The organism is Arthrobacter russicus, from assembly GCF_031454135.1.
Lineage (GTDB): Bacteria > Actinomycetota > Actinomycetes > Actinomycetales > Micrococcaceae > Renibacterium > Renibacterium russicum.
The window spans coordinates 1,477,211-1,534,881 of record NZ_JAVDQF010000001.1; the positions used below are offsets into that span (position 1 = coordinate 1,477,211).

Here is a 57,671-nt window from a genome sequence, read left to right on the forward strand (position 1 = left end):
CCCGGAGATGGTCTTCATGGTCGTGGTTTTCCCGGCGCCATTGGCCCCGATCAAGGACACGATTTCGCCCTGTTCCACGCTGAAGGACATATTGTGGATCGCCTGGATCCGGCCGTAGAAGACTGAAACGTCGTTCAACTCAAGCAAGGTCATCTTCGGGCTCCCCCAGATATGCGGCAATGACTTTCGGATCTTCCCGAATTTCATGCGGTGGACCGTCCGCGATCTTCTTGCCGAACTCCAGCACCACGATCCGGTCAGTGACCCCCATGACCAAACGCATGTCGTGCTCGATCAGCAAGACCGTGTAGCCGTCGTCGCGGATCGCCCGGATCAGCGTCATCAGCTCTTCTTTTTCCGCCGGGTTGAAGCCGGCGGCGGGTTCGTCCAGACAGAGCACTTTGGGATCCGTGGCCAGCGCCCGTGCGATCTCCAATCGGCGCTGATGGCCATACGGCAGGTTCTTCGCCAGGGTGCCGGCGAATTCGGCGATCCCGACGAACTCGAGCAAAGCCATGCCCCGGTCGATCGAACTCTTCTCCTCCCGGACATGCCGGGGCAATCGGAGCAAAGCGCCGAGCACGCTGGTCCGGTGCCTGGCGTCCAAGCCCACCACGACGTTCTCCAAAGCGGTCATTTCGCTGAAGAGCCTGATGTTCTGGAAGGTCCGGGCCAGCCCGAGCTGGGTGATCTTGTGCTTGCGGCGCCCTCCGATGGAATGCCCCTCGAGCAGCACCTTCCCCGAACTCGGTTTGTAGACTCCGGTCATGGCATTGAAGCAGGTGGTCTTGCCGGCCCCGTTGGGACCGATCAAGCCCAGGATCTCGCCGCGTTTGATCGTGAACGAAACATCGTCGAGCGCCACCAGACCGCCGAATTTGACCGTCAGATTCTGCACCTGGACCAAATCATCGCCGATTGCGACGCCGATCTCGCGGTCCGGCGCCACCTTCTCCGCGATTTCCTCGGCGAGCGCATCGCTTCCGCCGACGTGGCTCATGCTTGTGCCCCCTTGATCTGGACTCCGTCATTGGGCGATCCACCGGATTCGGAGCTGCCGACGTCGTCGGGCTTTTTCCGGAGCCGGTGGTAAGCCCGCCGGCTGTACGCCAGCAACTGCTGCCGCGCGGCCAGCAACCCGTGCGTGCGGAAGATCATCAGCAGCACCAGGGCGAGCCCGAAGATCAAATACTTGTAATCCGCGATCGCGGTGAAGCGCAGCGGCACATAGGCCACGATCGCACCGCCGATGATCGCACCCACCTTGTTTCCGGCCCCGCCGAGCACCACTGCGGCAAGGAACAGCACCGAGGTCTGCACGTCGAACTTCTGGTTGTTCACGAATCCGGTGGCCCCGGCGAAGAGCGCACCGGACATGCCGCCCACGGCCGCGCCCATGGCGAAAGCCCAGACTTTGTACTTGAAGGTCGGCACCCCCATGATCTCCGCCGCGTCTTCATCCTCGCGGATCGAGACCCAGGCCCGGCCCACCCGGCTGCGCTCCAAGTTGCCGACCAGCAGCAGCACCACGATGATCACGGTGAGGGTGAGCCAATACCAAGGCACTCCATTGGAGTTGTTGAAGATCGGCACGCCGTCCGGCCCGTCGCCGGGCGGGCGTCCGATGTTCTGGAAGCCGACCTGGCCTTTCATCGCGGGGATGATGGTGGCCAGGATCCGAATGATTTCGCCGAAGCCGAGGGTCACGATGGCGAGATAGTCGCCGCGCAACCGCAAGGTCGGCACACCCAGGACCACGCCGAAGAACATGGTCACCGCCATCGCTACCGGAATGGTCCACAAGTAGGGGATCTTCACGAACGGCGAATCCGGGCTGGTGAGCATCGCGGTGGTGTAGGCGCCCACCGCGAAGAAGGCGACATAGCCCAGGTCGAGCAGGCCCGCATAGCCGACCACGATGTTCAAACCGACCGCTGCCAAGGCGAAAACCGCCATCGCGAAACAGGCCAGGGCGAAGTTGTTGCCGGGCTCCGTGGTGATGATCGGCGGGTTGAGCACTGGAAGGGCGTAGGCCAATCCGACCACGATCAGCAACCAGAGCCATTGCACCGGCCGGGGCAACCCGCGCCAGCGTTCGCCCAGTCCGCCGAACAGACCCCGTTTTTGCTTCTTGTTCTGCTGCGCAGATCCACTGATAGTCGAGGTCATGCTTTGCTCCTTCCCAGGGACTGGCCCAGAATTCCTTGCGGCCGGATCAGCAGCACGAGCACCAGCACCACGAAGGCGACGACGTCGGTCCATTGCGAATTCCCGAGCAGGATTTGTCCGTAGTTGCCGATCAAGCCCAGCAGCAAACCGCCGAGCAATGCGCCGCGGACGTTTCCGATGCCGCCGAGCACTGCGGCCGCGAAGGCTTTGATGCCCAGCACGAAGCCGCCGCTGTAGACCACACCGGAGGGCACCTTCATGACGTAGAAGAGTGCTGCTGCACCGGCCAGGACTCCGCCGATGACGAAGGTCGTGACGATGATCCGGTCTTTGTTGACCCCCATCAGGGTCGCGGTGTCCGGATCTTGGGCCACCGCCCGGATGCCCCGGCCGGTGCGCGAACGGCGGATGAATTGGTCCACGATGACCATCATGATGAACGCGGCCACCACGATCACGATCTGCTGCGAGTCGATGATCGAGCCGAAGATTTCGAAAACCGGGGTCGGCTTGAACATGATTACCGCCGGCTCCGGGTTGGCCCCGCGCCAGAGGAAGATCAGGTACTGGATGGTGTACGAAGCGCCGATCGCGGTGATCAGGAAGACCAGGCGCGGCGCATTCTTCCGACGCAACGGCCGGTAGGCGAGGCGTTCGATCACGAACGCCGTCACCGCGGAGAGGATCATCGCCACCACCATGGCCAAGACCAGATTGAGCATGATCGACCAGATGTCCAGCCGCGGTGCGGAGGGGCCGAAGCCCAGCGCAGTGAGCGTGAAGACGACGCCGTAACAACCGACGATGAAGACTTCCGAATGGGCGAAGTTGATCAGGTTGAGTACACCGTAAACCAGGGTGTAGCCCAGGGCGACGAGTGCGTAAATGGCCCCGAAGGTGAGGCCGTCGAAGGTGACGCTCCAGAAATTCTGCGCCAATGAATTGACGTCGAAGGTAATCCATTCGCCGTCAGTAGGGACAAGTTGCGGAACAGCGTGGATGAAGGTTGCGAGCATTGAGTGTGGTCCTGACGATGCCGAGTGAAAGATTCAGTCCGAACGGATCCAGGCCAGTGTTGCGGGGCCGCCGCATGGCAGCCCCGCAACACCGGTGCCTGCCATACTCAGCTGATCGGGCCTACTGGCACGATCTTGCCGTTTTCGACCTTGTATCCGTACACGGTAGGCGTCGCCAACTCCCCCTTGGCGTCCCATTTGTACGGTTTGCTCAACCCGCTCTTGTCGTAGGACTTCACCCAGGCGAGCAAGTCGGCCCGGGTCTGTTTGCCGGCATCGATGCCGGCCAGCAGCACCGTGGCGGCGTCATAACCCTCGATCGAGTAGGTTCCGGGTTCCACCCCGTTGGAGATCTTCTTGTATTCGGTCGCGAAATCCGGAATCAGTTCGCCGGGGATGCAAGCGCAGGTGAAGTAGGCATTCGAGGACGCTTCACCGGCCTGCTTGATGAACTGATCGTCCTTGGAACCGTCCGGCCCCAGGAAGACGCCTTCCCAGCCTTTGTTCACCAGCTGCTGGTCGAAGGGCGCGCCCTCCGCGTAGTAACCGGCGTAGAACACTGCATCTGCCTTGGCATTCTGGATCTTGGAAATCACCGCGGAGAAGTCCTTCTGCGCGGTGGTCACCTTCTCGGTGCCGACCAGATTGTCTTTGCTCAGGGCACTGGACATCGCGGTGCCCAGGCCGATCCCGTACTCGGAATCGTCCTGCACGACGAAGATCTTCTTGGCCTCGAGCTTTCCGGTGAGGAATTTCGCTGCGGCCGGGCCCTGCACCGAGTCATTGCCCAAACCGCGGAAGAAGGTGGTCCAGCCGTTGGTGGTCAGCACCGGCGCCGTTGCCGAGGGCGTGATGTGCACCAAACCGGCCTGCTCGAAAATGTTTCCGGTGGCCTTCGACTCGCCGGAGAACGGCAGGCCGACGACGCCGAGCACATCGGGCTGATTGGTCACCTGGGTGACCGGGCCGTTGGCTTTGTCCGGCGAACCTTCGGTGTCGTACTTGCTGAACTTCACCTGGCAGCCGGGGTTGTTCGCGTTGTGCTGGTCGATCGCCAGCTGGATGCCGTTGTAGATGTTGATGCCGAGTTGGGCATTCGCTCCGGTTTCGGCTCCGATGTAGGCCAAGGTGGTGTTGGCCGGGCAGACGGCCTTCCCGTCGCCCTTCGGCAGCACCGCATTGGCCGGAACATCCACCTTGGAAATGGACGGAATGTTGACTTTCCCTCCGCTTGCCGAGCCGCTATCCCCCGATGTTGCGGCCTGGTTTGCGCAGGAACTCATAAAAAGCCCAGCCGTTGCCACAATGGCCAACGTTGCGAGGACCTTGGATCGCTTCATTGTTTCCCTTCCCAACTGCGGTATGTGCGGGCATGCGGATTGTCCCGGCGCTATACCGAATATGATCCAGAACACTACAGCCAATTGGCTATTTTTGGACATACTCTTGCTGGAAATTTCAGATAACGAATTCAGGTCGGAATCGTTACCAAATGTGATCTACCTCACGTGATTGTGCAGCCAATCCGGGCAAAAAGCAACCGCCTGTTTCCAGGAGCGAAACAGGCGGTTGCGTTCTTGTCCGGAATGCGGTGCGGATCACACCGTCACGGTCGGCTGTGGATCCGGGATCCGTTCCGCCGGAGCCGTTTTTTTGCGGCCGAAAAGCCGCTCCACGGCAAGGCTGCCGCCGCCGCTGAAGAGCAGCGCCAGGGCGGCGGCGAAGTAGAACCAGAGCAAGCCGGCGGTGATACCCGGCGCCTCGGTGAACAACGGTTGGCCGGCCGCGGTGGCCAACCAGATCAGAAACATCATCAGTGCCACCAGGCCCGCCGCGACCCTGGTGAATACGCCCAAGATCAAGGCGATGCCCAGACCGAATTCACCGAGCATCACCAACCATCCGGCGAGTTCCGGAACCGGGGCGCCCAGACTCTGGACGTAACCGATGAAGCCCTGCGGGCCGGCGAGCAGCTTCTGGCTGCCCTGGATGACGAGCATTGCGCCCAGGAACACCCGCAGAATGGTCAGGCCGATCTGAGTCGACACGGGATTTTTAGCAGGCAAGTGGTCGTTGATGGCCACGATTAACCCTTTCGTCGGTTGTCAAAAACAAGCACCCGCCCGTGCTGAACCACGATCATGGCAATCCAACCTTGGAGTTCGCTCAGAACTGTCATCCGGCGTCATCCAGTTCCGCATCCCGGACACGAAAATGGCGCCCCACCAGGGGGCGCCATTTCAAAACCCGGGGTCAGCCAGCCAACCGGGCCGAAAGGTTCTCGTCCAAAGCCGCCAAGAAGTCCTCGGTAGTCAGGAACGGCTGATTCGGGCTGACCAGGAGCGCGAGGTCCTTGGTCATCTTTCCGGATTCGACGGTCTTGATGACGACGTCCTCGAGGGTCTCGGCGAAGCTGACCACCTCGGGGGTGTTGTCGATCTTGCCGCGGTGCATCAGGCCACGGGTCCACGCGAAGATCGAGGCGATCGGGTTGGTGGAGGTGGGCTTGCCCTGCTGGTGCTGGCGGTAGTGCCGGGTCACCGTGCCGTGCGCGGCCTCGGCTTCGACGGTCTTGCCGTCCGGGGTCATCAGCACCGAAGTCATCAGGCCGAGCGAACCGAAGCCCTGCGCCACGGTGTCCGACTGGACGTCGCCGTCGTAGTTCTTGCAGGCCCAGACGTAGCCGCCTTCCCACTTCATCGCGGAAGCAACCATGTCGTCGATCAAACGGTGCTCGTAGGTGATGCCTGCGGCTTCGAACTGGTCCTTGAACTCGTTGTCGAAGATCTCCTGGAAGATGTCCTTGAACTGGCCGTCGTAGGCCTTCAGGATGGTGTTCTTGGTGGAAAGGTACACCGGGTAGTTGCGCTGCAGGCCATAAGCGAAGCTGGCCCGGGCGAAGTCCTTGATCGAGTCGTTGAAGTTGTACATGCCCATCGCGACGCCGCCCGCTTCCGGGTAGGTGACGACTTCCTGCTTGATCTCTTCGCCTCCGTCGGACGGGGTGAAGGTCAGCGTCAGGGTGCCCGGGCCGGGGACCTTGAAGTTGCTGGCGCGGTACTGGTCGCCGAAGGCATGGCGGCCGATGATGATCGGCTTGTTCCAACCCGGCACCAGGCGCGGGATGTTGGAGATGATGATCGGCTCGCGGAAGACCACGCCGCCGAGGATGTTGCGGATGGTCCCGTTGGGCGAGACCCACATCTTCTTCAGGCCGAATTCCTCCACCCGGGCTTCGTCCGGGGTGATCGTGGCGCACTTGACGCCGACGTGGTGCTCCTTGATCGCGTTGGCCGCATCGATGGTCACTTGGTCGTCCGTGGCGTCACGGTTCTGGATCGACAGATCGTAGTAACGCAGATCGATGTCGAGGTAGGGGTGGATCAGGCGGTCTTTGATGAACTGCCAGATGATGCGGGTCATCTCATCGCCATCGAGTTCGACGACGGGGCCCACTACCTTGATCTTGGACGCTTCAGACACTATGGTCTCCTCAGTGCTAAGGGGCCAGACGTCACGCGCGACCGAGGATTTCAGGAATATGGTCCTGGCCGGTGGGTGGGGCCCCAGATATTTTCAGGGAATTCTCCACCCCCACTATGCCACGCGGGCTTGTGCCGCGCTAAATCCGCAGCAGCGGTATCCCACCGAGTGAGCAAACTCACTGGGGCCAACCGGGCGTGTCCCAGCGGGCGGTGCCGCCCGCTGGGACGTCCCGGCCGGCACGCCTGGGTCCGCCAAACGAACCTCAGTGGAAGAAGTGCCGGGCTCCGGTGAGGTACATCGTGACGCCCGCGGCAGCTGCAGCGGCAACCACCTCGTCGTCGCGCTTCGACCCGCCCGGCTGCACCACGGCGCGCACTCCGGCGTCGAGCAGGATCTGCAACCCGTCCGCGAACGGGAAGAATGCATCCGATGCGGCCACCGCGCCGCGGGCGCGCTCGATCGGATTGCCGGCCGCGTCCAGGGCCAGGGTATTGGCCCGCTCCACCGCCAATTTGCAGGAGTCCACCCGGTTGACTTGGCCCATCCCGACGCCGACCGCGGCACCGTCGTGGGCGAGCAGGATCGCATTCGACTTCGCGGCCCGGATGGCCCGCCAGGCGAAGGCCAAATCAGCCAGCGTGGCTTCGTCCGCCGGCTCGCCGGCCACGAGCGCCCAGTTCGCCGGGTCATCGCCCTCGGCGTCGATGGTGTCCACCATCTGCACCAGCATGCCGCCGGAGACCTGCCGGTATTCGGTGGGGTCCCGGTGGTAGCCATCGGGCAACGTGAGCAACCGGATGTCCTGGCGCAGCTGCAACCGCTCCAGCGCCGCGGGTTCGAACGACGGCGCAATGATGACCTCGGTCAGCACGCCCTTGAGATTCGCCGCGAGCCCCGCGGTCACCGGTCGGTTGACCGCGATCACGCCACCGTAGGCGCTCATCGGGTCGCAGGCGTGGGCCCGGGCATGCGCATCCGCCACCGGGTCCTCGGCACCGGCCGAGGCGACCGCGATGCCGCAGGGGTTCGCGTGCTTGATGATCGCCACCGCGGGTTCGTCGAAATCGAAGGCCGCACGCAATGCGGCGTCGGCATCGACGAAATTGTTGTAGCTCATGGCCTTGCCGTGCAACTGATCGGCCTGGGCGATTCCGGGGGCCGCCGCCTTGTCCACATAGAGCGCCGCGGCTTGATGCGGGTTCTCACCGTAACGCAGCACCTCGGAACGTTCCAACGCCAAGCCGGCATAGGGCGGCCAGGGGTTCTCCGGACCGCTGCCGTCGCCGAACTGGGCCGCAGTCCAGGAAGCGACCGCATTGTCGTAGGCGGCGGTGTGCGCGAACGCCGCAGCAGCCAATTGCTGGCGCAGCGCCAAGCTGAAGCCGCCGTGCTGGGCCGCCGCGACCGCCTCCGGATAACGCGCCGGGTCCACCACCACGGCCACTGAAGCGTGGTTCTTCGCTGCCGCACGCACCATCGACGGACCGCCGATATCGATTTGCTCCACCACGTCGTCGCGCTCCGCACCGGAACGAACCGTCTCCACGAACGGGTAGAGGTTCACCACGACCAGATCGAAGGCTTCGATCTGCAGGTCGGTGAGTTGCTGGACATGGTCCGGCAAGCGCCGGTCCGCAAGGATCCCGGCATGGATCCGCGGGTGCAGGGTCTTGACCCGGCCATCGAGCATCTCCGGGGAACCGGTGACCTCTTCCACCCCGGTCACCGGGATTCCGGCGGCTTGGATCCGGGCCGCCGTGGACCCGGTCGAAACGATCACCACCCCCGCCTGGTGCAGACCCGCCGCCAACTCTTCGACTCCGGTTTTGTCGTAGACCGAGATCAACGCTCTGCGGACGGGGACCAGATCGAACTGCACAGAAGTCACAAAATCTCCAGAAAGTCAGCCGCAACCCCAGATCGCTGGAGCCGGCAGGTTCGGTGGGATACCGACAGTTTATGCCACCCGAGGGGCTAGCGGTTCCGGCCGATCCAGTCCGCGGCCACGGCGGCGAAGGCTTCCGGATCCTGGGCCGGCCACCAATGGCCGCCGGGCACCGTGAGCTGTTCCAGCGCCGGCGCCCAGGCGCTGACGCCTTCGGCAAGGTCCGGCGAGACGTATTTGTCCCGTTGCGCGTTGGCCAACAGCACCGGCACCTCGGTCCGCTTGCGCAGCACCGCACCGGCCGGTGCCAGGCCGGCCGGCCGCCGCACGTTCCGGATTCCGACGTTGGCCCGGTACAGCGCGATGCCGCGCACCGCATTGTTGCCCCGGTCGTAGTCCGCAGGCAGCCTGCTGATGATTTTCGGCACCGCCAATTCCGGCAGCTTCGGCAGCTGGAACATCCAGATGTACCAGGATTTGAGCAATTGGTTCAGTCCTTGCGGGACCGTGGCGAACCGGGACAGCCGGTCCCGGTACCAGCGCTTCAAATGCGCGGTGTCCGGCCCGGAAGCGGAAAGCATCGAGGCCACGGCAGCCTCGGCACGCTCGTCCCGGACCACCGCCCAGGCCTGGACCGAGCCCCAATCGTGGGCCACGATATGGGCTTTCGGCACGTCCAGCGCCTCGAGCACGGTGTAGAAATCATCAACCAGGTAGCGGATCCGGAATGGCGCCAACCCGGCCGTGTCCACCCAGGATTCACCGGCGTTGCGGGTGTCGTAGGCGACGATGTGGAAATCGCCAGCCAGCTGTTCGATCACTGGCCGCCACATTCGGTGGTCGTCCGGGTAACCGTGCAGCATGACCACGGTGTCCACACCCGGCCCGGCCGCCAAACCGTATTCGAATACCGCCAGTTTGGCACCGTTCGCCGACACGATCCGCCGCCTGCCGCTGACTGGGCTTTCCTTGGGTTCGCCATTCATGCACGAATTCTACCGAAACAAATTGCGGCATGTTGTATCTCTAACTGGACGGGCCCGGCCCGGCAATCGAACGCACCGCAATTGACAGTGCCACGGGCCGGAACATAGGTTCGGCGGATGACCTCTGAGAACCTGCTGCGCGAAGTCAACGGCGTGATCTGGCCCGGCTTCCTGGGCGCAACTTTGCCGGACTGGTTGCGCACCGCGTTGCGTGAAGGCTTGGCCGGCGTCGTCTACTTCCGGCAGAACATCGAATCCGCAGCACAACTGACCGGGCTGTCGCAGCAGATCCGGGAGCTCAACCCGGCCGCGATCATCGGTGTGGACGAAGAAGGCGGCAACGTCACCCGGCTGCAGAGCAAGACCGGATCGGAGCTGCCCGGCGCCGCAGTCCTGGGCCGGATCGACGACCCGGAGCTCACCGCGGCCGCCGGCGCGTGGATCGGCAGGCTCTGCCGGGAGTACGGGATCAACCTCACCATCGCCCCGGTCGCGGACGTGAACACCAATCCGATGAACCCGGTGATCGGAGTCCGCTCCTTCGGCTCCGAAACCGACCTGGTGGCCAGGCACACCGCGGCGATGGTCCGCGGCATCCAGAGCGCCGGCGTCGCCGCCTGCGCCAAGCACTTCCCGGGGCACGGCGACACGCACACCGATTCGCACCTGGGCCTGCCGGTCCTGGACTTGGATCTGGCCCGGTTGGTCTCCGAACACCTGCCGCCCTTCCAGGCCGCTGCCGAGGCCGGCGCCATGGCCGTGATGACCGCGCACATCGTGCTCAGCGACCTCGGCGACGCCCCCGCGACGATCAACCCCGAGGCGCTCGCGATGCTCCGCGATACCGGGTTCGACGGCGTCCTGGCCACCGATGCTTTGGACATGGCGGCGATCCGCGCGACCATCGGCTCGGGCCGCGGCGCGGTGCGGGCGATTCTGGCCGGCGCCGATTTGCTGTGCGTGGGGAATCCGGACAACCCGCGCGACGGCGTTGCCCAGCCGACCGGCCGGACGGTCGACGAGGCCGACTACCTGGAGATCCGGGATGCCTTGCTCGCCGCCGTCGAAAGCGGCGAAATCCCCAGGGAACGGCTCGCCGAAGCGTACCGGCGCAACCAAGGGCTCACCGCCCGGCTGCAGGCTCGGCAGCCGACCGCCTCAGACGCCGCCGGTCCGGACTGGGTCGCAGTAGCAGCCCGGGCCTGTCAGGGGTCGGCCAGGCTGCCCGACTCGGTGCTCGACGCCGGCCGGCTCTCGATCAAAGACCTGCGCCGTAATCCCAATATGGCCGTCGGACGCAGCCTCGACTATTTCAGCATCGCCTTCGCGGAGAAATTCGACGTACAGCAGAACGCCACGCCGGATCTGGTGATCATCGATGCGCAGATTTCGCAGGCGGACCCGGAGCAGCGTCGGGAGCTCGCCCGGCTGGCCGCCGCCAACCCGGAACTGATCTGCCTCAACACCGGGCTGGCCGGTACCGATTTGACCGTGCCGACGTTGACCACGTTCGGGTCCTCCCGGGTCAGCGCCCAGGCCGCGGTGCGCCGATTGACCGCACGCTGAGCTTCACCCTGCCGGGCTTCACAGCGAGAAATCGCGCCGCTGCGCCGGAGCCACCACTTCGCGGGTGAGTTCGAGCGCACGCGCCGTGGCATCGTAACGGCGTTGGGCCACCGCGATGAAAATGCAATCGATCAACGCCAGCTGCGCCAGCCTCGACGACATCGCCCCGGACCGGAAGGGCGATTCGCGCACTTCGGTGCGCATCGAGAAATCCGCTTCCAGCTCCAGCGGGGATCCCGGGGCATTGGTCAGCACCACCGCACGGGCCCCGTGCTTCCGCGCTGTAGTGACGAAATCGAGCGTGAAAGCGGTGGTTCCACTATGCGAAAACGCCATCACCACGTCCCGCTTGCCCAGCAGCGCACCGGCCATCAACGCATCGTGCGGATTGCTGTACACCGCGGCATTGCGGCCGATCCGGAACAATTTGTAATACATGTCCCGCGCCACGAGATCACCGGCGCCCACACCGTAGAGGTGGATTTTGGCGGCGTCGTCGAGCACCCGGGCGATCTTGTCCAGATTCGCCAGGTCCACGCCGGCCAGCGTCTGGTCGATGCCCCGGGTTTCGTTGAACCGGACTTTGGCCACGACGTCGGCCAAAGAATCTTCGGCCCGCAGCGCGGTCTCCGACAAGCCGAGCCCTTCTTCGGCCCCGGCATTACGGCCGACTTCGGCCGCCAAAGCAAGCCGCAGTTGGGGATACCCGCGGAATCCGAGCACCCGGCAAAACCGCAACACGGTGGGCTCGGAGGTGCCGGCTTTGACCGCCAGCTCGGAAATCGTGAGATTGACCGCCGCACGCAAGTCGTCGACGATCACGGAAGCCACCCGATGCGCGGCCGGCGTGAGTTCGTTCAAATGGGAGCTGATCAGCGCCTGGAAATCTGACATATTCGACCTTTCTCCCCCCAGTTCAGGGTAGCGTGTCCGCAGCGTGGCGGATTGCCGGATGCCCGGAACCGCCGGAACCGACGGCTGGTTGCAGCATCCGGCAATTCCGTAAATTCTAATATTTACAACCTGCCGTATGATTGTGTAAGAAAATTTCACGCTTCGTTCTCCGGGCAGCCGCATGCCCTCGAAAGGTCATCCGATGGCAGAGTCCCGTGCCGACGCGACCACCGGCCTGGAACCGCTCCTCGAGGCCGCAGCCCGCCGTCCCTGGGTGGACCTCTCCGATCCACGCCCGGAGGAAATCGTCGCCCTGCTGAACCGCCGGCCCGATCAGGATTGCTTTGGCTCCTGGGGTTCCGCCGAGCGGATCGAACGGGCCGCCAGCCGGCTCGGCAGCCGGCTGGCCGACCAGGGCCGGGTCTTCCTCGTAGCCGCCGAGCAACCCGGCCGGATCGGCATGCTGACCGCCGACGCCACCCAATCGCCGGTCGAAGCATTCGCCGGCGGAGCCGGACCCTCGGCGGCCGCGCGCCGGACCGGAGGCCTCCGGGATAGCCTGGCCGGAGCCGCCGACATGTTGGCCCTCGACCTGAACCAACGGGACGCGGTGCTGGTCCTCGGCTCCGGCCAGGATTGCGATTATGCCCGGGCCGTCCGGCAATCCGCGGACCGCTCCGGCGCGCTCGCGATCGAGATTCCAGCCGACGCCGGGGGCCCGAACGAGACCGCAGCGAAACTTCTGGTGAACCTGATCGCGACCCTGGCACTGGCCTGCTCCGGCCGATCGGGACGTACCGCGACGCTGGACCTGCACACCGGCAGCGCGCAGTCGCCGTCCCGCAACGAGCACGTGGTCATGGCCGCGACCGGGGTCGATGCGCTCACCGCAGCACTCACCCTGGGTTCGGTCGGCGGTTCCGCGAAGGCAGCGATCTTGATCCTGCTGACCGGTCTGCCCGCGGAACTGGCGCTCGACATGCTGCAGCGCAGGCAGAGCCGCTTGGAAAGCACGATCGACAAACGTTGACCGCGCTGCGGAGCACCGCGGCGCGGCACCGCCAAACCACAATCTGCAGAAAGCCGAGCCGATGAAACCTTCCGATCAAGCCGCCGAACTGCGCACCGAACTGGGCGCCCTCAGCACGGAACAAAGCCACCCGGAGCTCACCGATCTGGACGGCATGGGCACCTTGGACCTGGTCCAGGCGATGAACCGGGAAGACCAGAAGGTCCCCGCGGCGATCGCGGTGGCATTGCCGCGGATCACCGCCGCAATCGATGAAATAGCCGCCCGGATGGCCCAAGGCGGCCGGTTGGTCTACGTCGGCGCCGGCACTCCCGGCCGGATCGGAGTATTGGACGCGAGCGAATGCCCGCCGACCTTCGGCACCGATCCGGGCCTGGTACGCGGCCTTCTGGCCGGCGGCGAACCGGCGCTGCGCAACGCCGTGGAAAACGCCGAAGACGATGCGGAGGCCGGGCGTGCCGACCTCGCCGCCCTGGGTCTGCAGCCGACTGATTCAGTGGTCGGCATCTCGGCCTCCGGCCGAACCCCCTATGTGCTGGCCGCGATCGCCCAGGCTGCCGAAGCCGGAGCTTTCACGGTGGGCTTCGCTTGCAACCCGGATTCGCCGCTGGGCGCCGCAGCCGAACTGGCCCTCGAGGTGGAACTCGGCCCCGAGTTCCTCGCCGGTTCGACCCGGCTGAAAGCCGGCACCGCGCAAAAACTGGTGCTGAACATGATCAGCACCATCGTCATGGTGCGGTTGGGCAAAACGTACCGCAATTTGATGGTCGATTTCCAAGCCAGCAATGCGAAACTCCGGGCGCGCAGCGAACGCACGGTGATGCTCGCCACCGACGCGCCGGCGGAAACCGCGCAGGCCGCGCTGCAGGCCGCCCAGGGGTCGGTGAAAACCGCGATTCTGATGGTCCTGGCCGGGGTGGATGCAGCGCAGGCCGACGGACTCCTGTCCCGGCACCACGGCCGGCTCCAGGCCGCATTGCTGGATTCCTGAGCCCGCAGCCGGCCTCGCCGGCGTTTCGTCAGTTCGAAGGATATATAATCGGGACTGGCACGCTCTCCATCGCTGCGCCGTTCACCCGAAACCGTCCGGCAATCAGCGGATCCTCCGGCGCGGACGAGCAGCAGCCGCAGCGGTGGAGCGTGGGCCGATGTCTGACGACAACGACCCAGCGACAACACCAAAGGGGAACCCTGTGGCAGCTAGACCGATGATTGGCCAGCATTCACCGAATCGAGCCGCGCTTCGCTTCACCCGGCGCTTTGCCGCAGTACTGCTAGGCGTCGGCTTGGCTTCCGCGCCTTTGGCGCTGGCCGCCCCGCTGGCGATCGCCGCAGACACGCCGAACAATCTCAAGATCGCGATGACCGGCGACATCGACTCGCTCAATCCGTTCACCGCGATCACCGCCTCCGCGAGCAAAGTCCTCGCATTGCAGTACCAGAACCTGGTCGCGTTCGGCCCTGAAGACAACACCCCGGTCCCCGGCATGGCGGACAAATGGGAAACCTCTCCCGACGGCAAAGTATGGACCTTCAACCTGCCCGAGGGGCGCAAATGGTCCGATGGGGAACCGATCACCGCGAACGACGCAGCCTGGACCTTCAACGCGATCAAGGCCAACGATGCCCTGAAAACTGCCAATGGCACTTTGCTGGAAAGCGTGGCGGGTGTGGTCGCGAAAGATCCGCAGACTCTGGTGATCACGCTGACCGCGGCGCAAGCACCCAACCCCGGGACCCAGCTGCCGATCCTGCCGGAGCACATCTGGTCCAAGGTCTCCGATCCGGCAACTTTCGCCAATGACAAAGACTCCGTCGGTTCTGGCCCGTTCACGGTCGGCAGCTACGACAAGTCCGCCGGCGTGACCATGAAGGCCAACCCCAACTACTGGCAGGGCAAAGCCAAGGTCGACGGCGTCATCTGGGTTCCCTACAAGACCGGCGACGCTGCCGTCCAGGCCTTGAAAACCGGCGAAGTCGACATTGTCAGCCGGCTGACACCGGCACAGTATGAAGCGCTCAAAGGGGAAGCCGGAATCACCACGAACGCCGGGATGGGCACCCGTTACGTCGGACTCGGCATCAACCCGGGGACCAAAACCCAAAGCGGGGAACTGATGGGCGACACCAATCCGGCGTTGCAGGACCTCAACGTTCGCAAAGCGATCGTGATGGCCGTGGACAACAAGACGCTGCTGGAAAAAGTCCTGCAGGGCCTCGGTCAGCCCGGCACCGGCGAAGTGCCTGCCGCGTACCCGGATTACGCCCTGCCCGCGCAAGGCCTGGGCTTGTCGTTCGACCCCGCTGCGGCGAACAAGCTCCTCGACGAGAACGGCTACGCCAAGGGTCCCGACGGAATCCGCCTCGACAAGACCGGCAAGCCATTGCAGCTGCGCCTGCTCGGCCGCAGCACCGACGCCACTGCGCAGCAGATGGCCGATTACATCAAACCCTGGCTCAAGGACATCGGCATCGAACTCACCGTGTCGATGAAAGCGAATCTGCAGGTCAACGACGATCTCGGGGCGGCGAACTACGATCTGGCCTTCACCGGCTGGGGCATGGCCCCGGACCCGGATTACCAGTTGTCGATCAACCAGTGCTCGGCCTTGCCGACGCAGTCCGACGGCACCGGCGGAGTCTCGGAAAACGGGCTCTGCCTTCCGGAATTCGATGCACTCTACAAGCAGCAGCACGTGGAATTGGATCAGCAGAAGCGCAGCGCGTTGGTCCAGCAGGCGCAGAAACTGATTTACGATGCAGCGGTCAACAATGTGATCTACTACCCCAACATGCTCGAGGCATACCGCTCGGACCGTTTCGGCGGCTTCGTGACCCAACCGGCGCAGAACGGTGTGATCAGCGAACAGAACGGCCCGTGGGGCATCTACAGCGCCACGCCCGTCGACTCGGCGGGCGCAACCGCTGGATTCAACTGGGCGTGGTTGGTGATCCCCGCCGTCGTCGTAGTGCTCGCGCTGGCCGGCTTCTTCTGGTTCCGCAGCCGCCGCTCCTCGGTGGACGACCGGGCCTAACCTGTGGCGCTTCCGCTCGGCAGCGAGGCCAGCACGCTCGGCGCCGAGGCCGAGGTCCGGCACCAGGGTGCGTCCTGGCCGCAGTACCTCGGCCGCAAAGCCGGCGGTGCGGCAATTTCGCTCGCCATGGTGGTGCTGCTGGGCTTCTTCGCCTTCCGGATGCTGCCCGGCGATCCGGTGCGGTCCCTGTCCACCGGCCGGCAGGTGAGCGCCGAGCAACTGGAGCTCCTGCGCCGGCAGTACGGCCTGGACCAACCCCTGCCGGCCCAGTTCTGGCGCTACCTCACCGATTTGCTGCAGGGCGACTTGGGACTCTCCTACACGTTCAACCGTCCGGTCGGGAGTTTGATCCTGGAACGCCTGGGGCCGACTCTGCTGCTCACCGGTTCCGCCGCCGTGATCTCCTTGTTGCTGGGCCTCTGGTTGGGGCAACGCGCGGCGTGGCGCCGCGGCAGTGCTTTCGACCGCGGGCAGACCGGGTTGGCGCTGGTGTTCTGGTCGGTGCCCACTTTCTGGGTCGGCCTGTTGCTGCTCTTGATCTTCGGCGGCGGTCTGCGCTGGTTCCCGACCGGCGGAATGGTCACCGCGGGCAGCGACGACACCGGGTTCGGCTATCTGTTCGACGTGGCCCGGCATCTGGTGCTTCCGTTGGTCACCATGGTTGCCGTCGTGTACGCCCAGTACCTCATGGTGATGCGGGCCTCGTTGATCGAGGAGATGAGTTCGGATTACTTGACCACGGCCCGGGCCAAAGGCCTGCGTGAAGCCGAGGTTCGGCGCAAACACGCAGTGCCGAATGCATTGCTGCCCACGGTGACCCTGGTCTTCCTGACCTTGGGCGGATTGATCGGCGGAGCGGTGACCGTGGAAACCGTGTTCTCCTGGCCGGGTCTGGGGTACCTCACCTTCACCGCGCTCTCCACTCCGGACCTGCCCTTGCTGCAGGGGACGTTCGTGGTCTTTTCCGGAATCGTGATCTTGATGAATTTCTGCGCCGAGCTGGCTTACCGGGTGCTCGATCCGAGGCTGCGCACCGGATGAACGCGACCGGCACCCCGAGATCCGGCAGCGCCGCCAAACTGGCCGCCGCCCGACGACTGCAACGCGGCAAAGAACTCTGGTCCGGGTTCGCGGCGCACCGCTCCGGCCTGGCCGGATTGCTGGTGCTGCTGGTCATCATCGGCTTGGCTTTGCTGGCCCCGCTGATCGTACCGGCCGAAAACCTCGACGTCACCAAAGCCACGGCGGCACAGAACCAGCCGCCCAGTTGGGCCTTTCCACTGGGCACCGACCCGGCCGGCCGTTCCGTGCTCGCGATGTTGTTGTGGGGTGCCCGGAGCTCGCTTCTGGTCGGCCTTTCAGCCACCGCGCTCTCCATGCTGATCGGCACCGTGATGGGCATGTGCGCCGGGCACTTCAGCGGCTTCGCCCAGGCGGTGTTCCTACGGGTCATCGACTTCTTCCTGGTGATCCCGGGGCTGGTCCTGGCGATCGTGCTCTCGGTCGTGGTCGGCCCGGGGATCTTCGTGATCATCCTGGCGATCGGCGTGACCTCGTGGGCCGGAACCGCCCGGCTGGTCAGGTCCCAGACGCTGACCGTGGAAGCCCTCCCGTATATCGAACGGAGTTGGGCATTGGGCGCCACGCACCTGCACGTGATCGGCAAACACGTGCTTCCTGCGGTGCTGCCCTTGGTCTTGGCCAACACCACCCTGACCGTCGGCTCGGCGGTGATCGCCGAATCGACCCTGTCCTTCCTCGGCCTGGGCGATCCCGGCACGGTCTCCTGGGGTTCGATGCTCAAGTCCGCCCTTGACACCGGGGCCGCGACCGCCGGTTTCTGGTGGTTCGTCTTGCCGCCCGGGGTGGCGATCGTCGTCGTCGTGCTTTGTTTCACGTTGCTCGGCCGGGCCTTGGAATCCGTTGTCAACCCCGCTTTGAGAGGCCGCTGACCCGATGCCCATCCTGACCTTCGACAACGTCTCGATCAGCTACCGGGTGCAGACCGGATCCGGACCCGGCCGGATCCAAGCCGTGGACGGCGTCACGCTCACCGTGCCTCCGGGCGCTACCGTCGGCCTGGCCGGCGAATCGGGGTGCGGCAAGTCGACTCTGGCCATGTCCGCGCTGCGACTGCTGCCGCCGAATGCCCTGGTCGAGGGGACGGTCTCACTGGGCGGCGAAGACGTGGCGGGCATGAGCTGGGGCAGACTGCGCGCAGTCCGTTGGACCGAGGCTTCAATCGTCTTCCAAGGCGCGATGCATTCGCTCAACCCGGTGCGCAGGGTCCGGCAGCAGATTGCGGAAGCCCTGCTGGTCCATGCGAAAGCCAGAACTTCGGTTTACCGAGACGGCGCAGAACGCGACCGGCGGGTCGCCGAATTGCTGCAGCAGGTGGATCTGGACCCCGACCAGGCCGACGCTTTTCCACATGAGCTCTCCGGTGGGCAGAAGCAACGCGTGATGATCGCGATGGCTCTGGCTTGCGATCCGGAACTGATCATCGCCGACGAGCCAACCACGGCCTTGGACGTGGTGGTCCAAAGCCAAGTGCTGGCGCTGCTCGGCAGCTTGGTGGAATCCCGCAATCTCGCGCTGATCATGATCAGCCACGACCTTTCGATTCTGGCCGCGACCTGCGAACGCATCGTGGTGATGCACGAAGGCAGAATCGTCGAATCGGGCCCGTCCGCCGACGTGATCGGGAACCCTCAGCATCCGCACACCCAGGCACTCGCCTCGGCGTTCCCGACCATCGGCGACCCCGCCTCGCGACGCCGCTTGCCGGGCTACCGGGCTCCGGCGGCGGCGCCGGCAGCCGCAGCGAGCGGGCCGCCAACCCTGCAGGCAAAAGCGATCTCCGTGGTTTTCCGGTCCCGCAAGGGGCCGGTCAAAGCCGTGGACCGGGTCGACCTGGATTGCCGGCCCGGCGAAATAGTGGCCTTGGTGGGCCAATCCGGCTCGGGGAAGACCACCCTGGCCCGTACCCTGTTGGGCTTGCAGCAGCCCAGCAGCGGCCAAGTGCTGGTCAAGGGCGTGCCGTTGGACCGAAGCCGCAAAGCACTCAAGGCTTACCGGAAATCCGTGCAATTCGTGCTCCAGGACCCGATGGCGGCACTCAATCCGAGACACTCGGTTTACGAAGCCGTCGCCGAAGGGATCAGGTTGCACCGGCTGCCCGGCGATGAATCCGAGTTGGTCGCCGAAGCTTTGCGCAAAGCCGAGCTGTACCCGGCCGAGCGGTATCTGCGGGCGATTCCGCAAGAGCTGTCCGGTGGACAGCGCCAGCGCGTGGTGATTGCCGGGGCCTTGGCCCTGGACCCCGAGTTCCTGATCGCCGATGAGCCGGTGGCCAGCTTGGACGCCTCGGTCCGCGCCGAAATCCTCGCGTTGCTGCTCCGGCTGCGCTGCGAATTCGGCCTCGGTGCTTTGGTGATCACCCACGACCTGGGTTTAGCCTGGAATATCGCCGACCGCGTGGTAGTCATGTACCGAGGCCGGATCGTGGAGGCGGGTCCAGTCGAGTCGGTGCTGCTCGAACCGCAGCACGAATACACCCGGAAGCTGCTCAGCGTGGTTCCGGCCCATCCCGGAAGGACCATCGGATGAACCGAGCGTCTGAGCGGATCGATGTGCCCGCGCACGTCGGATCCGTCCTCCGCGATGCGGTGTCCGCGGGTGCCACGGCTTCCGCGGTCTATGCCGCGGCCATCGCCGGCGAGGCCCAGGAACCGGTGGCAGTCGGGGCCGCCTTGCGCTTCGGCGACCAGGGCACCGAGCTGCCTGCTGGCGACCAGGTGCCCGCCACCCCGGAAACCTTCTACGACTTGGCCTCGATCACGAAGCTGTTCACTGCGATCACGGCGTTGAGCCTGGTTGCCGACGGCTCGCTCGCGCTCGACGAGCCGGTCGGCGAGCATCTTCCGCAATACCGCGATGCGGACAAGGCCGAGGTGAACCTCCGGCATCTGCTCACGCACACCTCGGGCCTGCCGGCCGAATGGAGCGGCTGGCGCAGCAGTTTCGGGTCCGGGCGCGGTTTCCACCGGGGCGAGCTTCTGGCCGATCTGCTGGACACCGGTCTGCTCGCTGCGCCGGGCAGCCGGTTCGAGTATTCCTGCATCGGCTACAACACCGTGATGGCACTCTGCGAGGCCCGATCCGGCGTGCCGTGGGCGGCGCTGGTGCAGGACCGGGTGCTGGACCATCTGCCGACCACCGGGATCACCGGGTGCCCAGAATCCGGCCATTGTGCGGCCACCGAATTCCGGCCGGATCTGGGCCGGGGCATGATCCGGGGCAGCGTGCACGACGAAGCCGCATGGTCCCTGGGCGGGCTCTCCGGAAACGCCGGGATGTTCGCCACCGCACCGGCCCTGCTGGTCTTCGCCGAGGCACTCCGGACCGGGCTCGAAGGCATCCTCCCGGCCGGACTTGCGGCCGAAATGTGGCAGGCCCAAGTCTCGGAGGCGCTGCTGCCGGGCGAGGACCGGCAGCAACCGGACTTCGGCCAGGGCTTGGGCTTGCGGATCGGCCAGCGCAGCTGGATGGGCGCCCGGGCGAGTTCGGGCGCGGTTGCCGATCGGCCCCGCGGGCACGGCGGGTTCACCGGGACGTCGCTGCTGATCGACAAAACCCAGGGGATCAGCATCGCGCTCCTGGCCAACCAGATTCATCCGAGCCGCACCGGCCCGGGGATTCAACCGGCCTGCCGCGAGATCGTCGAGACCGTCTACCGCACGGTGCTACCGGGCTAGCCCGGCCAAAACCTCGATCAACACCTCGCGTTCAGCGACTTTGATCCGTTCGTGCAAGCTTGCCTCGGTATCGTCGTCGAGCACGGTCACCGCGCGTTGCGCGATGATCGGACCGGTATCGATTCCGGCGTCGGCGTACATCACCGTGCAGCCGGTGACCTTCACCCCGTAGGCCAGCGCATCCCGGACGCCGTGTGCTCCGGGGAAAGCCGGCAGCAATGCCGGATGCGTGTTCAGGTACCGTTGCGGGAAAGCCGCGATGAAATCCGGCCCGACAATCCGCATGAACCCCGAAGACACCACGAGATCCGGTTCGAAACTGCGCACTTCCGCCAGCAGTGCGGCATCCCAGTCGGCGCGCTGGGCGAAGGCCTTGAAATCCACCACGAAAGTCGGGATTCCGGCCGCTGCCGAACGCGCCACGCCTTGGGTGCCCGGACGGTCCGCGCCCACCGCGACGATCTCGATGTCGAGCTCACCGGCCTCGACGGCGTCGATCACCGCTTGCAAATTGGAGCCGGTTCCGGAGACGAGGACGAGAATGCGCATACAGAGAATCCTAGGCGACACCGCCGGCCGGACCGGTTACCGGTCGGCGAACGGGTCGAACTCTTCGCGCGCGCTGCGTCGCGCTTTTGCGCCTTCGAGCCAGGGGCCGGCAGTATGCCCGATCAAGACCCCCAGGGCCACCTCGCAACTGATCCAGAGCGCGGTCTGCACCGGATCAGGGCCGAGTTCGGTGAGCCGGCCGAATCCCCCCGAACCGGCCGCGAACCATGCCGCGATACCGCCGAGCACTCCGGCACCCAGGCCGATCACGGCGGCGAGCGCCACCGTTCCCAGACCCGCGCTGAGCCAGCGCTGCCGGATCCGGATTGCCAGCCAATCGTCGAAATGGTTTTCGCCTTCGCGCAGGAACCACCAGCCTGCGGCGGCTCCGGCGAGCACCGGCAGCACCATGGCAAGCACACCCCAACTCAGTTGGCCCACCGGAAGCGCGGCCAGGATCGGGATCGCCGGAACCGGTGCCACCGCGGTGCCCAACGGGCCCACGCTGGAGCCGACGCCGAGCGAAAAGCCCGATCCGGAAGACCAGGCCATCGTCCAAGCCGTGAAATTCGGCACGTAGCCCAGTTGCGCGAGCGTGAGCACGGCACCGCCCACCGGGCCGGCTTTGAGCCCCTGGTAGACCGCGGCGATGTCCGCCCAATGCACCGCGATATTGATCGCGAAGAGCAGCGCGGAAAGACCCAGCAGAACCAGGACGGCGAGGAAGGCCGCCCGCGCTGCAGACCACAGGTAGGAACCGGTCCAGCGGGAAATCTGGCTGGCAGCGGCCATCCGCGCTGCGGCATCGACGCCGATCAAGGTGCCCCAGGTGCCTGCCTCGCGACGCGCCCCGATGACCAGGCCCAGAGTCACTGGGATCAGCGGCACGAGTGCGGCAGCCGGCAGGCTGGCCATGGCGCTCGAGGTGCGGCAGACGTACCCGGTGGCCAGGCCCAGTGCGGCATAGACCAGGATTGCGCCGAGCAATGCCTGCCAAAGCTGATCCGTGTAGGACGCCCGGGCCAGCCGGCGGCCGGCCCGCCAAGCCAGGAAGAACGGGATCAGGGTCAGGCCCAACGGCACCAGGCTGAGCACGCCGGCTTGGCCCTGTGCGGATGAGGCTCCGGTGACCATCGAGACGTTCAGCGGGACGCCGTGCACCAGCAGCCAGGCCTGGCCGGCGAGTCTGGCGATCTCGTCCGCCGGCGGATTGCCGAAGCCGCCGGTGAAGAAGACCGCGCCGATCGGCACCAGGATCAATACCGCGGTGATCACCGCCAGCTGCACCGACTCGAAGGCACCTTGCAGCCACAAGGGCATCGGAATGCCGCGTCGGCCGCTCTGGCCCGTTGTCAGTTTCATCGTCATCCATCGTGCCACGCGGAGTCCGAATGGTCTTTGGGCCTCGCCGCACGCGAACAAGTTCTCAGCAACCCTGGCGCTGCCCGGGCCGATCCAGTAACCTCTGAGCGGAGCTTTAATATACTCGATGGAGGAACCGCATGGTCCAGCCCGTCGACGCCCCTTGGCAGCCGGAAACCGATTGGCGCAGCCAGCCCTTCCCGGAGGCCAGCCTGGCCATCGCGGTCAAACGGTTCTATCGCAGGTACTCGGATTTCAAAGGCCGCTCCTCGCGCAGCGAATATTGGTGGGTGCAGTTGTACCTGGGCCTGCCGAGTTTGCTCTTGCTGCTGCCGTTTTATCTCAACTGGGAAGAAGCGGCATCGAACAATCTCGCGGACCGGATGCTCGGCGGCACGGCGGCGGCTGCTGAACTGCCGGCCCCGGGGCCGGCGCAGATTTTCGCCCTGGTGCTTTTCATCGTCTTCTGGCTGCTGCATCTGGTCCCGGCCCTCGCCCTGGGCGTGCGGCGGTTCCACGATGCGAACTTCTCCGGTTGGCTGATCCTGCTCAACCTGGTCCCTTTCCTCGGCCGGATCGCGGGGTTCGTCTTCTCGGTGCTGCCCAGCAATCCGCGAGGCGTCCGCTTCGACCGGCCCTGATCCGCAATACTTCCTGTTCACCCAAGTTTTTCCGACACGAAACCCGTTATCGGGCAAATCGCCAGGCTTGCTAGCGAGCATTGAGGCGTGAGGATCGTACTTATCGCCGAGTCATTCCTGCCGAACATGAACGGGGTCACGCACTCCGTCCTAAAGGTCCTGCAGCATCTGCGCAGCCAAGGCGATGACGCCCTGATCGTCGCCCCTTCCAGCACCGATCCGCAAGCGCCCGACGAAGTCGAAGGCTTCCCGGTGCACCGGGTGCCTTCGCTGCCGCTGGCCGGTTATACGAATCTCCGGGTCGCCTTCGGCTGGGTCAATCGGATCAAACGCATCCTGAGTGACTTCCAACCCGATGTGGTGCATCTGGCCTCGCCGTTCGAACTCGGCTGGCGGGCCGCCCGGGCCGCGGCCTTGCTGAATCTGCCCACCGTGGCGGTCTACCAGACCGAGGTGCCCTCATATGCCGGGCGGTACGGCGTGCCGTTCCTGGAGAATTGGGCCTGGAACCGGGTGGAGAACATCCATCTGCTGGCCACCCGGACGTTGGCGCCGTCGAGCTTCGCGGTCAACCAGCTCCGCGGCCACGGCATCCCCCGGATCCACCTGTGGCGCCGCGGCGTGGACACGGCACGGTTCAGCCCGCAAAAACGCAACGGCGAACTGCGCGCCCGTGCCGGCGCCCAAACCAAGAAGATCATCGGCTACGTCGGCCGACTGGCTGCGGAAAAGCAGGTCGCCGACCTGGCCGCAATTGCGGACATCCCCGGCACGCAACTCGTGATCGTCGGTGAAGGCCCGTTGCGCGGGCAACTGGAGCAACAGCTTCCGAACGCCTTTTTCACCGGCTTCATGGGCGGCGAAGATCTGGCCCACGCCGTGGCCGACTTCGATCTGTTCGTCCATCCCGGAGAGTTCGAAACCTTCTGCCAGACCATCCAGGAGGCGATGGCCTCCGGGGTTCCAGTGGTCGCCACCGGTCGCGGCGGCCCACTGGATCTGGTGGACAATTCGCGTACCGGCTGGCTGTACACCCCGGGCGACCTGGCGGGACTGCGCAATCACGTCATGGACCTGATCGGCGACGACGCCAAACGTTCCGCTTTCGCGAAGGCAGCGCACCACACGGTGCAGGGCCGGACCTGGAGTGCGGTATGCGGGCAGCTGACCGATCATTACCAGGCAGTGATCGTCGAGCACCGGTCCAAGCAGCGCCAGTTGGCCTGAACCCGGCAACGGCAGCTCCGCCGCAACGAATTTCCGGATCTCCCGAACGCTTCGGGCGATCCGCCCTGCCCCGGCCAGCGACATCGCCTGTGCCGGCCGACACCAACACCACTGGAGAAACACATGCGCAACAACCCGAATCCGCGAAAATTCGGCACGGCACTTTTTGCCGCAGGACTGGCGCTGGGTCTGGGGGCAGCCTCCCTGCCCTTGGCCCCGACGGCACAGGCGGCCAGTTCCACGGCCGGCATGCAGGACTACAAAGGCATCCGCCCCGCGGATTGGCTTGCGGACGTAGACGACGCCCTTGACGGTTCACTCGACTACGTGCAGAACCGGGTGGCTAACAAAGCTTCCGGTGAAAAGCTCGCCGTGGTTTTCGACATCGACGACACCTCGCTGGCCACGGATTTCGCCAAGGACAAATCGAATATCCCGGCGATCGGTTCCTCCCTGGCGCTGGCGAAGAAAGCCGATTCCCTGGGCGTCAAGGTGTTCTTCGTCAGCAACCGGCTCTATGACGGAGACCGCACCAGCAACACCTCGACGAAACAGGCGCTCAGCAAGGTCGGATACCCGGTTTTCGAGATCTACCACCAGTCGGGCGAACGGTATCCGGTGCAGCAGTTCAAAACCGCGAGCCGCCAGGACATCGAAGACCGCGGCTACACGATCATCGCCAACACCGGCAACCGGCAGACCGATTTGGACGGCGGATACGCGGAGAAGACCTACAAGCTGCCCGACTACGACGGTGTGCTGCAGTAAACCGGCTCTGGTCTTTACCGGAAGCAGGCACTAGGTTCGAGGAAAGACCCTCGAAAGGAATCCCATGGGAATCAGACTCGGCCACGTGGCGCTTCGGCTGGCCAGCGGTGCGTTCATCCTCAATTCGGGCATCGGGAAGCTCGGCCTCGAAACGGAACACGCCGCGGGCCTGCAGCAAATGGCGCTGAACGCCTTTCCGCAGCTGAACGACATTGCGCCGGAAAAATTCGGCCAATACCTCAGCTACGGCGAGATCGGCTTGGGCAGTGCCCTGCTTCTGCCGTTCCTGCCCAGCAGGCTCGTCGGCTTGGCGCTGACTGGCTTCGCCGGCTCGCTGGTGTACACCTATCTGAAAACGCCGGGGATGACGCAGGCCGACGGCTTCCGGCCGACGGCGCAGGGCACGGCCATGGCCAAAGACATCTGGCTGCTCGCCATCGGACTCGCTTTGCTCTTCGACCGCAAACCGCGCTGACCTGGGAAATGCACGACGGCGGCCCGGCACCTTTTGCGAACAAGGTGCCGGGCCGCCGTCGTGCATTTCCGGAAGAGGGACCTCCCGGAAACCGGTACTACGCTTTGGCGCCCTTGCGGCCGGTGATCATTCCGTAAACCAGCAGCACGATGATCGAGCCGACGATCGCCAGGATCCAGCTGGAGAACGACCAGAAGTTGGTCAACGAAACGTTGAAGATCAGCCCGCCGAGCCAGCCGCCGAGCATAGCACCGACGACGCCGAGGATCAGCGTGGCGATCCAGCCGCCGCCCTGCTTGCCCGGAAGGATGAACTTGGCGATCGCACCGGCGATCAGGCCGAGAATCAAGAAACTGAAGAAACCCATTATTTGCTCACGCTACCTTGGTCTGTTGATGTGGTCTTCGTCATGATGCGACCAGTGCGCCGCCCGAAGATGTATGCCGCGAGTGCTGCCCCACCTATGAAAATAATCAGGTTCCGCATGACACTCCTTTCTCTGGCCTGAAGCCTTTGAACCTGGGCCGTTCGACCCGTTCACAACTAAGTCGTATCCCGGAGCCCAATCGTCACGCAGCCGGAGGAAAAAACTTTTCCGGCACCCTTCCGGGCGTTCAGCCCCGCGGCGTGATGTTGGCCAAAAGCTGCTCGAACGGCAGCGATTCCAAGCGAGCCGCGGCATCCCGTCGGACGCTGTTCCCGTCCAGCGCAGCGGCCAATTCACCGGCGGCTTGGCTGATCCGCGAGGAAAGCGGGGTTTGCGTGGGATCCTCGACGCCCCAGTCCTCCGGCGAGGCATAGACGCCGGTCGGCATGATCCGGGTCCGCAGGTAGCTGAACAGCGGCCGCATCGCGAAATCGATCACCAGCGAATGCCGGGCCGAGCCCCCCGAGGCCGCCAGCAGCACCGGGATGCCGTCCAGGGACTTCGGATCGATCAGGTCGAAGAAAGATTTGAACAGACCGCTGAACGACCCGGAGAAGACCGGGGTCACCACGATCAGGCCGGCCGCCCGTTGGACGCGGTCGATGAGTTTCTGCAAGCCGGGTGCGGCATAGCCGGTGACGAAGTTGTTCGCGATGTCCACCGCGAAGTCGCGCAGCTCGACCGTCTCGAAACGGACGGGATCGGCTCCCCCGGGAATCTGTTTCGCGGTCGCAGCAGCAAGTTGGTCAGCCAGCATCCGGCTGGAAGAAGGCACGCCCAGTCCCGCCGAAATGACCATGATGACGCGTTCCATGCCGACCTACTTTCTATGCGTTTGCATCTATGATCGCTGCAACGCACCGCGTCGGCAGGTTATTCCCCCGGCCGGGTCGACCCACGCCCGTCCAATTGACCTGTTCGGTGGGCAGGGACGTCTGAGCCCACTGAACCCGCTGATTGGACGGGCGCAGGAGTGGTGCGCGTTGCGAGTCCGGGCCGGCTCAGTCGGCCATGCCGAATTGGTAGGCCTGCGGAATTTCCGTCCCCGGGAAAAGCCGCTGCCACAGCCCGGCCAGCGAATTCTCCCCTTCACGCAAGTCGGCGACCGTGATTCCGGCTTGCAGCGCCGCGGCGGCTTCGGCGGTACGGCCGAGCGCCGCCAAGGCTTGAATCCGCAAGAACTCGACCCGGCCGTCGGCCGCCGCCTCGGCCCCGGCCACCGCGGAGAACCCCGCCAAGACCTGGCTGGCCGACTCGGCCAGACCATCGGCCAGCAATGCCGAGGCTGCCTCGACCACCAGGGCACGATTCCCCGGAGCCAGCGCACAGGCCTGCAGGTAGCGTTGCGGGTCGTTTTCGACCAGGGCCAAGCCGCGCAGCGCAGCGGCTTGCAGCCCGGCATCGTCCGGAGCCGCTTCGAGGCAACGGCGGTACCCCGCGACCGCCTCGGCGAGCCGGCCCTCGGCCTGCGCAAGCGTGCCCAGATGGAACGCGATCTGGCCTTGGTTCCCAGCGGCCAGACCCAGTGCCCGCGACCAATCGGAACCCGCGACGAAATTATCGGCACCGGCGAAGTTCCCGGTAGCCAGGAGCTCCAGCCAGGGCTTTTGCGGCAGGCCCAGCGTTTCGGCACCGAACGGCGTGCCCGGATACGCCCAAGGCGCCTGGCCCTGCGCCGTCCGGCGGCGCGACTCCAAGGCCCCCCAGCCGGAACCGGAGTGGAATGCCGCCCGCGGCTCGGCATCGGCCCACTGCGACCATGCCGTGAAATCACTTTCCAGCCGGGCTGCGGGGAGCAATTGCTCGACCCGCTGCCCGGCGTGCTCGATGGCCTGCGGCCAGGACGCCCGGGCGAGCCCGGGCGTCAGCCGGGCATTGCCGTAGCATTCGAGCCACGCCCAGGATTCCCCCGCGGCGAGCGGCAGGTTCTCGAATTGGGTCTGCGCCAGGCCGGCCTGGATCTCGGCGTATTTCCCGCCGTCCGGGCTGAGCCATTCCTGCCAGCGCCGGCCACCGTCGCCCTCGCCCCAGACGAAGAGCTTTCGGCCGCGCAACCGCTCGGTGGAGAGCATCGCCAGCCCATCGCCGTCGGCATCGGCGGCCGCGATCCAGCGGCGTTGCTGTGGCGCCAGGTCGAAGAAGTAGTCGGCCGCATGCCGGTTCCGTTCCGGCCAGGTGCAATCGACGCCGTCCAGCTCCTGCGGGCTCCGCCGCTTGATCCCGTTCTCGTAATCGCTGGCGAAGGCGCTCGACGCCGGTGCGATCACCCGGGTGTGTTCGGTTTGCGGCACTGCGGCGTTGGACCACCAGTAGATCGGCACCTCGTGCTCGTTCGGATTGCTGATCCGGATCGCGACTTTGAGCACCGGTGAATCCGCCGGCAGCCAGGCATCGATCTGGAAGACCACGTTGCGGAGCCGTTCGAATTCCCACATCCGCAATGCCTGCCCGCTGTCCGGCAGATCGACCACGGCACTGTGCAACGGGGCGCAGGTGCCGGGCGAGTGCCCACGGGTTCCGATGTTCCACTCGATGCCGCCCGCGAACCAGGCATTGCGCAGCGCCAGATTACCAAATTGGATCTGCCCCGGGGTGTGCAGCAGATGCTTGCCAGTGTTCTTGTCGAACAGCTCCCAGAGCCGGCCGCCCAGGGCCGGCAGGAACTTCGCGCGCAATTGCGAGTTCTCCAGGATCACCACCGGCATCTCGACGGTTTCCTGAATTCTGGAGAACCGGTCCTGCAGCCGGTACGGGTGCAGTGTCGCCGGATGCCCGTAGGTCGAGTTGGCGATGATCTCGGCTGGCACATCCCCGCTGATCTGGTACGGGGCCTCCAGGGGCTTGCCGATATTGGCCAGCGGGTTCTCCGGACCGAGTTGCGCGCTCGAAACAGACTCGGTCCGGATGGTCAAGGCACTGCTGAGGCCCATGCCGGGTTTCCTCTCAACGATTCGACGTTATCTGAAGGAATCATATCCATAAAGATCAAAATCAATCATTGAGCTTTCGTCCGGAACTCATTCCGGCCGGCTTGGCAGGCCTACAGGTGCGTCGGGGCGAACATCTTCAGCAGCGTCTCCACCACCACGACGTTCGGACCGTCCGCCGCGAAGCCCGCCTCGAGCGCGGTCTTGACGCCCTCCGGGGCGACCCGTTGCGCCGGCACGCCGAAGGCTTCGGCGAGCGCCACGAAGTCCGGCCGGGCCAGCTCGGTGTGCGTCGCCTTGCCGAAGGCACCCTCCATGTACTCGCGCAGGATGCCGTAGCCGCCGTCGTCGACGATCAACCAGGTGACCGGCACGTTGTGCTGCTTCGCGGTGGCCAACTCGGCGATCGAATACATCGAGGAACCGTCGCCGGAAACCGCCAGGACGCGTTGCTTCAAGCCCACCGCTCCGCCGATCGCGGCCGGAAAACCGTACCCCAGGCCGCCGGCACCCTGCGCGGAATGGAACTGCCCGCTACGGGCGTCCCAACAGCTCCAGCCCCAGTAGGCCGCGATCGTCATGTCCCAGAACGTCTGCATCCGGTCCGGGACCGCCGCCCGGATGTCGGCCATGAACTGCCGCTCCTTGGCCAAGTCCTGCCCGTCCAACCGTGCGGCGACCTTGGCCAAGACCGCAGCCACCAGGTCTTCCGGCGACTGCCCGCGCCAGTCGGCCCGATGCCCGGCGAGCACCTCCGCGGTCAGCGCGGCATCGATCGCTTGGAGTGCCTGACCGGCGTCGGCGCGGATGCCCAAAGCCGGCCGGTTCGATTCGAGCACCCGCGGTTCGGCGTCGATCTGGATGATCCGGCCGCGCGGGTCCAGGGTGAAGTAGTTGCTGGTCACCTCGCCCAAGGATGAACCCACCACTAACAGCACATCGGCGTCCTCGAGAACTTCGGTGACATACCGGTCTTCGACCCAGGACTGCAGGGACAGCGGGTGCGTCCAGGGGAACGCGCCATTCCCGCCGGGCGAAGCCACCACGGGGGCGCCGAGCTTCTCCGCGATCGAGAGCAGCCAGGATTCGGCATGGCCGCGACGGGTCCCACCGCCGGCCACGATCACCGGGCGCTCCGAGGCGGTGAGCCACTTGACTGCCTCACGCACCAGCTCCACCCGCGGCGGATTGTCGAAGGGTTCGGCCAAGGCGTCCTCCACCTGGGGCACCACCACCGGATCGAGCAGCACGTTTTGCGGGATTTCGATCCACACCGGCCCCTGCGGCGAAGACACCGCCTCGGTCCAGGCATCTTGGATCGCGCTGGGGATGCCGGAAGCATGCTGGATCAGCCGCTGGCTTTTGGTCACATTGGCGGCCGAGGCCTTCTGGTCATCGAGCTGGTGCAACATGCCCTTGCGCCGGGCGCCCAGTCCGTCCAGGGGGATCTGCGAGGCGACCACCACCATCGGCACCCCGGTGGCATAGGCCTCCTGCAGGCCGGCCAGCGAGGTCAACGCGCCGGGGCCGGTGGAAAGGAAGAGCACCCCGACCTCGTTGGTCGCGCGGGCATAACCGTCCGCCGCGAAGGCGGAGTTGTTCTCCACCCGGGAGGAGACGAACTCGAGTTCGGACCGGCTCAACGCGTCGAAGAGTCCCAGCGCATGCTGGCCCGGAATGCCGAATACCGTTTTGGCACCCAGCGCATGCAGCGTCTCCACGACCAGATCACCGCCGTTGCGCACGTCGCGCGTTACGTTTTCCGCCCGTGCATCGCTCATCGCTTGCCCTCCATCCGTGCGTTGTCCCGGCTCACGCCGTCGGCGAGCAGGCTCACCAGGTCATAGGCCACATGCGAGGCCGCGACACCGGTTATTTCGGCGTGATCGTAGGCCGGGGCGACTTCGACGACGTCGGCGCCGATCAGGTTCATCCCGCGCAGGCCGCGCAGGATTTCGAGCAACTCGCGGCTCGTGATGCCGCCCGCTTCCGGGGTCCCGGTGCCGGGCGCGTGCGCCGGGTCCAGCACATCGATGTCGATCGAGACGTACAAGGGGCGGTCGCCGATCCGGTCCCGCAGTTTGTGCACCACCTCGTCCACGCCCTGCCGGAAGACGTCGGAGGAAGTGACGATGCCGAAGCCGAAGCGCTGGTCCTCTTCGAGGTCCTTTTTGCCGTACAACGGGCCCCTGGTACCCACGTGGCTGATCGCCTCGGTATCCAGAATGCCCTCTTCCACCGCGCGGCGGAACGGCGTCCCGTGGGTGTATTCGGCACCGAAATAGGTGTCCCAGGTGTCCAGATGCGCATCGAAGTGCAACAGGGCGACTGGAGCGCCGGCCCGCTCGGAAGCGGCACGCAACAGGGGCAGCGCAATCGTGTGGTCACCGCCGAGGGTGAGCAGCTTGGCGCTGCGGCCGTCGGCGTCCGGCGCGGTCAGATCCAGCGCGTTCTGCTGGATCTCTTCGATCGCCTCATTGATGTTGAACGGATTGACTGCCATGTCGCCGGCATCGGCGACTTGGGCCAGCTCGAACGGCGAGAGGTCCTGCGCCGGGTTGTACGGCCGGAGCAAGCGCGATGATTCGCGAACATGGTTGGCGCCGAACCGGGCGCCCGGCCGGTAGGACACCCCGGTGTCGAACGGGACTCCGACCACCGCGACGTCGGCCCGGGCCACTTGGTCCAGCCTGGGCAGCCGGGCGAAAGTGGCTGCCCCGGCGTAGCGCGGAATACGGGAGGAATCGATCGGTCCGAGGTTTCCATTGGCCTCGATGCGCAACTCTTTCATGTGACCCATGCTACAGCCTCTTGTTGTCCATAAGGAATCAAAAGTTGACTCAAAGGCCACTGGAAGACCGGCCGAAAATGATCCGCAGCTCGGCCCCGCCGGACGGCGAATCGGCAAGCTCCAACCGGCCGCCGGTTCGCTCCGCAGTCCGGGCGATGATGTCCAGGCCCAGCCCGGTGCTGCCGGAACCGCTCACGCCGCGACGGAGCACTTCGCGCCCCCCGGCACCCGGCAGCCCCGGGCCGTCGTCCCGGATCAACAACAGGTCTTCGGCAGCGCCGGCGACCATGGAAATCTCCAGGCTCGAGCCACTGGGCGTGTGCATGAAGAAGTTCTGGAACGCGGCGTCGATGCAGGCGGCGAATTCTTCCGGGCCGACCGGCACCGAAATCGCCGGCAGCTCGCCCGCGGACACGGTCCGCCCGGTGTCCGCGGCCAACGGCGACCAGAATCGCAGGCGTTCGGCGATGATCTCCGCTGCGGACGATTCAGTCCCGGCTTCCGATCCGCTGCCGCTGAGCCGGGCCTGCGCGATGCTGTGGCTCACCGCGTCTTCCAGGGCCAGGGCCCGTTCGGTCAGCCGCTCGGCCAGTTCGGCATCCTTGACCGAGTCGATCTCCAATTGGAGCGAGGTCAACGGGGTGCGCAAGCGGTGCGAAAGATCCGCGCTCCGCTCCCGCTCTTCCTGAAGCAGCACCCGGATCCGGCGGGTCAAATCGTTGTGCGCCTGACCCAGGGAGCGGATCTCTTCGGGCCCGGAGACTTCCACCCGGGCATCCAGATCGCCGGCGGCGACCCGTTGCGACACCCGGACCAAGTCCTCGATCGGCCGTAGCAGGGTCCCGGCCAATTTCGCGGCAAGCAGCAGCCCGCCCAGGAAGAGCACCAGCGCCAAGACCGCGAGCCAGAGCCAGGACTGGACCACACCCGCCCGGAGCACCTGGTCCGGGACGAAGCTGCGGATCACACTGATCCCGTTGCTGCGGTCGGTGACCGCGTAAAGCACTTCCGCGCCACCCTTGGTTTCGGCGGTCAGGCTGCGCCCGGTTTTGGCCAGTTCCACGGCTTTGCTGGCTTCCGCCGGGTTTCCCAGCCGGCTGCCGTCGCTCAGGTAGACGGTGACTTGTTGGCCGCCGGAGTTGATCCCCTTGACTGCCAAGTCCAAAGCAGCCGCATCGACCGTGACCATCAGTTCGCCGAGATATTGGATCTGCGCGTTCGCCTCGGCGAGCGCCCGGCTGGCTGCGCCGTTCCAGATCGAGATGGCCAAGGGCACCGAAAAGGCGAGCAGCACAATCGACATGGCAGCTGCGGTCAGCGTGAGAATCCGGCCCTTCACGGTGCCCCGCCGGTGCGCGGCGAGGCGTTCTCCGGGTCCACCAGTTTCACACCCGCTCCGCGGACCGTGTGCAAATACCGCGCGTTGTGCGCGTCCTCGCCCAGCTTTCGGCGCAACCAGGACAGGTGCACGTCAACCGTCTTTTCGCCCCCGGCATAGCCCAGCTGCCAGACTTCAGCGATCAACTCGCGCTTGGAAACCACGACTCCGGCACGGGCGGCCAGATAGGCGAGCAGGTCGAATTCCTTCGGCGTGAGCTGCAGTTCGGCGTCGCGCAACCGGACGGCGCGGCCTTTCAGATCGATCTGGAGTTCGCCGACCCGGATGTTGGCCAGGTCCTCCTCGCCTTGCCGCCGGCGCAAAACTGCTTTGATCCGGGCATCCAGCTGATTGAGCCGGTAGGGCTTGGTCACATAATCATCGGCGCCGTGCTCCAAAGCGGCAACCAGGCTGCTGTCGTCGTCGCGCGCGGTGACCACCACCACCGGGACGTCGCTGACGGCGCGCAGCATTTTGAGCAGGTTGATCCCGTCCAGATCAGGCAGACCCAAATCCAGGACCACCAGATCTGCTTGGCCGGTCAGACTCTGGTGCAAGCCCTCGGCCCCGGTGGCCGCTGAACTGCTCGCATAGCCGCGATCGGCCAACCCCCGCAGCAGGGCCGTACGGATCGCATGATCGTCTTCAATCACCAGAACGTGCGGCATCTCGCCAGTCTAGTGAGCGGACACCGCGGAATCACCGGGTATCCGGGTCGCCGGGCAGTCTTAAGCGAACCTTAAGCTTCGCTTAGCCGCGGGGAAACATCGGCGGTGGAATTCTGGGAGGATGGCCCCGTTCCGCTTTCCCCGGTTCCCGAACCGCACGCCCGGCAAACGCGCCTTCCGGAACAGCCTCGCTGCGGCCGCCTGGGTGCTGGTCACGGTCGCTGCGGTCACGGTCGGCGTGCTGGTCTCTGGGGCCTTGAACGCCCAGAACGGACTCCGACCGCTCAATGCTGCCGAGGTGGCCCAGTCGCTGGCCGATCGGAACAACCGAATGGCTTCCGAAGCAGCCCGGCGCAGCGGCCCGGCTCCGGCTCCCAGCACCAGTGCCACGGCTCCGGCTCCCCTTCCGACATCGACCCCGCCGACGGCGACCTCAGTGCTGCGCAGCAGCGGTGGCACGGTTCTGGCGTCCTGTTCGGCCGGGGTGGCCCAAATCGTCTCCAGCACCGCGGCACAGGGATTCAGCATCGATGAGGACGCCAAACCGGGTTCGCCGAAGCTCTCCTTCGAATCCGAGTCGGTGAAACTCAATGTGGAAGTGCTGTGCACCGGTGATCTGCCGAGGCTGCAGGAAACCGCCCAACCGAAGACCCCGCATCGAGACCAGGGCTCCGATTCCTGAGCCGTTGCGGAAACCCCGGAGCGCTCCTGGATGCCTTCGCTCTGGATTTAACCTCCCGCTAGGCATCGGATTACCCGCCGATAATCGCCGCCCGCGCAGGATGGAAACACCAGATCCACTCAACAGTTTCAGTTCCTAGGAGGCATCGCGAAATGCAGATCCGTCAAAAAGCAACTATCGGCCTGGCCGCAGCCCTCGTCCTCGCCGGAGGCACCACCGCCGGCATTGCCGTGGCCGCGAACGCAACGCAGACCCCGCAAACTCCGTCGACCGGCGAGGCTCTGCAACGAGCCAGCGCCGCCGTCGCGACCGCGGCGCAAAAACCGCCGGCCCAGCCCGCTGCCCCGGCTCCCGGGAGCAGCCCGGTCAGCCAGGACCAGGCCGTGCAAACCGCGCTCGCACAGTCCCCCGGCGCGGTTCTGGAGAGCGCAAAGCTCGACGCGAAGGACAATTACTGGGAGATCGACCTCGGGCCCGGAGCCGGGCAGACGCAGCACCTCGATTACAAGATCGACGCCGCCACCGGGGCGGTCCGCAGCGTGGAGACGGATTCCAGCCACGCTGCTCCTGCTCCTGCTCCTGCTCCTGCTCCTGCTCCTGCTCCTGCTCCTGCTCCTGCTCCTGCTCCTGCTCCTGGCGCAGCTTCGCACGACGGCCACTCGCCGAACCAAGAAGCGCACGAAGGGCACACTCCGGCCCAGGAACAAGCCCACCAGCTGAAAGAACAGAACGAACAAGCCAAAGACCAGGCGGAAAAAGCCCGGGAGAAGAGCTCCGGAAAACACGCGGACGGCAAGGACGACTGAACCGAACCGGCCGTTCCGAATCCTGGAGGTCCGCATAACGAAATCCCGTGCGCCGGTGGTATTCCACCGGCGCACGGGATTTCGTTATGCGGAATCGTTCCGGTTGCGCAGCGCCAACAGGGCTGCCGCACCGACGGCGATCGCCCCTGCACCGGCTCCCAGGAGAGTTCCGGCGGACTCCGGGAATCCGGTGTTGGCGAGCGGTTCGGTATTGCCCGTGCCGATTCCGCCAACACCCGACTGGCCCCCGGATCCCGGAACGCCGCTTCCGCCGTCCCCCGCACCGGGCTGCGGCGTGGCGACCGGAGGCGTCACCGGCGGGGTCACCGGGGGCGTGACCGGCGTCGTCGGCTCGACCGGCGGTACGGCATAACGGCCCGCCGGGGTGAAGGGGCTGGTGATGCTCGCGGCCCCGGTTTCGATGTGCCCGGTGAGCCAATAATCGTCGCTCCCAGCGGATACCCGGATGTCGTACCAGCCGTGCATCGGCCGGGTGTCGACAACCCGGCTGATGCTGGTTCCGGCAGGCACGGTGACGGATTCCGCCGGGGCAGCTGCAGCTGTCGCGTCGGAATCCGTGGTTGCCGTGGAAGCTGCGGCCTGGGGCCCAGTTCCAGTTTCAGTTCCAGCTCCAGTTCCGCCGAGGAGCGTCCCGTTGCTCGCGTCGCGCAGCACCAGCTCGATCGGCGCGGAGCCGAGATTGCGCACTGTGAGGCTGAGCGTGCGGCTGCCCGGATCGATCGTCGAGGCCACGGAAAGGTCCTTGCGGGAACTGGTGAAATCGCGCCGGAACCGATTGGGCCCGAGCACCACCAGCCGGGCCGAATCCCCGGCGACCGACAGATCCTGCGCGGCAGAGACGTCGATGTGCTTCGGCGCTGTCGCTCCCGGGGTGAAATCGTAAACGCTCAGGTGCGCGGCCCGGCTGCCGGTGTTCGCCAGGCTGAGCACCCCGCCGGTCGCCGTCCAGGAGAAATTGGCATTCGGCTGATACGGGACGGCCCGGGCCGGGCGCACACCCGGTTCTTGATCCGGGATCCGTTGCGATGCCGGAGCCTGCGCGCCCCAGCGTCCGGTGAACTTCGGCACCGGTCCTGGCTGGCTGAGCGCCGGCAGCGCCGGAACCGGGGCGCTCTCGAAGTTGAAGGCACTGGTCAGATCGCCGACGGCCGTGCGCCGCCAGGCGGAAATCTCGGCCGATTTCACTCCGGTCCATTGCTCCAGGAACCGGATCACCGAACTGTGGTCGAAGATTTCCGAGCTCACCCAACCGCCAACCGTCCAGGGCGAAATCAAGGTCATCGGCACGCGGAACCCCAGCCCCAGAGCCGCACCCTGGTAGTACTCGTCAGTTTCCCCCGCCGGCGGCATCGGTCGCGGCACATGGTCGAAATAGCCGTCGAATTCATCGAAGTTGATCATGAAGACGGTCTTCTGCCAGACCTCCGGATGGTCGCCGAGCACTTCCAGGATCCGGTAGGTCAGATTCGAACTCTGGATCGGCGATGAGGTCGAGGGGTGCTCGCAATCGGCCGCGCTGGCCACCAGATAAGTCACCTTCGGCAACGTTCCACCAGCGACCGCGCTGCGGAACTGCTCCGCCAACGAGCCCTCCGGGCCGCGGCGCAAGGCTCGGTCGAAGTCCGCCCGGTCGACGGCGCTGAGCCTGCCGACCGAGGTTTCCAACTCGGCCAACAGCGCCTCGCGCGGGCTGCCGGAAAGCGCCAGGACCCTGTCGTAGAACTCCCCCATGTTCCGGTAACCGCCGGAGACCCGGGAGAGCACCTGCTTTTCCACCTTTTTGAAGTGCACGAAGTACTCGATGTTGTTGTCGGTGAAGTTGTCCCATTCCTGCATCACGGTCCAGCTGACGCCAGCGTCGGTGAGCCGCTCGGCGTAGGTCGGCCATTCGTAACCGGGATGCGTGGGCGAGTAGGCGTCGTTCTTCACCGCGCGTTTGCTGGTACCGGGCTCGAAGCCGGTATATCCGGAGACCAAGTAGTTCCGATTGGTGCTGGTCCCCGCCGGGACCGAGCAGAAGTAGCCGTCGCAGACGGTGAATTTCTCCGCGAGTTCGTATTGGAAGGGGATGTCCTGCCGACTGTAGGCGGCCATGGTGCTTTTGCCTTTGGCTTTGATCCATTCGTCGTGCCAGCCGTTGCCCGACGCTTGCACGCCGTCGCCCCAGCTGTGCGCCAAGGACGCCAAGTACTCGATGTTCCGGTTGTCCGAATTGACCGCGTCCCGGGCCAGGAAAGGCAACAACCCGGCTTGGTTGAAGACCGTCCCACCGCCGCGTTTGGGCAATACGGTTTTGTCCGCGAAGCCCTGGACGCCGCGCAGCGAACCGAAGTAGTGGTCGAAGGAGCGGTTTTCCTGGGTCAGGATCACCACGTGCTCCACTCCGGACAGGCCGCCGGGGGCAGGCGGCGCAGCCATCGCCCGGGCGAACGACGGCGGCAGCAGCGAACCTGCCGCCACCGCCCCGCCGAGGCCGAGGAAATAACGCCGGGACAGATCGGAAACCTTTTTGGGTGCTTGAGCCATGCCATGAATTGTATGTACCAGTTTGGCGCACCGCTCGGATACCAGATGGCCGGCGGGTGAACGGCGCGGAAAGTCTCACCCCGCCCCTCGCGCAACCGCTCCGCCCCCGGCCCTGCCCGGCGACAACCTCACAACAACCCAGTCGCAGAGCTCAGGGTTGCGCCGGAAGCACGTATCGGCCAGACCGATCGGTGGCCAGAGCCAAGGAAGAAATGTACTGCGGTGAACCATCCGGGGCCGGCTCGGCGGAAAGCAGCATATCCGGACGTTCGAATTCGAGACCGCTGACATGACAACGCAGCCGCTCCGCGGAGGGGTTGCCGTCAGCATCCAGCATCGGCAGATCGATTCCATCGTCGCGCCGCCGCAAGTAGTACTTGCCCCGGGTCAACAGCGCCATCAGCGGAGTGGCCACCAGCGCTATGCCCACCGCGAAGATCGGCGAATAGGGCTGAACTCCGGATCCGAAGGCCCCGAAGAACATCGCGATCGAAGCCCCTGCGGAAAGCAGCACCGACAGCACCCCCACCGGATTGACCGCATAAAGCATGCCGCGGCGAAACTCCGGGTGCTTCGGCGAAAGCCCCAACAGGTGCTTGTTCACCACGATGTCCGTGGCCACCGTGACGATCCAGGCCATCGCGCAGTTGGCATAGAACCCGAGGATCAGGTTCAGCACTTCGAACATGTTGAATTCCATCAAGGCGAGCGCAATGGCGAGATTGAACAACACGAAAACCAGCCGGCCCGGATAACGCTTGGTCACCCTGGTGAAGGAGTTCGTCCAAGCCAAGGAGCCGGAATAGGCGTTGGTCACGTTGATCTTGATCTGCGAAATCACCACCAGTACCACCGCCAACAACATCGCCAGCCAGGCCGGCATCATTTCCCGGTACACGCCGAGGAACTGTTGGACCGGCTCGGTCGCAGTGCTCGGGGCGGCACCCAGGGAAGCGATCAGATACACCCCGAGGAACAGCCCGATGATCTGTTTCAGCGCCCCGAACACCACCCAACCGGGCCCGGCGATCACGACGGCGGCCCACCAGGAACGCCGATTCGCATCGGTTCTGGGCGGCATGAAACGCAAATAGTCGATCTGCTCGGCGATTTGCGCGATCAAGGACAGGCAGACGCCGGCGGCAAGCATCGCGGAGGCCAGGCTGAGCTCGGAGCCGGAACCGTCCGCTCCGGCGTAATCGAAGAAGTTCTGCACCGTCTGCGGCTGGCTGATCACCAGGTATGCCAGGGGAACCACCATCAGCACAAGCCAGAACGGAGTGGTCCACGCCTGCATCTTGCTCAGCGCGCGCATGCCGAAAATCACCAGCGGGATCACGACGACCGTGGTGATCAAGTAGCCGAGCCAACGTGGAATGCCCAGGCCCACCTCCAGGCCTTGGGCCATGATGGCACCCTCGGTGGCGAAGAAGATGAAGGTGAAGCTCGCGAAAATGAGATTGGTCAGGATCGAACCGTAGTAGCCGAAGCCGGAGCCCCGGGTGATCAGATCCAGGTCGATGTTGAACCGGGCCGCGTAATAGGCCAAGGGGAAGCCGGTCACGAAAATCACCACGGCGGCAATCACGATGCCCAACAACGCGCTGGGAGTCCCATAGCCGACTCCGATGCTGGCACCGATCGAGAAGTCAGCGAGATACGCGATGCCGCCCAAGGCGCTGGTGGCCACCACTCCGGCGCTCCAACGCCGAAAAGACCGTGGCGCGAACCGCAAAGTGTAGTCCTCCAGCGACTCCCTGGCCGCCGCCTCGGCGTCGCTCTCCCCGGGCGGCACCCGGTTCGGTTCGGCTCCGGCACTCGGTTCTCGCTCGACGTCGACCGTCATCGGCATCCTTTCGTCTCCGGCTTCCCCCGGCCCGGCACCTCCGCGCAGAGCGGGGATTCGTCCATTGTTTCCGGCTCAGGTTTCATTCGAGTCTCAGAAGTACGACGTCCTTGTTTCGGCCCGATTCATCTGCCGGAAACAGTTCATCTGTCTGAAACACTTCGGTGCCACACTGAAGGGCATGCTGTTGACCCCTTCGGACCAGGACAAGTTGCTGCTGCAGGTCGCCGGGATCGTCGCCCGGGACCGGCGGCAACGCGGATTGCTGCTCAACTACCCGGAGTCGGTGGCTCTGCTTTCCTGTTGGATCATCGAACGAGCCCGCGAAGGGGCGCTGGTCGCGGACCTGATGCGCGACGGCCGAACCGTACTGAGCCGGGCCGAGGTGATGGCGGGCGTGCCGGAGATGATCCCGGACTTGCAGATGGAAGCAACTTTCCCGGACGGCCGGAAACTCGTGACCTTGACCGAGCCGATCATATGAGCGAGACCCCAGTCGAGGCGCGGACTGTCCCTGGCAACATGGTTCCCGGGGAGATCCGGGCCGCTGCAGGCCGCATCGAACTCAATGCCGGCCGGGAGAAGCGCATCATGACGGTGCAGAACACCGGTGACCGGCCGGTTCAGATCGGCTCGCACTTCCACTTCGCCCAGGTCAATTCCGCACTCGAATTCGACCGCAGCTCGGCACAGGGTTTCCGTTTGGATGTCCCCGCAGGCACGGCGGTCCGCTTCGAACCCGGAGCATCCCGGCACGTCACGCTGGTTGCCCTGGCCGGGGCCCGTGTGGTTCCCGGTCTGCAGATCGCTCCGGAAGCGGGCTGAGCGATGGCTTCGATCAGTCGGAATGACTACGCACACCTTTTCGGCCCCACCGTGGGCGACCATATCCGGTTGGCGGATACCGATCTGTGGATCTCGCCGGAACAAGACTTCACCATCGGCGGGGATGAATCGGTTTTCGGAGGTGGAAAGAACATCCGCGAATCGATGGCGCAGTCCACCCGGGCTTCCACCGCGCGCAACGGCTCAGCCGGCGCCCCCGATCTGGTGATCACGAACGTCGTCGTCCTGGAGCACTGGGGCATTGTCCGGGCCGACGTCGGCATCAAAGGCGGCCGGATCGTCGGCCTCGGCAAATCCGGCAACCCGGACATCATGGACGGAGTGCATCCTGCGTTGGTGATCGGAGCCGGCACCGAGATCATCTCCGGAGAACGAAAAATTCTGACCGCGGGCGGCATCGATACCCACGTCCACCTGCTCGGCACCGAGGCTTTGCGCGAAGCCCTGGCGTCCGGCATCACCACGGTGGGCGGCGGCGGTACCGGCCCGGCGGAAGGCTCCAAAGCCACCACGGTCACGCCTGGGCCATGGCATCTGGAGACCATGCATCGGGCTTTGGACGCGGTGCCGATGAACTTCCTGATCTATGGCAAGGGCAATACCGTCAGTGCCGAAGCGCTCGCCGAACAAGCACTCTCCGGTGCCGCCGGGCTCAAGGTGCACGAGGATTGGGGTTCCACCCCGGCCGCCTTGGACGCGGCTTTGCGGGCCGCTGAAACCTGGGATCTGCAGGTGGCCCTGCATGCCGATTCGCTCAATGAGGCCGGATTCGTGCAGCACACCTTGGCGGCGATCGCCGGACGCGGCATCCATATTTTCCACTCCGAGGGCGCCGGCGGCGGGCATGCACCGGACATCATCTCGGTGGCCAGTTCGCCGAACGTGCTGCCCGCCTCCACCAATCCGACCTTGCCGTTCACGGTGAACACGGTGGCGGAACACCTGGACATGCTGATGGTCTGCCACCATCTGAACCCCCGGATCCCCGAAGATTTGGCTTTCGCCGAGTCCCGGATCCGGGGCACCACGATGATGGCCGAAGACGTGCTGCACGATCTGGGCGCACTGTCCATCACTTCTTCCGATGCACAGGCAATGGGTCGGATCGGCGAGACCATCACCCGGACCTGGCAGGTGGCGCACGTGATGAAAAACCACCTGGGCGGCAACAGCAGCCAACCGGCGGACAACGAACGGGCCAAACGCTATGTGGCCAAGTACACCATCTGCCCCGCGGTCGCGCACGGCATCGATGCCGAGGTCGGCTCGATCGAGGTCGGGAAAATCGCCGATCTGGTGCTCTGGGATCCGGCGTTCTTCGCGATCCGGCCATCCCTGGTGATCAAGGGCGGGGCAATCGTCGCCGGGCAGATGGGCGATCCGAATGCTTCACTGCCGACGCCGCAACCGGTATGGATGCGCGAGGCCTTGGCCGGCTCGGCGTCGTCGGCGCCGACGTTGAGCACGAACTTCGTCTCGCAAGCCGCTTTGGATGACGGGCTGGCCGATCGATTGGGGCTGCGCCGTCGGCTCACCGCGCTCCGCTCGACCCGGGGAATCGGCAAGCAGGACCTGCCGAACAACTCTGCGATGCCGGAGATCTCAGTGGACTCGGAGACTTTCCTGGTCACCGTGGATGGCACCCTGATCGTGCCCGAACCGGCGACTGAACTGCCGCTGACCCAGCGCTATGCGCTGTTCTGAGCGGAGTCCGGGATGAAGGCTTCTTTGGCCGGGCTGCTGTTGGCCGATGCACGGCTGCCTACCGGGGCCCACGCGCATTCATCCGGTTTGGAGGCTGCGTTGCTCGGCGGGCTGCCGGCCGGCCAGGTGCCGGGATACTTGCAGTCCAGATTACGCACGACGGCGGCACTGGACGCTTCCGCCGCGGTACTGGCGCACCGGATCGCCAACGAGGCCGCCCAAGTCGACAAAGTTTCGAGGTTCGTGGAACTGGAAGCCGCGCTGACGGCCCGGACCCCGGCTCCAGCGATGCGGCAGGCCAGCCGGCAACTCGGTCGCGGGCTGCTGCGGCTTGGCCGCAGCTTGTACCCCGCGACGGAGCCACTGGGCATGCTCGCAACTTGTTTGCCCGCACCGAGCCGGCCCATCGCTTTGGGCGTGTTGGCTGCCGTCCTCGGTTCCGACGCCTCCGGCGCGGCTCTGGCCTGCTGTTACGACGAAGCGCAGTCCGTCGCGGCAGCAGCGCTCAAATTGCTGCCGATGGACCCGGCAGTGGCTACGAAGTGGGTCCTGGACTCCGCGGAACTGATCGACGCCGTGGTCTGCCAGGCCCTCGATACGGATTCGATCCGGGATTTGCCAGCGGCGAGTGCGCCCTGGATGGAGCAGTGGTCGCAAGACCACGGCACAAGAACAAGGAGGCTGTTCATTGCTTGAAGAACCTGGAGTCCGTGCTTTCCGGCTGGGCGTTGCCGGCCCGGTCGGTACCGGAAAAAGTTCGCTGATCGCGACGATCTGCCGAGCGCTGGCCGATGAATTGCGGATCGGCGTGGTCACCAACGACATCTACACCGATGAGGACGCCCGGTTCCTGCGCGCGGAGGGGGTGCTGCCCGCAGAGCGGATCCGCTCGGTGGAAACCGGGGCCTGCCCGCATACCGCGATCCGGGACGATGTCACCGCGAACCTGCTCGCGGTCGAAGACCTGGAGCAAGACTGCGCGCCGTTGGACCTGGTCCTGGTGGAGAGCGGCGGTGACAATCTCACCGCGACCTTCTCCCCCGCCCTGGTGGATGCGCAATTGTTCGTGCTCGACGTGGCCGGCGGCGGCGACGTGGCCCGCAAGGGCGGACCGGGCATCGCACGCGCCGATCTGCTCGTGGTCAACAAAATCGACTTGGCACCGCACGTCGAAGTGGACGTGGCCGGGATGGTCGCCGACGCCTCCGGAGCCCGGGACGGCGCTCCGGTGCTGGCGCTGTCCAAAAACCTGCCGGAAACCGTCGTCGAGCTCAAAGCCTGGGTCCATTGGCTCCTGGCCCGCTACCGTTCCGGAGAGCACGATCCGCTGGACCCCGGGCCGATGGCACCGCACTTCCATGCCGACGAAGGAGGCATGGAAGTGGTTCACAGTCATGCCGACGACGGTACTGTTCATTCGCATTGAGACCGCGCCCGCCGAGCAGATCGGAGTTGGATCCCGACCCACCCGGATCCGAGCGGAATTGCGCAACGGTGTGCCAACCCTGACGCTGCTGGACCGCGGAGAGTTTTTGGCGGCGCGGCCGGTCCACTCCACCGGGGCCGCGCTCCGGGTGGCTTTGATCGGTGTCAGGATGATGCTGTTGGGCGGCGATGCCGTGCGGTTGGAGGTGACGCTCGGCCCGGGGATTTCCTTGGAACTCGTGGAACCGGCTGGGCTGGTCGCCTATGACGCGGACGGCGAAGGGAGTTCCTGGACTTTGTCGGCATGCCTCGGCCCGGGCTCCGCTTTGGTTTACCACGGGGCCCCCTTTGTGGTTTCGGCAGGTGCAAATGTGGACCGGAGAACGGAGATCGAACTGGCTCCGGCTGCCCGGTTGTTGTTGCGGGAAACGCTTGTCGCGGGTCGGGCTGAGGACGCCGGCGGCGGGCTGCGGATGCGGAACCGCGTCTGGGATGCCACTGGCGAGTTCCTCGTGGAGGATCTGCATATCCGGGCGGACCCCTTTGGCCAGGCAATCTCGGAAGCCGCGGTGCTGGGCTCGAGCAAAGTCATCGACAGCGTTCTCGCCGCCGGTTTCCGACCCGGAGTTTCGGCACCTCCGCAGCGCGGCATTTTCATTTTGGAGCGTGAAGGCTGTCTGTTCCGCAGTCTGGCCGACGGCGCCGCCGAGGCCGCCGTCGTGGTCGAGCCGGTTTTCGAGCAGTGGCGAGAACAACTGCTGGGCTGAAGTGGATTTCCGTTGCGAGCGCTACGCCGCGTCCACTGAATTCAAAACCGTCGTCAGTTCCGCATCCCCGGGAAGCTTTTGCTGCTCGGCAAGGGGTAAGGCTTCATAAGTGCAAGTCGAGACCGCCATCGGTGCGGTCTGACGAAATCGGCTCAGGCGTAGGAGCTGCGGGGCGTCCTCCGGCTCATGACGAGGCTGGCAGCCCAGAGGGCCAGCATTAGGCCCACGACGGCGAAGCCGAACCAGCTCAGATCCAATCCGGCCAGCAGCGCGAGCGGGCCGCTCTGGATCGCCAGCCAGTCGACCAGCACCGAGCTGAGCGCAACGCTGCCCACCAGGAAAGCCACCGCAATCGAGACGCTGATCAGCACGATGTTGTACGAAGCCCGGCGGCCGGGCCGATCAACCGTCCACTGATAAGCCCGCGACATCGCGATGCTGTTCAACCCGTCGCAGCAGACCATGCCCGCGGTGAACAACAGCGGGAACACCATCGCGGCAAACCACGGCATCACGATCCCGGCGCCACCGGCCAGCAGCATCAGGGTGATCGAGGACGCGGTGTCGAAGCCCAGGCCGAAGAGCAGGCCGACGACGTACATCTTCCAGGGCCGATCGATGGTCCGGCCGAATTTCGCGATCAACCGGTACATCAGTCCGCCGGAAAAGCCCTCGTTCTGCTCACCGGCCCGCAGTCTGCGCAGCACTCCGATCAGGGCGACCAGGTTGACCGCCGCGATCAGCAGCAGGAAGCTACCGGAGACCGCCGGACCCCAGACTCCGGTGAAGCCGGCGAGCGCGGAATCTTCGTCTCCGATCTGGCCGATCAGTCCGGAGACGCCGAAGCTGACCAGTCCGACAGCGGCCAAAACCACCGTGGAGTGGCCCAGCGCAAACCACAAACCGACCGCGGAGGCGTTTCTGCCTTCGCCGATGAGCTTGCGGGTGGCATTGTCGATCGCCGCAATATGGTCGGCGTCGAAAGCGTGCCGCATACCCAGGCCGAAAGCTGTGAGCGCAACACCTAAGCCCAGCGCCGTATCACCGGCCCGGTAGTTTCCCGGCAACACCACGGCGACGAACAATCCCCAGGACACCAGCAGCAAGGTCACTCCGGTGAGCAGGACGGTTGCCGTCGATCCAATTCCTCGCATGGCCGGCCTTTCGTTGCAGCATCGTCTTGAGCAGCAATGCTAGGCAACGGATGTTTCCACCATGTGTCGATGACGCTCAAATACCCCCGTCGAGTGGGCAGGTCTGCAGGTCAAACCAGGGTTTTGACCTGCAGACCTGCCCACTCGCTGGCTCGGCTCACAGCCACCGGCCGTAGCGCCGGATGAACAGCACTTTGATGCCTTGGGTCAGCAGGCAGTACGCCGCCAAGGTGCCGATCAGCCACGGGAAGTAGGTCCAGGGCAAAGCCACCAGGCCCAACGACTGGCCGAATCCGCTGAACGGCAGCACCAGGGCGAAAACACAGGCAGCACCGGTCAGCAGCAACACCGGCCACGATGCCCGGGACTGTACGAACGGGATCTTCCCGGTGCGGATCATGTGCACGATCAAGGTCTGCGAAATCAACGATTCGATGAACCAGCCGGACTGGAACAGTGCCGCTTGGTCCGGCGAATTGGCACCGAAAACGAACCACATCAGCGCGAAAGTGCTCAGGTCGAACACCGAGGAAATCGGGCCGATGGTGACCATGAACCGGGCCAGCCCCTTGGTTTCCCATTTCTGCGGCTTGGCCAGGTACTCCTTGTCCACCTTGTCCCAGGGCAGCGAAAGCATCGAGAGGTCGTACACCAAGTTCTGCAGCAGCACCACCACCGGGATCATCGGGATGAACGGCAGCAGCGCGGAAGCCACCAGCACCGAGAACATATTGCCGAAGTTCGAGCTCGCGGTCATCTTGATGTACTTGATGATGTTCCCGAAGGTGCGCCGGCCCTCCTGGATTCCGGCCTCGAGCACCATCAAGTCCTTCTGCAGCAGGATGATGTCCGCGGATTCCCGCGCGATGTCCACCGCGGTGTCCACCGAGATTCCGACGTCGGCGGCACGCAAGGCGGCGGCATCGTTGATCCCGTCGCCCATGAAGCCGACGGTATGCCCGTTGGCTTGCAGCTGTTCCACGATCCGGGCCTTCTGCATCGGGTTCACTTTCGCGAACACCGCGGTGCCTTCCACCGCCTCGGCGAGCTGTGCGTCGTCGAGCGCTTCGATCTCGCTGCCGGTCAGCAGCGAACCGGGCGCATCGGTCTCGATGCCGACTTGCCGGCACACGGTCCGGGCGACCAGCTCGTTGTCCCCGGTGATCACTTTCACCGCGGTACCGTGCCGGCGCAGGGCCTCGATCGCCGAAGCGGCGGAAGCTTTGGGCGGGTCGAGGAAGGACAGGAACCCGAGCAGGGTCATCTCTTTCTCATCGGCCACCGAATAATCCTCGCGGTGCGAGCCGGGCGCGGTCGCCAGCGCCAGGACCCGCATTCCCTCCGCGTTCTGGGCCGCGACCAGCTCGGCGAGTTCCGCCCGCCGGTCCGGCGTCAGCGGATGCGGGTGGCCTTTGACCAGCACGCTGCTGCACACGTCCAGGACTTCCTCCACCGCACCCTTGGTGATCATCAGGGGCGCGGTTCCGCCCTCGAGCACCACGGTCATCCGGCGCCGCGAGAAGTCGAACGGGACTTCATCGATCAACCGGTAAGCACCGTCCATTTCGGCCAGGATCTCCGGCCCGGCAGCATCCAGCACCGCCCGGTCCAGCAGATTGCGCAGACCGGTTTGGAACCGGGCGTTGGCCGCAGCCATCCGGAGCACCCGCAGGCTCGACGTCCCGTGCACGTCGAGGTGCCGTTCCAACACGATCCGGTCCTCGGTCAGCGTCCCGGTCTTGTCGGTGCAGAGCACATCCATCGCGCCGAGGTTCTGGATCGCGTTAAGCCGCTTCACGATGACCTGGTGTTTGGACATCTTCACCGCGCCCCGGGCGAGGTTCGCGGTGACGATCATCGGCAGCATTTCCGGCGTCAGGCCCACGGCGGTCACCAGACCGAAGAGGAACGCGCTGGTCCAGTCCTTGGTCAACCCGTTGATCAGGAACACCAGCGGCACCATGACCAGCATGAACTTGACCAGCAGGAAACTGACCTTTTTCACGCCTTGGTCGAAGCTGGTCTCCGGCCGCTTCCCGGCCAGTTGCGCGCTCATCGCGCCGAAGTAGGTTTCGGACCCGGTGTGCACCACGACCGCGGTGCCGCTTCCGGAGATCACCGAGGTGCCCATGAAGCCCAGACTGTCCGCCGACAGCAAATTGCTCGCGGTGATCTCCTGGGCGGTGACCGGGGACTTCTCATTCGGCAGCGATTCGCCGGTGAGCATGCCTTCATTGATCTGCAGGTCTTTGGTGCGCAGGAACCGCACATCGGCCGGGATCATGTCACCGGCCGCCAGTTCCACGATGTCCCCCGGGACGACGTCCTCGATCGGGATCTCCCGGGTCACCGGATCGCCGAAGTCGTTCTGCCGGGTCACCGCGGTGGTGGTCTGCACCATCGATTGCAGGGCTTGCGCGGCCTTGCCGGAACGGTATTCCTGCCAGAACCGCATGCCCACCGAAACCAGCACCATGACGCCGAGGGTGACCACGCCCTTGAATGAAGGGCCCTCTTCCGGATCTGCGAACACGATGTCGGTCAACGCCATCACCACGGCGAGGAAGCACAGGATCAAGACGAAGGGGTTGTTGAATGCGGACAGCAGCTGCAGCCAAGCCGGCTCGGGACGGTCATGGTTGACTTCGTTGCGGCCGTAGCGTTCCTGCCGGACTTGGACCTTGAGCTGGTCCAGGCCGCGCATCCCGCTGCCCAGCCGCTCCAGCAGCTGTTCCGGCGGTTTGACTGCGGCGACTGCCATCGATTCGGCCCGTTCCGCCAGCTTGGCATTCAGCCGGGCGTTCTGCCGGGCGCTTTTGGCGAGTGCGCGGCGGTTCTTCGCGGGGGTCCGGCTTTGCCCCGGCGGGTTCGACGGACCCGGCGGAGTCAAGGTCCTGGGCGAGGTGTTCTGCATGTCGGTCTCCTGGAAATCGTGATTCGGGCTGGGATGCGGCCGCTCAGCGGGCGGCCAGGGCGGTGCTGTGCGCAACCGCGAGTGCGTCGTCCACGGTGACCACACCGAGGATCCGGCGCTCCTCGTCGACGACCGGCAGCAGCAACAGGTTGTGGTCTGCCATGGTGCGGCAGAGCTCCTCGGCCTCGGCGTCGGCCGGCACCGACACCGGGTAGGGCTCGGCAGCATGCAGCAGCAACGTCTCCGCTGGCAGCCGCAAGGCCGCGACCAGGCCCAGGACCGCGACCAGCCGGTCCTCGCGGTCCACGCTGTACAGGCTCAAACTGGCTTCCGGTTGCTGTTGCTCCGCATGCTGCACCGCGGAAATCGCTACGCCCACGGTCGTATCGGCGGGAAACTGGAGAAAGTCGGGCACCATCATCCCGCCGGCCGTGGTCGGGTTGTACTTGAGCAGCCGGGTGATCTGCACCCGCTGGCTGGGCGGAATCTGGGCGAGCACTTCGGCGCGGCGATCTTGGGCGAGTTCCATCAGCGCATCGGCGGCATCGTCCGGCTGCATCCGGGCGAGCAACCCGGCGACTTCGGAGTCCGCACGGAGCGCGAACAGGCTGTGCTGTTCGTCCCGGTGCAGTTCCTCGAAGACGTCGGCCTCCAGTTCCGGATCGGAACTCACCCAAGCGGTCAGGTCCGCTTGTTCCGGCCCGGAAGCCTGCTCGATCAAATCCGCCAGCTGCGCGGCTTTCAGCCGGGCCAGACGGTCCCGGTCCCGGGACGGCGAGCCACCCGGGAACCCCACCAGCGGTTCGAAGTCCCGCCAATCGCGCAAGGCGTGCGGTTGCGTCCCACGGTCCCACCAACTGGTTTTGCGCGTGTCCAGGCCGACGGCCGCCCAGCCCTCCGCGGTCCGAGCGAGGTCTACGTCGTACACCCGAACCAACTCCGCCTGTTCGACGTCGATCGCCCGGCAGCCGAGCACATCGGCCCGCAGCAGTACTTCGCCGAGCCGGCGTTGGAAGGGCCGCAGATCCACGGTCGCGGCAACCAGGGCCAAGCCCTCCGCATTGACATCCAGGATCTGGTCGATCGGCAGGAACACCGTTCCGGAGCCCAGCCGCAGCACGATCCCGGACAGCCGCGGATAGTCCTGTGCGGTCAGGTGCACGATCACGTCGGCCAGCACGCCGACCGGGCGGCCGTCCTTGGTGATGACCGGTTTTTTCAACATGTTCGAAAGCAGCATGGTTTTCTCTCTCTGTGAGATTCGGCTTCTCCGCGGTTCCTGGCCAGAGCTCAGGAACCGCCCAAGGCCAGTTGCACGACGCGGACGACGACCAGCACCATGGCCAGCACCAGGTAGCCGCGGAGCACGCTGAGCCCGATCCGGTTGCCGGCCGAGAGCTTCGGCTTGGCCAGCAGCGCCAGCGGCGGCATCCGCCAGGTGTTCCGCTGGGCGAATTCGGCCTGGCGCTCCTGCACCACGGCTTCGCTCAACGGGGTCTTTTTGCGCACCACGAACCAGACCAGACCGCCGATCGCGGTGATCGCCGAGCCGCCGAGCAGGATTCCGATGATGATCGCTTCGGGCAGATCCGGGAAGAGCACGCCCACGGTGAGCACGAGCGAAAGCATGACCAGCACCGCGATCACGATCACCGTGAAGACGTTCATCAGCTTCCGGTTGACCCACGGCCCGAGCACTTCCCGGTCGTTGCACAGCAGCAGCAGGAAGACCGTGGCCGAGGGCAACAGCACACCGGCCAGGACTTGGACGCCGACCGTGAGCAGGCCCAAGGGGCTGCCCGGGATCAGCACGATGGCCGCAGCGCCCACCAGGATTCCGGCGAACACCGCGTAGAACCCTTTGGCCTCGGAGGGCTTGCGGTGCAGCGAATGCTTCAAGCCCAGCACGTCGCCGAGGGCGTAGGAGGTGGACAGCCCGACGGCGGCCGCACCGATGATCGAGGCGTCGATCAGGGCGATCGCGAAGAGCACCCCGAAGACTTCGCCGGCCTTCGCTTCCAGGCCCTGCGCCACGCCTAGCACATCGGTGAAATTCCCGAATCCCTCAGTTCCGGCGAACGTCGCTGCGGCGAAGGACATCATCGCGGCAGCGCCGACGATCACGATCACGATGCCCACCCACAGGTCCACCTTGCTGTACTTCAGGAACCGCGGGGTGATCCGCTTGTCGATCAGGTAGCTCTGTTGGAAGAACAACTGCCAGGGCGCCACCGTGGTGCCCACGATGCCGATGATCAGCAGCATCACGGTGGACAGGTCGGAACCGGCGGGCAGCCCCGGGATGAAGAAATCGCGGGCGATCTGGCCGATCGGCGGATGCACTGCGAGCACGATCGGAATCAGCAGCAGCGAACCCAGCACCAGAATCAGGCAGGCCCGCTCGAAGCGCCGGAACGAGCCGGTGCTCGCCGCGATGATGATCACGATGGTCGCGATGATCACCCCCGGGATCTGCGGCACGCCGAGGTAGCTCAAGCCCAGGCTGATCCCGATGAATTCGGTGACGATGGTCAGCGCGTTGAGCAGGAAGAGGTCGATCACACTGAACGCCCCCCAGAACTTCCCGAACCGCTCCAGGATCAGCCTGGCGTGGCCGACGCCGGTCACCGCGCCCAGCCGGAGCACCATCTCCTGGTTGACGTAGAGCACCGGGATCAGGAGCAGCAGGGTCCACAGCAATGCGGTCCCGTAGTTCTGGCCGGCTTCGGTGTAGGTGCTGAATGCGCCGGCATCGTTGTCCCCGACCATCACGATCAGGCCGGGGCCCACGATTGCGATCAGGGTCTTCAGCCGGGCCTTGAGCGTGCCCCGCGGGGCATTGTCATTGACGGAAATGGTTCCGAGGGCGCCTTTGATGTCTCCGGTGTGGGCCGAATCGAGGACGGCCGAATTGGCAGTTTGATTGGTGCTGGTATCGAGGGTCATGATTCCTGAGTTTCTTCCCTGTTTTGGGCAGGGGTCATCGAGGTGCGGTGTTTGGGGCGCGTCGAAGCGCAACCGAGGGCTGCTGGGCAGCGGTCGGCGAAGGGTGTTCTAAGGCTCGGGGTCAAGTCCCGCGCGCAGTGCAGCGAAACGCGTTGCGGTCAGCGAATCGATTGATCGGGCGCGGGACAGGGTTGATGACCAGAACTCATGGTTCAACTCCCGTCTTCCAGCGCGGCGCGGAGTTCATCGCGGCATTCAAAACCGCAGAACAAGAGAGGTTCGGCATTTTGCCGATGATTGCCCCTCCTCGTCAGACCTTTGGCACTTCGCGTCGTGACCCTGCGGAATCCGCTGGGAGCCAATCGGGATCACCCCTTAGGCCGGGGTGGTCTGTCCTGATCCGGGGCGTCTCTCGACGTTTGGGATCGCTGGCTTGTGTCCGCGAAGGAGCCTCAGCTATCGAGTGGCACCTTGCTTACCCAGGGTAACTCTCGATCCTGGCATTGGCAAACCTCAGCCGTGCGCCCGCAAATGATCGTAGAGTTCCCGGGCTGCCAGTCCGAGTGCCTGCTCGGCGAGCGGCTGCACATAGGCCGGCACCGACGACTCGCTGAGCACCACGACGATGAAGCCGGGGTGGCCTTCCGGAGTCGCGATCCCGACTTCATGCCGCAGGTTCAGGAAGGTCCCGGTCTTCGAACTCCAGAGCGTGGCATCGGATTCGAAATGCGGCGCCAGGCGGCGCCGCAGCGCATTGTCTTCCAACAGTTCCATCAGCTGCCGGCCCACCGCCCCGGAATCCGCCCGGATCCGCTGCAGGAGGTTCGCCAGCGACCTGGCCGAACCGGCATTGGCCTGATGCACGTCCAGTTGCTTGATCACGTGCCCTTGCCCGTTGGTGCCGCTGTTGATCGCCAGCTCGAGTGCCAGCCCGGGCTGTTCGGCGTCGAGCACGTCGGCGACCGTGCGCTGGAGTTCGGTGAGCGTATGCCGGACCACCACGTCGGCAACGCCGTAGTTCAGGAGCACCTGATTGATCCGCGCCGGCGGGCAGCGCTCGAAGAGAAGTTCCGCGGCGGTGTTATCGCTGGTGGTGACCGCGAGGAAGGCCAGGTCCGGCAGCGTGATCCAGGCCGGTCCGCGGAACCGCGACAGCCCGGTCGGGCCGTCCAGCCGGCACCGCGGATCACACTGCACCAACTCCGCCGGGTCCAGCCGCCCGTGTTCGATGTCATACAGCACGGCGAGCGCGAGCGGGAGTTTCACCACCGAAGCCAAAGGGAACTTGCGTTCGGTATCGATGCCCAGTTCGGCCCCGGTGGCCAAATCCCGGACCAGCACCCCGGCGGCCAAGCCGGCAGTGCGCAAATGCTCCTTGGCCCGCAGCACCGCGGCGGTGCCGCTCCTCTGCAATTGTTCCGTGCTCATCGGGCAACCGCCAGCCCGGCGGTCGCAGCCGACATGCCCAAGGCCAGGCCCATGGTCCGGCTGAATTCAGCGGCCCCGGTGAGTTCCAACACCGGTTCCCGGGCGGTGACCCGCAGAAACCGATGCAGCTCCAGATCGCCGAGCGGCCGCCAGAACAGGCCGTGCCGCTCGGCTTCCTCCTCGGTGCACAGCAGCAAAGAACCGGCAAAGCTGACCGGAGCGATCCACTCGGTGAAGTGCGTGGCAATCCGCAGCTGCCGCCGGGTCAAGGCTGCGCGGTCCCCGGCCCGGCGCAGCGGGTCCCGGATCGCCGGCACATCGTCGATGGGCTGCACCCAGAGCGCAGCCGAGCGGTCGGCCGCCGGGAAGGTGCGCAGCGAGTCCAAGAAAAACCGCCCGGTCCCCGCGTCCGGCTGGCCGGCCACGCCGAGCCGAGCAGCCCATTGCGCTTCCCCTGCTGGCCCGGCTTCCACCAGCAGATCCACCTCCAGGCTCCGGAAGGCATGCGTCCCGCGATAGACGTCGCAACGGCAGATCCTGATCTGGAAGCCGAGTCGATGCGCGGTCGCGACGACCGAACTCAGATCCGCGAGTTCGCAGTGCTCGGGAACGCAGAGCCGGACCGGGCGGGAGCGCTGTTCGGCTGCCTGCAGGGACAGTTCATCGGCCAGTTCGCAAAGCTGCCGGGCTTTGCCCAACATCGCCGAACCCAGCGGAGTCAAACTGAGATTCCGGGTGGAGCGGTGGAACAGGGCGCCGCCCAGGCTGCGCTCCAAAGCGGCGATCCGGCGGCTGACCACCGGTTGGACGAGGCCCAGCGCTTCGGCCGCAGCAGTAAATGAACCACGGTCGTTGACCTCGACGAAGCACCGGCAGCCGGACAACAGATCCACGGTCCGAGACTAGCCAATATATGCACATTCGACATCAATCTGACTGATTTGTTCTTTGAAAACATGAAATCGGGTCCCGCAGGCTGGAGCCATGGACACACCGAACCGCATAGTCACCGATTCCACCATGCCCGCCCGGCTGTTCAGCCGGCGCAGCGGCCTGCTCGCCGGGCTGGGCCTGCTCGGCACTGCCGCACTCTCCGGATGCAGCCCGCAGCCACTGGCTACCGGCGCCTCGGCGTCGATCAGCCCCGGCATCTGGTCCGGCAAGCTGGCCGAGTTGGAACAAGACCTCGGCGTCGCCTTGAGCGTATGCGCATTCGCCAAAGGCGGGAGCACGCTCGGCTACCGCGCCGAAGAACCGTTCGCCATGTGCTCGACGTTCAAAACGATCCTGGTCGCCGCACTGATCGACAAGTACGCGCACTCCGAAGGCTATTGGGAGACCGAGGTGCCAGTCGATCCGGCGAAACTGCTCGACTATGCGCCGATTGCGAAAAAGTTCGCCGGCCGCAGCATGACCATCACCCAGCTGTGCGACGCCACCGCACGGTACAGCGACAACACCACGGCGAACCTGTTGATCGAGCAGCTCGGCGGAACCTCAGCCGTCACCGCCTTCGCCGCGGCAAAGGGCGCCCCGAACACCCGTTTGGACCGCATCGAACCGGAGATGAGCGAGGCCAAACCAGGCGATGACCGGGATACTTCGACCGCCAAAGACCTCGCTGGAATCTACAACTCGCTGCTCTTGGGCAACGGGCTCGATCTCACCGGCCAAGCCATGCTGCGTTCCTGGATGCTGCGCAACACCACGTCCGCACAGAAGATGCGTGCCGCGATCCCGAAGGACGCCGAGTTGGCGGACAAGACCGGCTCCGGCGGCTATGGCGCCATGAACGACGTCGGCGTCATCTTCCGGAAGGGCAAACCGCCGGTCACGCTGGCGATCTTAAGCCGGGGCGTCAACGCCGCTCCGGACACCGATGGGAATGCGGAGGCGATCGTCAAGGCGACCGAGGTGACCCTCACCGCGCTCGGCTGAGCCGGCCGGTTGCGGCCGGTCAAGCCGGGGCGTCGGGTTCAGCGCGAGGCTGCCGGGGCCAGGATCCAGAGCACCCGAACCGGCTTGGCCGAGTGGTTGGTCCAGGAATGCGGCTCGTGGCCCGGGAAGGAGAGCGTGTCGCCGCTGCGCAGATCGTAGCTGTCGTTGCTGAACCGCAGGGTCAGCTCGCCTTCGATGATGTGCAGCACGTCGACCTCGCAGTCGACCGTGTACAGCTCGTCCTCGCCTTTGCCATACGGCTCGATTTCGGCGTGCAGCACCTGCAACCGGCGCTCGGAACGTTCGGTCAGCAGCCGCTCCACGATGCCGACGCCGCCGAGCGAGACCTTGGGCGCTTCACCGGCCCGGACCAGATGCGTGCTGGGCACGGTGAACAAATCGCCGATCGAGATCGACAGCACCTGGCACAGGACCAGCAACGAAGCAACCGACGGCGAGGTCAGATCCCGTTCGACCCGGCTCAGGAAGCCTTTGGTCAGGCCGCTCGCCTCAGCGACCTGTTCAATCGTGAAACGCTGCGCTTGGCGGGCGGCCCGGATCCGTGAGCCGATCTGCACCGGGCCCGCGTTCGGCTCCACTGGCAATGCCTTCATCGCGTCGTCCCTCCGTTGTCTTTGGTACCGTCCAGTCTGCGTCCACTACACTCGAAGCATCCTACGGCGCGCGTAACGTTTGACTGTAAGCCGGATCACACAATAGCCTACCAAGCAACATTAGTTTTCTATCAGGCAATTTCATTGCTGCTTGATCACTTCGCTAGGGGCCCGCATGGACGCGCAGAACATCGTCAACATCGCCATTGTGGTCGCGTACTTGCTGGGCATGCTGTTGTTCGGCTTCTGGGGTAAAAGCCGCACCAAGAACAACGCCGACTTCCTGGTCGCTGGCCGCCGCCTGGGTCCGCTGCTCTACACCGGGACCATGGCCGCCGTCGTGCTCGGCGGCGCATCCACCGTGGGCGGCGTGGGCCTGGGTTACAGCAAGGGCATCTCCGGCCTCTGGCTGGTGGTCGCGATCGGCGTCGGCGTGCTGCTGCTCAGCCTGGCATTCGCCGGAACCATCCAGAAACTGAAGATCTACACGGTCTCCCAAATGCTGAGCCTGCGCTACGGGCACAAGGCCACCCAAACCTCCTCGATCGTGATGCTGGCCTACACCCTGATGCTCTGCGCCACCTCGACCAGCGCCTACGCCACGGTCTTCGTGGTGCTCTTCGGTTGGGAGCGCTGGGCCGCGATCGCGGTCGGCGGCGCGATCGTGCTGGTCTATTCGACCATCGGCGGCATGTGGTCGATCACCCTCGCCGACATGGCGCAATTCGTGATCAAGACGCTCGGCGTTTTCGGCCTGATGCTGCCCTTCGCCCTGTCCGCGGCCAACCAGCAGGGCGGCTTCGATTCGATCCGGGACCGGGTCAAGGAGAGCTTCTTCCAACTCGACGGCATCGGCGTGCAGACCATCATCACCTATTTCGTGGTCTACACGCTCGGCCTGCTGATCGGCCAGGACATCTGGCAGCGTGTGTTCACCGCGAAATCGCCCGCCGTCGCCCGCTGGGGCGGCACCACCGCGGGCATCTACTGCATCCTGTACGGCGTGGCCGGCGCGCTGATCGGCATGGCCGCCCGGGTGGCCCTGCCGGACATCGACATCGCAGCCGGCGGCAAGGACGCGGTCTACGCCGAGGTTGCCTCCAACTTGTTGCCGATCGGGCTGGGCGGGCTGGTCCTTGCCGCCGCCGTGGCCGCCATGATGTCCACCGCCTCCGGTGCACTCATCGCGGCCGCCACCGTGGCCCGGGCCGATGTGCTGCCCTTCGTGGCCAGCTGGTTCGGCAAGCGGGTCACTACCGAAGATTCAGCCAATCCCGAGCACGACGTCCGGGCGAACCGGTTCTGGGTGCTGGGCCTGGGCGTGCTCGCGATCGTGATCGCAGTTCTGGTCAAGGACGTGGTCTCCGCCTTGACCATCGCCTACGACATCCTGGTCGGCGGGCTGCTCGTGGCGATCATCGGCGGCCTGGCCTGGAAGCGCGGCACCGGAGTGGCTGCCGCCGCCTCGATGGCGGTGGGAGCCGTGGTGACCATCGTGCTGCTGGTGCTCTTCGCCACCGGTGCGATCCCCAGCGAGGACGGCATCTACGCAAATGAGCCGATCTACTTCGGCCTGGGCGCTTCGCTGCTGGTCTACATCGTGGTCTCTTTGGCCACGCCACGCACCCCGGAACCGGTGATCCGGGCCTGGAATCTGCGCTTGGAGGGCGCGGTCGCCAAACCGGAAGCCGTCGCCGCGACGACCGGGAAAAACCCGGCGTAATATTGCGCGCTGCAGCGCGGCGCGGGTCTAAGGTGAAAGTGCTTCATGAGATGCGGTCGTCCTGCCCGGCAGGCAAAGCTCCGACTGGCCGCACGCCAACCCCATGTTCAAGGGTGGCTCGGATGACGAAGCGACCCGGCGGGCCGCGAGACAAACCCGGCGGGTAAGAGCACCTCCGAAAGGCACGCCGGTGTCTGGTTTCCGCGTCGTCCTCCCCGCCGTCGAGGTCAATCTCGGCACCGTCGCGTTCCTGCACGACGGCGAATGGCGCAGTTTCTGGGTCGCCGAACCGGC

Annotated in this window: 51 protein-coding genes and 2 riboswitches (2 of these 53 running past the window's edge); of the genes, 23 read left to right on the top strand and 28 right to left on the bottom strand. The window is 65.4% G+C overall.

Features of this window, described 5'->3' with window-relative positions:
* From JOE69_RS06955 to JOE69_RS06995, 9 genes are all read right to left on the bottom strand, one after another.
* Positions 1-153: the beginning of an ABC transporter ATP-binding protein gene (locus JOE69_RS06955; protein WP_296363800.1), read on the bottom strand. 561 nt of this gene lie to the left of the window's left edge; the window shows 153 of its 714 coding nt (coding positions 1-153); it begins with the start codon at positions 151-153; the stop codon falls past the left edge of the window.
* Positions 140-1,000, bottom strand: coding sequence for an ABC transporter ATP-binding protein (locus tag JOE69_RS06960; protein ID WP_296363799.1), 861 nt, complete (start codon positions 998-1,000; stop codon positions 140-142). The genes JOE69_RS06955 and JOE69_RS06960 overlap by 14 nt, the downstream gene beginning before the upstream one ends.
* Positions 997-2,169 (bottom strand): branched-chain amino acid ABC transporter permease, encoded by a 1,173-nt coding sequence (locus JOE69_RS06965; RefSeq protein WP_296363798.1) that lies wholly within the window; start codon positions 2,167-2,169, stop codon positions 997-999. Before JOE69_RS06965 ends, JOE69_RS06960 begins: the two co-directional genes overlap by 4 nt.
* The gene (locus tag JOE69_RS06970) at positions 2,166-3,185 is read right to left on the bottom strand and encodes a branched-chain amino acid ABC transporter permease (protein ID WP_296363797.1); all 1,020 of its coding nucleotides are present in this window, start codon (positions 3,183-3,185) and stop codon (positions 2,166-2,168) included. Before JOE69_RS06970 ends, JOE69_RS06965 begins: the two co-directional genes overlap by 4 nt.
* 107 nt (positions 3,186-3,292) lie before the next feature.
* The gene (locus tag JOE69_RS06975; RefSeq protein ID WP_309797256.1) at positions 3,293-4,381 is read right to left on the bottom strand and encodes a branched-chain amino acid ABC transporter substrate-binding protein; all 1,089 of its coding nucleotides are present in this window, start codon (positions 4,379-4,381) and stop codon (positions 3,293-3,295) included.
* A 402-nt stretch (positions 4,382-4,783) separates the two neighbouring features.
* Positions 4,784-5,233: a DoxX family protein gene (locus tag JOE69_RS06980; protein WP_309797258.1), complete on the bottom strand. Its 450-nt coding sequence runs from the start codon at positions 5,231-5,233 to the stop codon at positions 4,784-4,786.
* Positions 5,234-5,438: 205 nt separating this feature from the next.
* Entirely contained in the window at positions 5,439-6,668 is a 1,230-nt protein-coding gene (locus JOE69_RS06985; RefSeq protein WP_309797260.1) for an NADP-dependent isocitrate dehydrogenase, read from the bottom strand.
* A 265-nt stretch (positions 6,669-6,933) separates the two neighbouring features.
* Complete coding sequence (gene purH, locus JOE69_RS06990; protein WP_374709742.1) at positions 6,934-8,550, bottom strand: bifunctional phosphoribosylaminoimidazolecarboxamide formyltransferase/IMP cyclohydrolase; 1,617 nt, start codon at positions 8,548-8,550, stop codon at positions 6,934-6,936.
* A gap of 95 nt (positions 8,551-8,645) precedes the next feature.
* Positions 8,646-9,542, bottom strand: a complete 897-nt coding sequence (locus tag JOE69_RS06995; protein ID WP_309797263.1) for an alpha/beta fold hydrolase — start codon at positions 9,540-9,542, stop codon at positions 8,646-8,648.
* Positions 9,543-9,659: 117 nt separating this feature from the next.
* On the opposite strand from JOE69_RS06995, the gene JOE69_RS07000 reads away from it, so the two are divergent.
* Positions 9,660-11,108 carry a glycoside hydrolase family 3 protein gene (locus JOE69_RS07000; RefSeq protein WP_309797266.1) on the top strand — a complete coding sequence of 483 codons (1,449 nt, stop codon included), beginning with the start codon at positions 9,660-9,662 and terminating at the stop codon, positions 11,106-11,108.
* An 18-nt stretch (positions 11,109-11,126) separates the two neighbouring features.
* Here the strand turns inward: JOE69_RS07000 and JOE69_RS07005 are convergent, their stop codons facing one another.
* A complete protein-coding gene (locus JOE69_RS07005; protein WP_296363790.1) occupies positions 11,127-12,002 on the bottom strand; it encodes a MurR/RpiR family transcriptional regulator in 876 nt (291 codons plus the stop codon).
* Between the two features lie 202 nt (positions 12,003-12,204).
* Between JOE69_RS07005 and JOE69_RS07010 the strand changes: the two genes are divergently transcribed.
* The 7 genes from JOE69_RS07010 (at position 12,205) to JOE69_RS07040 (ending at position 20,824) form a co-directional block, all read left to right on the top strand.
* Positions 12,205-13,032, top strand: a complete 828-nt coding sequence (locus JOE69_RS07010) for an N-acetylmuramic acid 6-phosphate etherase family protein (protein WP_309797268.1) — start codon at positions 12,205-12,207, stop codon at positions 13,030-13,032.
* A gap of 61 nt (positions 13,033-13,093) precedes the next feature.
* On the top strand, positions 13,094-14,023 hold the full coding sequence (gene murQ / locus JOE69_RS07015) for an N-acetylmuramic acid 6-phosphate etherase (protein WP_309797270.1): 930 nt from the start codon (positions 13,094-13,096) through the stop codon (positions 14,021-14,023).
* Positions 14,024-14,225: 202 nt separating this feature from the next.
* Positions 14,226-16,067, top strand: coding sequence for an ABC transporter substrate-binding protein (locus JOE69_RS07020; protein ID WP_309797272.1), 1,842 nt, complete (start codon positions 14,226-14,228; stop codon positions 16,065-16,067).
* 3 nt (positions 16,068-16,070) lie between these two features.
* Positions 16,071-17,108, top strand: a complete 1,038-nt coding sequence (locus JOE69_RS07025; protein ID WP_309797274.1) for an ABC transporter permease — start codon at positions 16,071-16,073, stop codon at positions 17,106-17,108.
* Complete coding sequence (locus JOE69_RS07030; RefSeq protein WP_296363785.1) at positions 17,105-18,019, top strand: ABC transporter permease; 915 nt, start codon at positions 17,105-17,107, stop codon at positions 18,017-18,019. Before JOE69_RS07025 ends, JOE69_RS07030 begins: the two co-directional genes overlap by 4 nt.
* Before the next feature lie 4 nt (positions 18,020-18,023).
* Positions 18,024-19,676, top strand: coding sequence for a dipeptide ABC transporter ATP-binding protein (locus JOE69_RS07035; RefSeq protein ID WP_309797278.1), 1,653 nt, complete (start codon positions 18,024-18,026; stop codon positions 19,674-19,676).
* Positions 19,673-20,824 carry a serine hydrolase domain-containing protein gene (locus JOE69_RS07040; protein WP_309797280.1) on the top strand — a complete coding sequence of 384 codons (1,152 nt, stop codon included), beginning with the start codon at positions 19,673-19,675 and terminating at the stop codon, positions 20,822-20,824. The genes JOE69_RS07035 and JOE69_RS07040 overlap by 4 nt, the downstream gene beginning before the upstream one ends.
* Here JOE69_RS07040 and purN read toward each other — a convergent pair.
* Together purN and JOE69_RS07050 are read right to left on the bottom strand one after the other, a co-directional pair.
* Positions 20,813-21,373, bottom strand: coding sequence for a phosphoribosylglycinamide formyltransferase (purN, locus tag JOE69_RS07045; protein ID WP_309797282.1), 561 nt, complete (start codon positions 21,371-21,373; stop codon positions 20,813-20,815). The two genes, JOE69_RS07040 and purN, sit on opposite strands and share 12 nt — an antisense overlap.
* 36 nt (positions 21,374-21,409) lie before the next feature.
* Positions 21,410-22,735, bottom strand: a complete 1,326-nt coding sequence (locus JOE69_RS07050; protein WP_309797284.1) for a cell division protein PerM — start codon at positions 22,733-22,735, stop codon at positions 21,410-21,412.
* 140 nt (positions 22,736-22,875) lie between these two features.
* Between JOE69_RS07050 and JOE69_RS07055 the strand changes: the two genes are divergently transcribed.
* The 4 genes from JOE69_RS07055 to JOE69_RS07070 all read left to right on the top strand — a co-directional run bounded on the left by JOE69_RS07055 (position 22,876) and on the right by JOE69_RS07070 (position 25,846).
* The gene (locus JOE69_RS07055) at positions 22,876-23,376 is read left to right on the top strand and encodes a DUF805 domain-containing protein (RefSeq protein ID WP_309797286.1); all 501 of its coding nucleotides are present in this window, start codon (positions 22,876-22,878) and stop codon (positions 23,374-23,376) included.
* Between the two features lie 87 nt (positions 23,377-23,463).
* The gene (locus JOE69_RS07060; protein ID WP_309797288.1) at positions 23,464-24,603 is read left to right on the top strand and encodes a glycosyltransferase family 4 protein; all 1,140 of its coding nucleotides are present in this window, start codon (positions 23,464-23,466) and stop codon (positions 24,601-24,603) included.
* A gap of 123 nt (positions 24,604-24,726) precedes the next feature.
* A complete protein-coding gene (locus tag JOE69_RS07065) occupies positions 24,727-25,371 on the top strand; it encodes an HAD family acid phosphatase (RefSeq protein ID WP_309797291.1) in 645 nt (214 codons plus the stop codon).
* Between the two features lie 64 nt (positions 25,372-25,435).
* Positions 25,436-25,846: a hypothetical protein gene (locus JOE69_RS07070; protein ID WP_296363777.1), complete on the top strand. Its 411-nt coding sequence runs from the start codon at positions 25,436-25,438 to the stop codon at positions 25,844-25,846.
* A gap of 97 nt (positions 25,847-25,943) precedes the next feature.
* On the opposite strand, the gene JOE69_RS07075 is transcribed toward JOE69_RS07070, so the two are convergent.
* From JOE69_RS07075 to JOE69_RS07105, 7 genes are all read right to left on the bottom strand, one after another.
* Positions 25,944-26,213, bottom strand: a complete 270-nt coding sequence (locus tag JOE69_RS07075) for a GlsB/YeaQ/YmgE family stress response membrane protein (protein WP_296363776.1) — start codon at positions 26,211-26,213, stop codon at positions 25,944-25,946.
* A 247-nt stretch (positions 26,214-26,460) separates the two neighbouring features.
* A complete protein-coding gene (locus JOE69_RS07080) occupies positions 26,461-27,087 on the bottom strand; it encodes an FMN reductase (RefSeq protein ID WP_309797294.1) in 627 nt (208 codons plus the stop codon).
* Between the two features lie 187 nt (positions 27,088-27,274).
* Positions 27,275-29,203, bottom strand: a complete 1,929-nt coding sequence (locus JOE69_RS07085) for a DUF5107 domain-containing protein (protein WP_309797296.1) — start codon at positions 29,201-29,203, stop codon at positions 27,275-27,277.
* A gap of 110 nt (positions 29,204-29,313) precedes the next feature.
* Entirely contained in the window at positions 29,314-30,981 is a 1,668-nt protein-coding gene (locus JOE69_RS07090) for a thiamine pyrophosphate-binding protein (protein WP_309797298.1), read from the bottom strand.
* Positions 30,978-31,991: an agmatinase gene (gene speB / locus JOE69_RS07095; RefSeq protein ID WP_309797300.1), complete on the bottom strand. Its 1,014-nt coding sequence runs from the start codon at positions 31,989-31,991 to the stop codon at positions 30,978-30,980. Before speB ends, JOE69_RS07090 begins: the two co-directional genes overlap by 4 nt.
* A 49-nt stretch (positions 31,992-32,040) precedes the next feature.
* The gene (locus tag JOE69_RS07100; protein WP_309797302.1) at positions 32,041-33,330 is read right to left on the bottom strand and encodes a HAMP domain-containing sensor histidine kinase; all 1,290 of its coding nucleotides are present in this window, start codon (positions 33,328-33,330) and stop codon (positions 32,041-32,043) included.
* Positions 33,327-34,037 (bottom strand): response regulator transcription factor, encoded by a 711-nt coding sequence (locus JOE69_RS07105; protein ID WP_309797304.1) that lies wholly within the window; start codon positions 34,035-34,037, stop codon positions 33,327-33,329. Before JOE69_RS07105 ends, JOE69_RS07100 begins: the two co-directional genes overlap by 4 nt.
* Positions 34,038-34,158: 121 nt before the next feature.
* Between JOE69_RS07105 and JOE69_RS07110 the strand changes: the two genes are divergently transcribed.
* Together JOE69_RS07110 and JOE69_RS07115 are read left to right on the top strand one after the other, a co-directional pair.
* On the top strand, positions 34,159-34,719 hold the full coding sequence (locus JOE69_RS07110) for a hypothetical protein (RefSeq protein ID WP_309797305.1): 561 nt from the start codon (positions 34,159-34,161) through the stop codon (positions 34,717-34,719).
* A 152-nt stretch (positions 34,720-34,871) separates the two neighbouring features.
* On the top strand, positions 34,872-35,525 hold the full coding sequence (locus JOE69_RS07115; protein ID WP_309797307.1) for a PepSY domain-containing protein: 654 nt from the start codon (positions 34,872-34,874) through the stop codon (positions 35,523-35,525).
* Between the two features lie 84 nt (positions 35,526-35,609).
* On the opposite strand, the gene JOE69_RS07120 is transcribed toward JOE69_RS07115, so the two are convergent.
* Complete coding sequence (locus tag JOE69_RS07120; RefSeq protein ID WP_309797309.1) at positions 35,610-38,072, bottom strand: alkaline phosphatase family protein; 2,463 nt, start codon at positions 38,070-38,072, stop codon at positions 35,610-35,612.
* 151 nt (positions 38,073-38,223) lie between these two features.
* Positions 38,224-39,918, bottom strand: coding sequence for a purine-cytosine permease family protein (locus JOE69_RS07125; protein ID WP_374709683.1), 1,695 nt, complete (start codon positions 39,916-39,918; stop codon positions 38,224-38,226).
* A gap of 181 nt (positions 39,919-40,099) precedes the next feature.
* On the opposite strand from JOE69_RS07125, the gene JOE69_RS07130 reads away from it, so the two are divergent.
* From JOE69_RS07130 to JOE69_RS07155, 6 genes are read left to right on the top strand one after another with little or no spacing between them, the layout of a single operon-like run.
* Complete coding sequence (locus JOE69_RS07130; protein ID WP_296364364.1) at positions 40,100-40,402, top strand: urease subunit gamma; 303 nt, start codon at positions 40,100-40,102, stop codon at positions 40,400-40,402.
* Complete coding sequence (locus tag JOE69_RS07135) at positions 40,399-40,743, top strand: urease subunit beta (protein WP_309797316.1); 345 nt, start codon at positions 40,399-40,401, stop codon at positions 40,741-40,743. The genes JOE69_RS07130 and JOE69_RS07135 overlap by 4 nt, the downstream gene beginning before the upstream one ends.
* A 3-nt stretch (positions 40,744-40,746) precedes the next feature.
* Positions 40,747-42,468, top strand: coding sequence for an urease subunit alpha (locus JOE69_RS07140; protein WP_309797319.1), 1,722 nt, complete (start codon positions 40,747-40,749; stop codon positions 42,466-42,468).
* A 12-nt stretch (positions 42,469-42,480) separates the two neighbouring features.
* On the top strand, positions 42,481-43,164 hold the full coding sequence (locus tag JOE69_RS07145) for an urease accessory protein UreF (protein WP_296364362.1): 684 nt from the start codon (positions 42,481-42,483) through the stop codon (positions 43,162-43,164).
* The gene (ureG, locus tag JOE69_RS07150) at positions 43,157-43,894 is read left to right on the top strand and encodes an urease accessory protein UreG (protein WP_309797322.1); all 738 of its coding nucleotides are present in this window, start codon (positions 43,157-43,159) and stop codon (positions 43,892-43,894) included. Before JOE69_RS07145 ends, ureG begins: the two co-directional genes overlap by 8 nt.
* A complete protein-coding gene (locus JOE69_RS07155) occupies positions 43,863-44,660 on the top strand; it encodes an urease accessory protein UreD (RefSeq protein ID WP_309797324.1) in 798 nt (265 codons plus the stop codon). The genes ureG and JOE69_RS07155 overlap by 32 nt, the downstream gene beginning before the upstream one ends.
* 152 nt (positions 44,661-44,812) lie before the next feature.
* On the opposite strand, the gene JOE69_RS07160 is transcribed toward JOE69_RS07155, so the two are convergent.
* From JOE69_RS07160 to JOE69_RS07185, 6 genes are all read right to left on the bottom strand, one after another.
* Positions 44,813-45,814: a HoxN/HupN/NixA family nickel/cobalt transporter gene (locus JOE69_RS07160; protein WP_309797326.1), complete on the bottom strand. Its 1,002-nt coding sequence runs from the start codon at positions 45,812-45,814 to the stop codon at positions 44,813-44,815.
* A 157-nt stretch (positions 45,815-45,971) separates the two neighbouring features.
* The gene (gene mgtA / locus JOE69_RS07165; protein WP_309797328.1) at positions 45,972-48,728 is read right to left on the bottom strand and encodes a magnesium-translocating P-type ATPase; all 2,757 of its coding nucleotides are present in this window, start codon (positions 48,726-48,728) and stop codon (positions 45,972-45,974) included.
* Positions 48,729-48,771: 43 nt separating this feature from the next.
* Positions 48,772-49,953, bottom strand: a complete 1,182-nt coding sequence (locus JOE69_RS07170) for a magnesium transporter MgtE N-terminal domain-containing protein (protein WP_309797330.1) — start codon at positions 49,951-49,953, stop codon at positions 48,772-48,774.
* Between the two features lie 65 nt (positions 49,954-50,018).
* Positions 50,019-51,674 (bottom strand): Nramp family divalent metal transporter, encoded by a 1,656-nt coding sequence (locus tag JOE69_RS07175; RefSeq protein WP_309797332.1) that lies wholly within the window; start codon positions 51,672-51,674, stop codon positions 50,019-50,021.
* Positions 51,675-51,970: 296 nt separating this feature from the next.
* Positions 51,971-52,145, bottom strand: a riboswitch (M-box (ykoK) riboswitch).
* Between the two features lie 42 nt (positions 52,146-52,187).
* Positions 52,188-53,102, bottom strand: a complete 915-nt coding sequence (locus tag JOE69_RS07180; protein WP_309797333.1) for a serine hydrolase — start codon at positions 53,100-53,102, stop codon at positions 52,188-52,190.
* Entirely contained in the window at positions 53,099-53,995 is an 897-nt protein-coding gene (locus JOE69_RS07185) for a LysR family transcriptional regulator (protein ID WP_309797335.1), read from the bottom strand. The genes JOE69_RS07180 and JOE69_RS07185 overlap by 4 nt, the downstream gene beginning before the upstream one ends.
* Before the next feature lie 91 nt (positions 53,996-54,086).
* On the opposite strand from JOE69_RS07185, the gene bla reads away from it, so the two are divergent.
* Positions 54,087-55,040, top strand: coding sequence for a class A beta-lactamase (gene bla / locus JOE69_RS07190; RefSeq protein ID WP_309797336.1), 954 nt, complete (start codon positions 54,087-54,089; stop codon positions 55,038-55,040).
* A 38-nt stretch (positions 55,041-55,078) separates the two neighbouring features.
* Here the strand turns inward: bla and JOE69_RS07195 are convergent, their stop codons facing one another.
* A complete protein-coding gene (locus JOE69_RS07195) occupies positions 55,079-55,654 on the bottom strand; it encodes a cupin domain-containing protein (RefSeq protein ID WP_296364465.1) in 576 nt (191 codons plus the stop codon).
* A gap of 175 nt (positions 55,655-55,829) precedes the next feature.
* On the opposite strand from JOE69_RS07195, the gene JOE69_RS07200 reads away from it, so the two are divergent.
* Positions 55,830-57,377, top strand: a complete 1,548-nt coding sequence (locus JOE69_RS07200) for a sodium:solute symporter family protein (protein ID WP_309797338.1) — start codon at positions 55,830-55,832, stop codon at positions 57,375-57,377.
* Between the two features lie 41 nt (positions 57,378-57,418).
* A riboswitch (SAM riboswitch) is annotated at positions 57,419-57,553 on the top strand.
* A gap of 14 nt (positions 57,554-57,567) precedes the next feature.
* A protein-coding gene (locus JOE69_RS07205) for a hypothetical protein (protein WP_309797340.1) crosses the window boundary here: on the top strand, positions 57,568-57,671 show its start. The gene runs 181 nt beyond the window's last position; 104 of the gene's 285 nt are visible here — the first part of the coding sequence; it begins with the start codon at positions 57,568-57,570; its stop codon lies off the right edge, out of view.

Coding starts and splice junctions, on each gene's coding strand:
- JOE69_RS06960 (WP_296363799.1), bottom strand. CDS start 1,000: ATGAGCCACGTCGGCGGAAGCGATGCGCTCGCCGAGGAAATCGCGGAG.
- JOE69_RS06965 (WP_296363798.1), bottom strand. CDS start 2,169: ATGACCTCGACTATCAGTGGATCTGCGCAGCAGAACAAGAAGCAAAAA.
- JOE69_RS06970 (WP_296363797.1), bottom strand. CDS start 3,185: ATGCTCGCAACCTTCATCCACGCTGTTCCGCAACTTGTCCCTACTGAC.
- JOE69_RS06995 (WP_309797263.1), bottom strand. CDS start 9,542: ATGAATGGCGAACCCAAGGAAAGCCCAGTCAGCGGCAGGCGGCGGATC.
- JOE69_RS07000 (WP_309797266.1), top strand. CDS start 9,660: ATGACCTCTGAGAACCTGCTGCGCGAAGTCAACGGCGTGATCTGGCCC.
- JOE69_RS07005 (WP_296363790.1), bottom strand. CDS start 12,002: ATGTCAGATTTCCAGGCGCTGATCAGCTCCCATTTGAACGAACTCACG.
- JOE69_RS07010 (WP_309797268.1), top strand. CDS start 12,205: ATGGCAGAGTCCCGTGCCGACGCGACCACCGGCCTGGAACCGCTCCTC.
- murQ (WP_309797270.1), top strand. CDS start 13,094: ATGAAACCTTCCGATCAAGCCGCCGAACTGCGCACCGAACTGGGCGCC.
- JOE69_RS07030 (WP_296363785.1), top strand. CDS start 17,105: ATGAACGCGACCGGCACCCCGAGATCCGGCAGCGCCGCCAAACTGGCC.
- JOE69_RS07035 (WP_309797278.1), top strand. CDS start 18,024: ATGCCCATCCTGACCTTCGACAACGTCTCGATCAGCTACCGGGTGCAG.
- JOE69_RS07040 (WP_309797280.1), top strand. CDS start 19,673: ATGAACCGAGCGTCTGAGCGGATCGATGTGCCCGCGCACGTCGGATCC.
- purN (WP_309797282.1), bottom strand. CDS start 21,373: ATGCGCATTCTCGTCCTCGTCTCCGGAACCGGCTCCAATTTGCAAGCG.
- JOE69_RS07050 (WP_309797284.1), bottom strand. CDS start 22,735: ATGAAACTGACAACGGGCCAGAGCGGCCGACGCGGCATTCCGATGCCC.
- JOE69_RS07055 (WP_309797286.1), top strand. CDS start 22,876: ATGGTCCAGCCCGTCGACGCCCCTTGGCAGCCGGAAACCGATTGGCGC.
- JOE69_RS07065 (WP_309797291.1), top strand. CDS start 24,727: ATGCGCAACAACCCGAATCCGCGAAAATTCGGCACGGCACTTTTTGCC.
- JOE69_RS07070 (WP_296363777.1), top strand. CDS start 25,436: ATGGGAATCAGACTCGGCCACGTGGCGCTTCGGCTGGCCAGCGGTGCG.
- JOE69_RS07075 (WP_296363776.1), bottom strand. CDS start 26,213: ATGGGTTTCTTCAGTTTCTTGATTCTCGGCCTGATCGCCGGTGCGATC.
- JOE69_RS07080 (WP_309797294.1), bottom strand. CDS start 27,087: ATGGAACGCGTCATCATGGTCATTTCGGCGGGACTGGGCGTGCCTTCT.
- JOE69_RS07085 (WP_309797296.1), bottom strand. CDS start 29,203: ATGGGCCTCAGCAGTGCCTTGACCATCCGGACCGAGTCTGTTTCGAGC.
- JOE69_RS07090 (WP_309797298.1), bottom strand. CDS start 30,981: ATGAGCGATGCACGGGCGGAAAACGTAACGCGCGACGTGCGCAACGGC.
- speB (WP_309797300.1), bottom strand. CDS start 31,991: ATGAAAGAGTTGCGCATCGAGGCCAATGGAAACCTCGGACCGATCGAT.
- JOE69_RS07105 (WP_309797304.1), bottom strand. CDS start 34,037: ATGCCGCACGTTCTGGTGATTGAAGACGATCATGCGATCCGTACGGCC.
- JOE69_RS07110 (WP_309797305.1), top strand. CDS start 34,159: ATGGCCCCGTTCCGCTTTCCCCGGTTCCCGAACCGCACGCCCGGCAAA.
- JOE69_RS07115 (WP_309797307.1), top strand. CDS start 34,872: ATGCAGATCCGTCAAAAAGCAACTATCGGCCTGGCCGCAGCCCTCGTC.
- JOE69_RS07120 (WP_309797309.1), bottom strand. CDS start 38,072: ATGGCTCAAGCACCCAAAAAGGTTTCCGATCTGTCCCGGCGTTATTTC.
- JOE69_RS07125 (WP_374709683.1), bottom strand. CDS start 39,918: ATGACGGTCGACGTCGAGCGAGAACCGAGTGCCGGAGCCGAACCGAAC.
- JOE69_RS07130 (WP_296364364.1), top strand. CDS start 40,100: ATGCTGTTGACCCCTTCGGACCAGGACAAGTTGCTGCTGCAGGTCGCC.
- JOE69_RS07135 (WP_309797316.1), top strand. CDS start 40,399: ATGAGCGAGACCCCAGTCGAGGCGCGGACTGTCCCTGGCAACATGGTT.
- JOE69_RS07140 (WP_309797319.1), top strand. CDS start 40,747: ATGGCTTCGATCAGTCGGAATGACTACGCACACCTTTTCGGCCCCACC.
- JOE69_RS07145 (WP_296364362.1), top strand. CDS start 42,481: ATGAAGGCTTCTTTGGCCGGGCTGCTGTTGGCCGATGCACGGCTGCCT.
- JOE69_RS07155 (WP_309797324.1), top strand. CDS start 43,863: ATGCCGACGACGGTACTGTTCATTCGCATTGAGACCGCGCCCGCCGAG.
- JOE69_RS07160 (WP_309797326.1), bottom strand. CDS start 45,814: ATGCGAGGAATTGGATCGACGGCAACCGTCCTGCTCACCGGAGTGACC.
- mgtA (WP_309797328.1), bottom strand. CDS start 48,728: ATGCAGAACACCTCGCCCAGGACCTTGACTCCGCCGGGTCCGTCGAAC.
- JOE69_RS07170 (WP_309797330.1), bottom strand. CDS start 49,953: ATGTTGAAAAAACCGGTCATCACCAAGGACGGCCGCCCGGTCGGCGTG.
- JOE69_RS07175 (WP_309797332.1), bottom strand. CDS start 51,674: ATGACCCTCGATACCAGCACCAATCAAACTGCCAATTCGGCCGTCCTC.
- JOE69_RS07180 (WP_309797333.1), bottom strand. CDS start 53,102: ATGAGCACGGAACAATTGCAGAGGAGCGGCACCGCCGCGGTGCTGCGG.
- bla (WP_309797336.1), top strand. CDS start 54,087: ATGGACACACCGAACCGCATAGTCACCGATTCCACCATGCCCGCCCGG.
- JOE69_RS07195 (WP_296364465.1), bottom strand. CDS start 55,654: ATGAAGGCATTGCCAGTGGAGCCGAACGCGGGCCCGGTGCAGATCGGC.
- JOE69_RS07200 (WP_309797338.1), top strand. CDS start 55,830: ATGGACGCGCAGAACATCGTCAACATCGCCATTGTGGTCGCGTACTTG.